The 55490-nt window shown below is 73.7% G+C and carries 48 protein-coding genes and 5 tRNA genes; 39 read left to right on the top strand and 14 right to left on the bottom strand.

Annotated elements, in window-relative coordinates; translation table 11 throughout:
- The first annotated feature begins 64 nt into the window (after positions 1–64).
- The 4 genes from gltB to E9565_RS08015 all read left to right on the top strand — a co-directional run bounded on the left by gltB (position 65) and on the right by E9565_RS08015 (position 8707).
- A complete protein-coding gene (gene gltB / locus E9565_RS08030) occupies positions 65–4741 on the top strand; it encodes a glutamate synthase large subunit (protein ID WP_236826180.1) in 4677 nt (1558 codons plus the stop codon).
- 44 nt (positions 4742–4785) lie between these two features.
- Positions 4786–6276 (top strand): glutamate synthase subunit beta, encoded by a 1491-nt coding sequence (locus tag E9565_RS08025; protein ID WP_236834512.1) that lies wholly within the window; start codon positions 4786–4788, stop codon positions 6274–6276.
- Between the two features lie 125 nt (positions 6277–6401).
- Positions 6402–7817: a pyruvate kinase gene (gene pyk / locus E9565_RS08020; RefSeq protein ID WP_236826182.1), complete on the top strand. Its 1416-nt coding sequence runs from the start codon at positions 6402–6404 to the stop codon at positions 7815–7817.
- Positions 7814–8707 carry an acyl-CoA thioesterase II gene (locus E9565_RS08015; protein ID WP_236834510.1) on the top strand — a complete coding sequence of 298 codons (894 nt, stop codon included), beginning with the start codon at positions 7814–7816 and terminating at the stop codon, positions 8705–8707. The genes pyk and E9565_RS08015 overlap by 4 nt, the downstream gene beginning before the upstream one ends.
- A 16-nt stretch (positions 8708–8723) precedes the next feature.
- On the opposite strand, the gene E9565_RS08010 is transcribed toward E9565_RS08015, so the two are convergent.
- On the bottom strand, positions 8724–10337 hold the full coding sequence (locus E9565_RS08010) for a pyridoxal-dependent decarboxylase (RefSeq protein ID WP_236834508.1): 1614 nt from the start codon (positions 10335–10337) through the stop codon (positions 8724–8726).
- A gap of 68 nt (positions 10338–10405) precedes the next feature.
- Positions 10406–10479 (bottom strand) — tRNA-Leu (locus tag E9565_RS08005).
- A 75-nt stretch (positions 10480–10554) separates the two neighbouring features.
- On the opposite strand from E9565_RS08005, the gene E9565_RS08000 reads away from it, so the two are divergent.
- Both E9565_RS08000 and E9565_RS07995 read left to right on the top strand, forming a co-directional pair.
- Complete coding sequence (locus E9565_RS08000) at positions 10555–11151, top strand: ANTAR domain-containing response regulator (protein WP_236826185.1); 597 nt, start codon at positions 10555–10557, stop codon at positions 11149–11151.
- A gap of 235 nt (positions 11152–11386) precedes the next feature.
- Positions 11387–12733 carry an ABC transporter substrate-binding protein gene (locus E9565_RS07995; RefSeq protein WP_236834507.1) on the top strand — a complete coding sequence of 449 codons (1347 nt, stop codon included), beginning with the start codon at positions 11387–11389 and terminating at the stop codon, positions 12731–12733.
- Between the two features lie 203 nt (positions 12734–12936).
- Here E9565_RS07995 and E9565_RS07990 read toward each other — a convergent pair whose 3' ends face one another.
- The 5 genes from E9565_RS07990 to E9565_RS07970 form a co-directional block, all read right to left on the bottom strand.
- A complete protein-coding gene (locus tag E9565_RS07990; RefSeq protein WP_236834505.1) occupies positions 12937–13851 on the bottom strand; it encodes an ABC transporter ATP-binding protein in 915 nt (304 codons plus the stop codon).
- Positions 13848–14861, bottom strand: a complete 1014-nt coding sequence (locus E9565_RS07985; protein WP_236834503.1) for an ABC transporter ATP-binding protein — start codon at positions 14859–14861, stop codon at positions 13848–13850. Before E9565_RS07985 ends, E9565_RS07990 begins: the two co-directional genes overlap by 4 nt.
- Positions 14851–15849 carry a branched-chain amino acid ABC transporter permease gene (locus E9565_RS07980; RefSeq protein WP_236826189.1) on the bottom strand — a complete coding sequence of 333 codons (999 nt, stop codon included), beginning with the start codon at positions 15847–15849 and terminating at the stop codon, positions 14851–14853. Before E9565_RS07980 ends, E9565_RS07985 begins: the two co-directional genes overlap by 11 nt.
- A gap of 3 nt (positions 15850–15852) precedes the next feature.
- Positions 15853–17217: a branched-chain amino acid ABC transporter permease gene (locus E9565_RS07975; protein WP_236826190.1), complete on the bottom strand. Its 1365-nt coding sequence runs from the start codon at positions 17215–17217 to the stop codon at positions 15853–15855.
- 153 nt (positions 17218–17370) lie between these two features.
- A complete protein-coding gene (locus tag E9565_RS07970) occupies positions 17371–17802 on the bottom strand; it encodes a PaaI family thioesterase (RefSeq protein ID WP_236834502.1) in 432 nt (143 codons plus the stop codon).
- A 66-nt stretch (positions 17803–17868) separates the two neighbouring features.
- On the opposite strand from E9565_RS07970, the gene polA reads away from it, so the two are divergent.
- Positions 17869–20619 carry a DNA polymerase I gene (gene polA, locus E9565_RS07965; RefSeq protein WP_236834500.1) on the top strand — a complete coding sequence of 917 codons (2751 nt, stop codon included), beginning with the start codon at positions 17869–17871 and terminating at the stop codon, positions 20617–20619.
- 130 nt (positions 20620–20749) lie between these two features.
- On the top strand, positions 20750–21790 hold the full coding sequence (locus E9565_RS07960; RefSeq protein ID WP_236834498.1) for an AI-2E family transporter: 1041 nt from the start codon (positions 20750–20752) through the stop codon (positions 21788–21790).
- Between the two features lie 3 nt (positions 21791–21793).
- On the opposite strand, the gene E9565_RS07955 is transcribed toward E9565_RS07960, so the two are convergent.
- Positions 21794–22642, bottom strand: coding sequence for a class I SAM-dependent methyltransferase (locus tag E9565_RS07955; RefSeq protein ID WP_236834496.1), 849 nt, complete (start codon positions 22640–22642; stop codon positions 21794–21796).
- Positions 22643–22861: 219 nt separating this feature from the next.
- On the opposite strand from E9565_RS07955, the gene rpsA reads away from it, so the two are divergent.
- Positions 22862–24325, top strand: coding sequence for a 30S ribosomal protein S1 (rpsA, locus tag E9565_RS07950; protein ID WP_236826195.1), 1464 nt, complete (start codon positions 22862–22864; stop codon positions 24323–24325).
- A gap of 239 nt (positions 24326–24564) precedes the next feature.
- Here rpsA and E9565_RS07945 read toward each other — a convergent pair whose 3' ends face one another.
- Entirely contained in the window at positions 24565–24825 is a 261-nt protein-coding gene (locus tag E9565_RS07945) for a hypothetical protein (protein ID WP_236826196.1), read from the bottom strand.
- Positions 24826–24970: 145 nt separating this feature from the next.
- Here E9565_RS07945 and coaE point away from each other — a divergent pair, with 145 nt between their 5' ends.
- Positions 24971–25567: a dephospho-CoA kinase gene (coaE, locus tag E9565_RS07940; protein WP_236826197.1), complete on the top strand. Its 597-nt coding sequence runs from the start codon at positions 24971–24973 to the stop codon at positions 25565–25567.
- A gap of 142 nt (positions 25568–25709) precedes the next feature.
- Here coaE and E9565_RS07935 read toward each other — a convergent pair.
- From E9565_RS07935 to E9565_RS07920, 4 genes are all read right to left on the bottom strand, one after another.
- A tRNA-Val gene (locus E9565_RS07935) sits at positions 25710–25784 on the bottom strand.
- 57 nt (positions 25785–25841) lie between these two features.
- Positions 25842–25912: transfer RNA gene (locus E9565_RS07930), tRNA-Cys, on the bottom strand.
- A 41-nt stretch (positions 25913–25953) separates the two neighbouring features.
- Positions 25954–26026: transfer RNA gene (locus tag E9565_RS07925), tRNA-Gly, on the bottom strand.
- Positions 26027–26121: 95 nt separating this feature from the next.
- The gene (locus tag E9565_RS07920) at positions 26122–26580 is read right to left on the bottom strand and encodes an SsgA family sporulation/cell division regulator (RefSeq protein WP_236834494.1); all 459 of its coding nucleotides are present in this window, start codon (positions 26578–26580) and stop codon (positions 26122–26124) included.
- Between the two features lie 127 nt (positions 26581–26707).
- Here E9565_RS07920 and E9565_RS07915 point away from each other — a divergent pair, with 127 nt between their 5' ends.
- The 25 genes from E9565_RS07915 (at position 26708) to E9565_RS07795 (ending at position 49430) form a co-directional block, all read left to right on the top strand.
- Complete coding sequence (locus E9565_RS07915) at positions 26708–27358, top strand: sigma-70 family RNA polymerase sigma factor (RefSeq protein ID WP_236826222.1); 651 nt, start codon at positions 26708–26710, stop codon at positions 27356–27358.
- Positions 27355–28137 (top strand): anti-sigma factor domain-containing protein, encoded by a 783-nt coding sequence (locus E9565_RS07910; protein WP_236834493.1) that lies wholly within the window; start codon positions 27355–27357, stop codon positions 28135–28137. The genes E9565_RS07915 and E9565_RS07910 overlap by 4 nt, the downstream gene beginning before the upstream one ends.
- A 26-nt stretch (positions 28138–28163) precedes the next feature.
- Positions 28164–28628, top strand: a complete 465-nt coding sequence (locus E9565_RS07905) for a TIGR02611 family protein (RefSeq protein ID WP_236834491.1) — start codon at positions 28164–28166, stop codon at positions 28626–28628.
- A 26-nt stretch (positions 28629–28654) separates the two neighbouring features.
- Positions 28655–28726, top strand: a tRNA-Val gene (locus E9565_RS07900).
- A 103-nt stretch (positions 28727–28829) separates the two neighbouring features.
- Positions 28830–29213: an HNH endonuclease gene (locus E9565_RS07895; RefSeq protein WP_236834489.1), complete on the top strand. Its 384-nt coding sequence runs from the start codon at positions 28830–28832 to the stop codon at positions 29211–29213.
- Between the two features lie 10 nt (positions 29214–29223).
- Positions 29224–29769 carry an MOSC N-terminal beta barrel domain-containing protein gene (locus E9565_RS07890; protein WP_236834487.1) on the top strand — a complete coding sequence of 182 codons (546 nt, stop codon included), beginning with the start codon at positions 29224–29226 and terminating at the stop codon, positions 29767–29769.
- A gap of 11 nt (positions 29770–29780) precedes the next feature.
- Positions 29781–30893 (top strand): CapA family protein, encoded by a 1113-nt coding sequence (locus E9565_RS07885; protein ID WP_236834484.1) that lies wholly within the window; start codon positions 29781–29783, stop codon positions 30891–30893.
- 77 nt (positions 30894–30970) lie between these two features.
- Positions 30971–33010, top strand: a complete 2040-nt coding sequence (gene thrS, locus E9565_RS07880) for a threonine--tRNA ligase (RefSeq protein ID WP_236826204.1) — start codon at positions 30971–30973, stop codon at positions 33008–33010.
- A complete protein-coding gene (locus tag E9565_RS07875) occupies positions 33007–33585 on the top strand; it encodes an HIT domain-containing protein (protein WP_236826205.1) in 579 nt (192 codons plus the stop codon). The genes thrS and E9565_RS07875 overlap by 4 nt, the downstream gene beginning before the upstream one ends.
- Complete coding sequence (gene pgsA / locus E9565_RS07870; protein WP_236826206.1) at positions 33586–34203, top strand: phosphatidylinositol phosphate synthase; 618 nt, start codon at positions 33586–33588, stop codon at positions 34201–34203.
- Positions 34200–35138, top strand: coding sequence for a phosphatidylinositol mannoside acyltransferase (locus E9565_RS07865; protein WP_236834483.1), 939 nt, complete (start codon positions 34200–34202; stop codon positions 35136–35138). Before pgsA ends, E9565_RS07865 begins: the two co-directional genes overlap by 4 nt.
- Positions 35138–36352: a glycosyltransferase family 4 protein gene (locus E9565_RS07860; RefSeq protein ID WP_236826208.1), complete on the top strand. Its 1215-nt coding sequence runs from the start codon at positions 35138–35140 to the stop codon at positions 36350–36352. The genes E9565_RS07865 and E9565_RS07860 overlap by 1 nt, the downstream gene beginning before the upstream one ends.
- A gap of 11 nt (positions 36353–36363) precedes the next feature.
- Entirely contained in the window at positions 36364–36915 is a 552-nt protein-coding gene (locus E9565_RS07855) for a hypothetical protein (RefSeq protein ID WP_236834481.1), read from the top strand.
- Positions 36916–36986: 71 nt separating this feature from the next.
- The gene (gene pdxS, locus E9565_RS07850) at positions 36987–37880 is read left to right on the top strand and encodes a pyridoxal 5'-phosphate synthase lyase subunit PdxS (RefSeq protein WP_236826223.1); all 894 of its coding nucleotides are present in this window, start codon (positions 36987–36989) and stop codon (positions 37878–37880) included.
- Positions 37877–38974: a heparan-alpha-glucosaminide N-acetyltransferase domain-containing protein gene (locus E9565_RS07845; RefSeq protein WP_236834480.1), complete on the top strand. Its 1098-nt coding sequence runs from the start codon at positions 37877–37879 to the stop codon at positions 38972–38974. Before pdxS ends, E9565_RS07845 begins: the two co-directional genes overlap by 4 nt.
- Before the next feature lie 23 nt (positions 38975–38997).
- Positions 38998–39639: a pyridoxal 5'-phosphate synthase glutaminase subunit PdxT gene (gene pdxT / locus E9565_RS07840; RefSeq protein ID WP_236826211.1), complete on the top strand. Its 642-nt coding sequence runs from the start codon at positions 38998–39000 to the stop codon at positions 39637–39639.
- Positions 39636–40397, top strand: a complete 762-nt coding sequence (locus E9565_RS07835) for a YebC/PmpR family DNA-binding transcriptional regulator (RefSeq protein ID WP_236826212.1) — start codon at positions 39636–39638, stop codon at positions 40395–40397. Before pdxT ends, E9565_RS07835 begins: the two co-directional genes overlap by 4 nt.
- Positions 40398–40549: 152 nt before the next feature.
- A complete protein-coding gene (gene ruvC, locus E9565_RS07830) occupies positions 40550–41119 on the top strand; it encodes a crossover junction endodeoxyribonuclease RuvC (RefSeq protein WP_236826224.1) in 570 nt (189 codons plus the stop codon).
- Positions 41116–41754 carry a Holliday junction branch migration protein RuvA gene (gene ruvA / locus E9565_RS07825; protein WP_236826213.1) on the top strand — a complete coding sequence of 213 codons (639 nt, stop codon included), beginning with the start codon at positions 41116–41118 and terminating at the stop codon, positions 41752–41754. Before ruvC ends, ruvA begins: the two co-directional genes overlap by 4 nt.
- A gap of 44 nt (positions 41755–41798) precedes the next feature.
- Entirely contained in the window at positions 41799–42875 is a 1077-nt protein-coding gene (gene ruvB, locus E9565_RS07820; protein ID WP_236826225.1) for a Holliday junction branch migration DNA helicase RuvB, read from the top strand.
- A 145-nt stretch (positions 42876–43020) separates the two neighbouring features.
- Positions 43021–43332: a preprotein translocase subunit YajC gene (gene yajC, locus E9565_RS07815; RefSeq protein WP_236826214.1), complete on the top strand. Its 312-nt coding sequence runs from the start codon at positions 43021–43023 to the stop codon at positions 43330–43332.
- Positions 43333–43346: 14 nt separating this feature from the next.
- Positions 43347–44978: a protein translocase subunit SecD gene (secD, locus tag E9565_RS07810; RefSeq protein ID WP_236834478.1), complete on the top strand. Its 1632-nt coding sequence runs from the start codon at positions 43347–43349 to the stop codon at positions 44976–44978.
- Entirely contained in the window at positions 44975–46309 is a 1335-nt protein-coding gene (secF, locus tag E9565_RS07805) for a protein translocase subunit SecF (RefSeq protein ID WP_236834476.1), read from the top strand. The genes secD and secF overlap by 4 nt, the downstream gene beginning before the upstream one ends.
- Positions 46306–46893 (top strand): adenine phosphoribosyltransferase, encoded by a 588-nt coding sequence (locus E9565_RS07800; protein ID WP_308196101.1) that lies wholly within the window; start codon positions 46306–46308, stop codon positions 46891–46893. Before secF ends, E9565_RS07800 begins: the two co-directional genes overlap by 4 nt.
- A gap of 92 nt (positions 46894–46985) precedes the next feature.
- Positions 46986–49430, top strand: coding sequence for a bifunctional (p)ppGpp synthetase/guanosine-3',5'-bis(diphosphate) 3'-pyrophosphohydrolase (locus tag E9565_RS07795; protein WP_308113101.1), 2445 nt, complete (start codon positions 46986–46988; stop codon positions 49428–49430).
- A gap of 125 nt (positions 49431–49555) precedes the next feature.
- Here E9565_RS07795 and E9565_RS07790 read toward each other — a convergent pair whose 3' ends face one another.
- Positions 49556–50395: a peptidylprolyl isomerase gene (locus E9565_RS07790; protein WP_236826217.1), complete on the bottom strand. Its 840-nt coding sequence runs from the start codon at positions 50393–50395 to the stop codon at positions 49556–49558.
- Positions 50396–50540: 145 nt separating this feature from the next.
- Here E9565_RS07790 and E9565_RS07785 point away from each other — a divergent pair, with 145 nt between their 5' ends.
- The 4 genes from E9565_RS07785 to aspS are packed head-to-tail and all read left to right on the top strand — an operon-like array spanning position 50541 to position 55280.
- Positions 50541–51224 (top strand): MBL fold metallo-hydrolase, encoded by a 684-nt coding sequence (locus E9565_RS07785; RefSeq protein WP_236826218.1) that lies wholly within the window; start codon positions 50541–50543, stop codon positions 51222–51224.
- Positions 51221–52483, top strand: a complete 1263-nt coding sequence (gene hisS / locus E9565_RS07780) for a histidine--tRNA ligase (protein WP_236834474.1) — start codon at positions 51221–51223, stop codon at positions 52481–52483. The genes E9565_RS07785 and hisS overlap by 4 nt, the downstream gene beginning before the upstream one ends.
- An 8-nt stretch (positions 52484–52491) precedes the next feature.
- Entirely contained in the window at positions 52492–53475 is a 984-nt protein-coding gene (locus E9565_RS07775; RefSeq protein ID WP_236834472.1) for an aldo/keto reductase, read from the top strand.
- Positions 53476–53504: 29 nt separating this feature from the next.
- The gene (gene aspS / locus E9565_RS07770; protein ID WP_236834470.1) at positions 53505–55280 is read left to right on the top strand and encodes an aspartate--tRNA ligase; all 1776 of its coding nucleotides are present in this window, start codon (positions 53505–53507) and stop codon (positions 55278–55280) included.
- Positions 55281–55490 lie beyond the last annotated feature (210 nt).

Below are 55490 nucleotides of genomic sequence, written 5' to 3'. Positions count from 1 at the left end.
GGCCCCCGCCCCCGTCCCACCCCTCGCCCGCGAGGGACGACGGTGCGCCGACGACGGGAGTGACATGACCGACCTTCCCGCCCCCGCCACCGCGGCGACCAGCACCAGCGCCGTGCCGCCGGCCGTGCCGTTCTCGGCCGTGCCCGCACCGTCCGGCCTCTACGACCCGGCCAACGACAAGGACGCCTGCGGTGTCGCCTTCGTGGCCGACGCCCGCGGTCGCAAGAGCCGGCGCATCGTGCAGGCCGGCCTGACCGCGCTGCACAACCTCGACCACCGCGGGGCCGCCGGCTCCGAGCCGAACTCCGGTGACGGCGCCGGGATCCTCACCCAGGTCCCGGACGCGCTGCTGCGCGCCGAGGTCGGCTTCGACCTGCCGCCGCTGGGCGAGTACTCGGTCGGCATCGCGTTCCTGCCCACCGACGAGGCCGAGCGGGCCGCCCGCTACGAGGAGGTCGCCCGTCTCGCCGAGGAGGAGGGGCTCACCGTCCTCGGCTGGCGCGACGTCCCGGTCGACCCCGACGGCGCCGACCTCGGCCCCACGGCCCGGGCGGTCATGCCGCACTTCGCCCAGGTTTTCGTCGCCGAGACGATGGGCGCCCGCGCCGACGAGCGCGCCTTCGGCGGCAACGTCGTCTGCAACGGCGTCACCCGCCTGGAGCGCCGGTCGTTCGTGCTGCGGAAGCGGGCCGAGCGCGCCGCGGTCGACGCGGGCAGCTCCCTGTACATCGCCTCGCTGTCGTCGCGGACGATCACCTACAAGGGGATGCTGACCACCGATCAGCTGCCGCTGTTCTTCCCCGACCTGCGCGACGAGCGCTACGAGTCGGCGATCGCGCTGGTGCACAGCCGGTTCTCCACCAACACCTTCCCGAGCTGGCCGCTGGCGCACCCGTTCCGGTTCATCGCGCACAACGGCGAGATCAACACCATCAAGGGCAACCGCAACCGGATGCGCGCCCGCGAGGCCAAGCTCGCCACCGAGCTGTTCGACGGCCCGGCCGGCACCGCCGCCGAGCTAGGGCTGGACCGCATCTTCCCGGTCACCGCCAGCGACTTCAGCGACTCGGCCACCTTCGACGAGGTGCTCGAGCTGCTGCACCTGTCGGGCCGTTCGCTGCCGCACGCGGTGCTGATGATGATCCCCGAGGCGTGGGAGAACCACGACGAGATGGACCCGGCCCGGCGGGCCTTCTACCGGTTCCACTCCTCGATCATGGAGCCCTGGGACGGGCCGGCCGCCGTCTGCTTCACCGACGGCACGCTGATCGGGGCGGTGCTCGACCGCAACGGCCTGCGCCCGGGCCGCTGGTGGCACACCCGCGACGACCTGGTGGTCATGGCCAGCGAGGTCGGCGTGCTCGACATCCCGGCCGCCGACGTCGTCGCCAAGGGCCGGCTGCAGCCGGGCCGCATGTTCCTCGTCGACACCGCGTCGGGGCGGATCGTCTCCGACGAGGAGGTCAAGGGCGCGCTGGCCGCCGAGCACCCGTACGAGGACTGGCTGCACGCCGGTCTGGTCCACCTGCCGCAGCTGCCCGAGCGCCGCCGCTCGCGCCCCAGCCACGAGTCCGTCGTCCGCCGGCAGATGCTCTTCGGCTACACCGAGGAGGACCTGCGCATGCTGGTCACCCCCATGGCGGCCAGCGGCGCCGAGCCGATCGGCTCGATGGGCACCGACACCCCGATCGCGGCGCTGTCGGACCGCTCCCGGCTGCTCTACGACTACTTCGGGCAGCTGTTCGCCCAGGTGACCAACCCGCCGCTGGACGCCATCCGCGAGGAGCTGGTGACCAGCCTGGGCCGCACCTTCGGGCCCGAGCAGAACCTGCTCACCGCCACCCCGGCGTCCTGCCGGCAGGTGCACCTGCCGTTCCCGGTCATCGACAACGACGAGCTGGCCAAGATCCTGCACATCGACGACGACGGCGACCTGCCCGGCTACGCCGCCGTCCGGATCACCGGTCACTTCGACGTCAACGGCGGCGGCACCGCCCTGGCCGAGGCCGTGGAGCAGCTGCGCACCAAGGTCTCCAAGGCGATCTCGGCCGGCGCCCGGATCATCGTGCTCTCCGACCGGGACTGCGACGAGCAGCGCGCCCCGATCCCGTCGCTGCTGATGACCGCCGCGGTGCACCACCACCTGGTGCGGGAGAAGACCCGCATGGAGGTCGGCCTCGTCGTCGAGTCCGGCGACTGCCGCGAGGTGCACCACGTCGCGCTGCTGCTGGGCTACGGGGCGGCCGCGGTCAACCCCTACCTGGCGTTCGAGTCGATCGAGGACCTCATCCGCGACGGCCACCTCACCGGCGTCGAGCCCGCCCAGGCGGTGCGCAACGTGGTGAAGGCGCTGGGCAAGGGCGTCCTCAAGGTGATGAGCAAGATGGGCATCTCGACCGTCGGCTCGTACACGATGGCGCAGATCTTCGAGGCCGTCGGGCTGTCCCGCGAGGTCGTCGACGAGTACTTCACCGGCACCTCCGCACCCCTGGGCGGCGTCGGCATCGACGTCCTGGCCGAGGAGGTGGCCATGCGCCACCGCCGGGCCTACCCGGTGAACCCCACCGAGCGGGCGCACCGCCGGCTGGAGACCGGCGGGGAGTACCAGTGGCGCCGCGAGGGCGAGGTGCACCTGTTCAACCCCGAGACGGTGTTCCTGCTGCAGCACGCCACCCGGTCGCGGCAGTACGAGGTCTTCGAGAAGTACACGCAGTCGGTCGACAAGCTGTCCGAGGAGGCCGCCACCCTGCGCGGCCTGTTCACGCTGCGGACCGGGGTCCGCCCGCCCGTCCCGCTCGACGAGGTCGAGCCCGCGAGCGAGATCGTGAAGCGCTTCAACACCGGCGCGATGAGCTACGGCTCGATCTCGCAGGAGGCGCACGAGACCCTGGCCATCGCGATGAACCGCCTCGGCGGCCGCTCGAACACCGGCGAGGGCGGTGAGGACCCCGACCGGTTCACGCCCGACCCGAACGGCGACCTGCGCCGCTCGGCGATCAAGCAGGTCGCCTCGGGCCGGTTCGGCGTCACCAGCGAGTACCTGGTCAACGCCGACGACATCCAGATCAAGATGGCGCAGGGGGCCAAGCCCGGCGAGGGCGGCCAGCTGCCCGGCGGCAAGGTCTACCCGTGGGTGGCGCGCACCCGGCACTCGACGCCGGGCGTCGGGCTGATCAGCCCGCCGCCGCACCACGACATCTACTCGATCGAGGACCTCAAGCAGCTCATCCACGACCTGAAGAACGCCAACGACCAGGCGCGGGTGCACGTCAAGCTCGTCGCCGAGGTGGGCGTCGGGACGGTCGCGGCGGGCGTGAGCAAGGCGCACGCCGACGTCGTCCTCATCTCGGGGATGGACGGCGGGACCGGCGCCGCGCCGCTGACCTCGCTCAAGCACGCCGGCTCCCCGTGGGAGCTCGGGCTGGCCGAGACCCAGCAGACGCTGCTGGCCAACGGGCTGCGCGACCGCATCGTGGTGCAGGTCGACGGGCAGATGAAGACCGGCCGGGACGTGATCGTCGCGGCGCTGCTCGGGGCCGAGGAGTTCGGTTTCGCGACCGCGCCCCTGGTGGTCTCCGGCTGCGTGATGATGCGGGTGTGCCACCTGGACACCTGCCCGGTCGGCGTGGCCACGCAGAACCCGGAGCTGCGCAAGCGGTTCACCGGGCGCCCGGAGTTCGTCGTCACCTTCTTCGAGTTCCTCGCCGAGCAGGTGCGCTCCTACCTGGCCGAGCTGGGCTTCCGCTCCATCGACGAGGCCGTCGGCCACGCCGAGCTGCTCGACACCCGCCAGGCCGTGGACCACTGGAAGGCGGCGGGCCTGGACCTGGCGCCGGTCCTCGTCGTGCCCGAGCTGCCCGAGGGCGCCCCGCGGCGCGCGGTCCGCACCCAGGACCACGGGCTCGACGTCGCGCTGGACCAGACCCTGATCCAGCTGTGCGAGGGCGCGCTGCTCGACGCGCGGCCGGTCAGCCTCGAGCTGCCGGTGCGCAACGTCAACCGCACCGTCGGCACGATGCTCGGGTCGATGGTCACCCGCCGCTTCGGCGGGGAGGGGCTGCCCGACGGCACCATCGATCTGACCTTCGGCGGGTCGGCCGGCCAGTCCTTCGGCGCCTTCGTGCCGCGCGGCATCACCATGCGGCTCTTCGGCGACGCCAACGACTACGTCGGCAAGGGCCTCTCCGGCGGGCGGATCGTCGTCCGGCCGTCCCGGGAGGCGCCCTTCCTCGCCGAGGACAACGTCATCGCGGGCAACGTCATCGGCTACGGCGCGACCGGCGGGGAGATCTTCCTGCGCGGCCGGGTCGGCGAGCGGTTCTGCGTGCGCAACTCCGGCGCGCTGGCCGTCGTCGAGGGCGTCGGCGACCACGCGCTCGAGTACATGACCGGCGGGCGCGCGGTGATCCTCGGTGCCACCGGCCGCAACATCGCGGCCGGCATGTCCGGGGGCATCGGCTACGTGCTCGACCTCGCCCGGCACCGGGTGAACCCCGAGATGGTCGACGTCGAGCCGCTGGACGTCGAGTCCGCGCAGTGGCTGCGCGACGTGCTCGTCCGCTACGCCGCGGACACCGAGTCGACGGTGGCCGGCGCGCTGCTGGCCGACTGGGGCCGTTGGTCGGAGCGGTTCAGCGTGATCATGCCGCGCGACTACCGGCGCGCCCTGGAGGCCCGGCGGGCCGCCGAGGCCGCCGGGACCGACGTCGACCGTGCGGTGATGGAGGCGGCACGTGGCTGACGTCGTCGTCCGCAGGTGGAACGAGCAGCAGAGGGAGGCAGCACGTGGCTGACCAGACCGGTTTCCTGAAGTACGAGCGCGCGCTGCCGCCGCGCCGGCCCGTGGAGGTCCGCCTCCTGGACTGGAAGGACGTCTACAGCCGTCGGGAGAACGGGGAGGACCCGCTCTTCCCGACGGCCGCGGTGCGCACCCAGGCCGCTCGCTGCATGGACTGCGGCATCCCGTTCTGCCACCACGCCTGCCCGGTGGCGAACCTGATCCCGGAGTGGAACGACCTCGCCCGGCGGGACGACTGGCAGGACGCGATCGAGCGGCTGCACGCCACGAACAACTTCCCGGAGTTCACCGGGAAGCTGTGCCCCGCGCCGTGCGAGGGCTCCTGCGTGCTGAACCTCCAGGAGTCGCCGGTCACGATCAAGCAGATCGAGTGGGAGATCATCGACCGCGCCTGGGACGAGGGCTGGGTGCAGCCGCAGTCCGCGGCCGAGCGCACGGGCAAGAAGGTCGCCGTCGTCGGGTCCGGCCCCGCCGGGCTGGCGGCCGCCCAGCAGCTCACCCGCGCCGGGCACGAGGTCACCGTCTTCGAGCGGGCCGACCGCGTCGGCGGGCTGCTCCGCTACGGGATCCCCGAGTTCAAGATGGAGAAGTCCGTCCTGGACCGCCGGCTGGACCAGATGCGCGCCGAGGGCACGCGCTTCGTCACCGGTGTCGAGGTCGGCAGCGGGCGGGACGGCGACCCGAGCGTCGAGCAGCTGCGCGCCGAGCACGACGCCGTCGTGCTGGCCATGGGCGCGACCGTGGGCCGCGACCTGCCGGCCCCCGGCCGGGAGCTGGCCGGCATCCACCTGGCCATGGAGTACCTGCCCATGGGCAACCGGCAGGCGCTCGGTGAGCTGGACGACCCGCCGATCGACGCCCACGGCAAGCACGTGGTGATCATCGGCGGCGGTGACACCGGCGCCGACTGCCTGGGCACCGCGCACCGGCAGGGCGCGGCCTCGGTGACCCAGCTGGAGATCATGCCGGCGCCGCCGGACCGCCGGGACGAGGCCAGCAACCCGTGGCCCACCTACCCGATGGTCATGCGGGTCTCGAGCGCCCACGAGGAGGGCGGCGAGCGGCTCTACTCGGTCAACACCGAGAAGTTCGTCGGTGACGACGCCGGCAACGTGCGGGCCCTGCTGCTGCACGAGGTGGAGCGGGTCGACGGCCGCTTCCAGAAGGTCGAGGGCACCGAGCGCGAGCTCCCCGCCGACCTGGTCTTCCTCGCCATGGGCTTCACGGGGGCCCAGCGCGAGGGCCTGGTCGACGGCCTCGGCGTGGAGGTCGACGGGCGCGGCAACGTGGTCCGCGACGCGGAGTTCATGTCCACCGTCCCCGGGGTCTTCGTCGCCGGTGACGTGGGCCGTGGCCAGTCGCTGATCGTGTGGGCCATCGCCGAGGGCCGGGCCGCGGCCGCCGGCGTCGACACCTGGCTGACGGGGGAGTCCATGCTGCCCCGGCCGGTGACCCCCACGGCGGTCGCGCTGCGCTGACGTCGCTGTGACACCGCGGTCCTCCGGACCGCACCGCGACCGACCCCCCACCTGACGGGGCGGGACCTGCCGACACGCCGGTCCCGCCCCGTCACGTAGTTCGTCGTGGCACTAGCGTTATCCCCATGTCCCGCCGCGCGAAGATCGTCTGCACCCTCGGTCCGGCCACCAGTTCCGCCGAGCAGGTCACCGCCCTCGTCGAGTCGGGCATGGACGTCGCCCGGCTGAACTTCAGCCACGGTGCGCACGAGGACCACGCCGCCGCGTACCACCTGGTGCGCAAGGCCTCCGACAGCACCGGGCGCGCCGTCGCCATCCTGGCCGACCTGCAGGGCCCCAAGATCCGCCTCGGCACCTTCGCCGACGGGCCGGTCACCTGGGCCACCGGCAGCCAGGTCTGCGTCACCGTCGAGGACGTCGAGGGCACCGCCGAGCGGGTCTCGACCACCTACAAGGACCTCGCCAACGACGTGCGCGTCGGCGACCGGCTCCTGGTCGACGACGGCAACCTCTCGCTCAGCGTCGTCCGCGTGGAGGGCCCCGACGTCTTCTGCCTGGTCGTCGAGGGCGGCAAGGTGTCGAACAACAAGGGGCTCTCGCTGCCCGGGGTCTCGGTGAGCGTGCCCGCTCTGTCGGACAAGGACGAGCGGGACCTGCGCTTCGCGCTGCACCTGGGCGTGGACTTCATCGCGCTCTCCTTCGTGCGCTCGCCGACCGACGTCGCCCTGGTCCGCGACATCATGCGCCAGGAGGACATCCACGTCCCCGTCATCGCCAAGCTGGAGAAGCCCGAGGCCGTCCGCAACCTCGACGCCATCGTCGAGGCGTTCGACGGCATCATGGTCGCCCGCGGCGACCTCGGCGTGGAGCTGGCCCTGGAGCAGGTGCCGCTGGTGCAGAAGCGCGCCATCCAGGCCGCCCGCGAGCGGAACAAGCCCGTCATCGTGGCCACCCAGATGCTCGAGTCGATGATCACCAACTCGCGGCCGACCCGTGCGGAGGCCTCCGACGTCGCCAACGCAGTCCTCGACGGCGCCGACGCGGTCATGCTGTCGGGGGAGACCTCGGTGGGGCAGTACCCCATCGGTGCGGTCCGGACGATGGACCGGATCATCGAGGCCGTCGAGAGCGACCACCTGTGGGTGCCCGAGCTCGCGCGCCGCTCGCGCTCGCGGTCGGGGGCGATCGTGCGTGCTGCCCGGGACATCGGCGAGTCGCTCGACGTGAAGGCGCTGGCGACCTTCACGCAGACGGGGGAGACGGCCCGCCGGCTGGCCGCCCTGCACCCCCGGCAGCCGCTGCTCGCCTTCACGGTGGACGCCCGCGTCCGCAGCCTGCTCGCGCTCTCCTGGGGCGTGGAGACCTTCCTGGTGCCCGCGGTCGAGCACACCGACGACATGGTGGCGCAGGTGGACTTCTCCCTGCTGTCGATCGGCCGCCTGGAGGTGGGCGACCGCGTGGTCGTCGTCGCCGGCAGCCCGCCGAACACCGTCGGCTCCACCAACCTGATCCGGGTGCACGAGGTGGGTACCGACTCGTGAGCGAGGTCGCGGGCGAGCTGACCGCCGGCAGCCAGGCGGCCGCCCTCATGACGGTGCTGGACCTCGAGCAGGCCGACACCGGCGTCTACGTGGGCCGGACGCCGCGCAGCCCGTTGCAGCGCATCTTCGGCGGTCAGGTGGCCGGTCAGGCGCTGATGGCGGCCACCCGCACGCTGCCGGAGGACCGCTCGGTGCACTCGCTGCACTCCTACTTCCTGCGGCCCGGTGACCCGCACGAGGAGATCCGCTACGCCGTGGACCGGATACGCGACGGGCGCAGCTTCACCACGCGCCGGGTGGTCGCCTGGCAGCGGCGCAACGGTGCCGATGTCGCGATCTTCTCGCTGACCGCGGACGCGTCGGCGCCGCAGCCGGTGGTCGCCGAGCACACCCGGCCGATGCCCGAGGTGCCACCGGCGGAGACGCTGCCCACGCTGGCCGAGCTGGTGGCGCCCTACGGCGAGCACGCCTCGGCGGCGCTGGCCATCAGCCGGTCGGTGGAGCAGCGCCTCATGGAGGACCCCTTCGCCCGCGCGCCGAAGGTCCCGCCGCACACGAAGACCTACGCGTGGATGCGCGTGGCGGGCCGCCTGCCCGAGCAGCCCGCCGTCCACGCCGCGGCCCTGACGTTCGTCAGCGACCTGACACTGCTGTCGGCGGGGCTGGCCCGGCTCGGCGGCGGCTGGGGCGGCCGGTACGTGGGCGCGAGCCTCGACCACGCCGTGTGGTTCCACCAGCCGGTGCAGGCCGACGAGTGGTTCCTCTACGAGACCGACAGCCCGGCGGCGACGGGCGGCCGGGCGCTCTGCTCCGGCGACATCTGGTCGGCCGACGGCCGGCACGTCGCCACGGTGGTGCAGCAGGGCCTCATTCGCTCCCTGGAGCGCTGAGACCCCGCCGCACCGGTCAGGCGGGGCTGTCGGCCTCCTGGGGCTCGCCGGCCGAGGTCTCGTCGGGGGCGACGGGCTCCGGCTCGGCCGCCTGCTCCCGTTCGGCGCGCTCGCGCTCGGCCCGCTCCCGCTCGGCGGCACGGGCCGCCGCCTGCTCGGCGGCCTGGGCGGCGAAGTCGGCGGCCAGCCAGTCGTGCCCCTCGACGAGGAGCGCCCAGACCCGCTCGACGTGGGCGCGCGTGGTCGCCGGCGCGCCGATCGCCACGCGCAGGACGGCCTGACCGCGGACGGTCGTGTGGGTCAGGAAGACCTCGCCGCCGTCGTTCAGCCGGTCGAGCAGGGTCATCGTCGCGACGTCGGCGTCCACCCCGTCCGGCCAGCGCGGCCGCAGGCAGACCAGCGAGAGCGGGTGCGGCGCGACGACGTCGAACCGCTCGTCGGCCGCGGCCCAGCCGGCGAGCTCCTGGGCCAGGGCGACGTGGCCGCGGACGTGGGCACGCAGCCCCTCCGCGCCGTACCACCGGAGCACGAACCACAGCTTGAGGGCGCGGAACCGCCGGCCGAGCTCGATCTGCCAGTCGCGGTAGTCGACGACGGCGCCGGCGTCGGTGGCGGCGTTGCGCAGGTAGTCCGGCAGGATCGCCAGCGCACCGGTGAGCGCCGCGCGGTCGCCGACCCAGAAGAGCGTGGCGTCGAAGCCGGTGAGCAGCCACTTGTGCGCGTCGGTGGTGTAGCTGTCGGCCCACTCGACGCCGTCCTGCAGCGTGCGCAGCTCCGGGGCGACCGCGCTCACCCCGGCGTAGGCGGCGTCGACGTGCAGCCAGACGCCGTGGTCCCGGCAGATCGGGCCGATGGCGGCGAGCGGGTCCACCGCCGTGGTCGAGGTGGTGCCGACCGTGGCGCAGACCAGCACCGGCCGGTAGCCGCGCGCGACGTCCCGCTCCAGCCGGGCGGCGAGCGCGCCGGGGTTCATGGCGAGGTCGCCGTCGACCTCGACGATGCGGACGGCGTCGGTACCCAGCCCGGCGATGCGGACGGCCTTCTCCATGGACGAGTGCGTCTCGCTGGAGACGTACACGGTGGCGCGCTCGGGCTGCACGCCCTGGCGCACGGTGGCGCCGCCGCCGGCCCGGTGCAGCGCGGCGAGCAGCGCGACCAGGTTGGCCCCGGAGCTGGAGTCCTGGACGACGCCACCGCCGGTGCCGGTCGAGCGGAACGACGCGGGGAGCCCGAGGAGCCCGGCGAACCAGTCCATGAGGTGCTGCTCGAGCTCGGTGGCGGCGGGGCTGGTCACCCAGGACATGCCCTGCACGCCGAGGCCCGCGGAGACGAGGTCGCCCAGGACCGAGGGGCCGGAGGTGTTGGCGGGGAAGTAGCCGAAGAAGCCGGGGTGCTGCCAGTGGGTGATGCCGGGCAGGACGACCCGGTCGAGGTCGGCCAGCACCGCGGCGAAGGGCTCGCCCTGCTCGGGTGCCTGCTCCGGAAGCGCCGCCCGGACGTCACCGGGGGAGACCTGCGAGCGCACCGGGAACGTGCCGATGCGCGTCCAGTAGTCGGCGATCCAGTCGACCACCTCGTGGCCGTGCTGCCGGAACTGCTCGGGCGTCATGTGCGGCGCGGGCTCGGTCACCAGCCGAGGGTATTGCCCGCGACGGGCGGGCCCCGGAGGGGTCCTCGAGGAGCAGCGGCAACGGCGGGTGCCCCCGGTGCGACTCGAACGCACACTGCGCGGGTTTTGAATCCGCTCCCTCTGCCGATTGGGGTACGGGGGCGTGCCGGGTGGGACCGGCGCCCGAGAAGAGTAGCGGGGCGGTGCCCGGCGGCCGACGTCGATAGGCTGCCGTCCTGTGAGCAGCGAGCCGATCCGGGTTCTGATCGCCGAGGACGAGGCACTGATCCGCCTCGACCTCAAGGAGATGCTCGAGGAGGAGGGGTACCACGTCGTCGCCGAGGTCGGCGACGGCCAGCAGGCGGTGGAGCGCGCCGAGGAGCTCCGCCCCGACCTGGTCATCCTCGACATCCAGATGCCGGTGCTGGACGGCCTCTCCGCCGCCGAGCGGATCGCGTCGGCGCGGATCGCGCCGGTCATCGTGCTCACCGCCTTCAGCCAGCGGGAGCTGGTCGAGCGCGCCCGCGACGCCGGCGCGATGGCCTACCTGGTCAAGCCGTTCTCCAAGAACGACCTCGTCCCGGCCATCGAGGTCGCGCGGGGCCGGTTCGCCGAGATGACGGCGCTGGACGGGGAGGTCAAGGACCTCCAGGAGCGGCTGGAGACCCGCAAGGTCGTCGAGCGGGCGAAGGGCCGGCTGATGGCCGACCAGGGCATGACCGAGGCCGAGGCCTTCCGGTGGATCCAGCGGACGGCCATGAACCAGCGGACGAGCATGAAGGCGCTGGCGGAGTCGATCCTGGCGGCGACGACGGCCGGCGACGGCACGGCCTGACCCCGCTCAGCGCGCCGGGCCGCGCCTGCCGCGCTGCTCCGTCACAGGACGGTCACCCACCGTCGTCCTTCGTCCCCGGTGTGAACGTCGAGGTCACGACCTCATCACGGTCCCTCCGCAGCGGGGTGCAACGCCCTGGTCGGCAGCTAGGTTCTGCGCACCGATCGGCGCCCGGTCGGTGGTCGTCGCGTACGCGCCGGCGCCCGGGCGCACTGATGACACTGGGAGTTGCTTGATGCGCACTCGCACTACTGCCCGCAGCATCGCCGTCACCGGTGCTGCCCTGCTGGCGCTGACCGCCTGCGGTGGCGGCGACGAGGGTGGCACGTCGGCCGAAGGTGGTGGCGACAGCGGCGGCGGCGGCGAACGGCAGGTCAACGTCTACGGCACCGACGGCAACATGGGGAACGCCCTGGGGGAGTCGTTCACCACCGAGGGCGCCCTCGCCGGGATGCGGGGCACCACGCCGCTCACCGACCTCGGCGACGACTTCACCAACCGGCTGCTCGAGGTCGACCCGAACCTGCAGGACTTCAACTACGCCGGCGAGACCTACGACGCGATCATGATCTCCGCGATCGCCGCGCAGCTGGCCGGCAGCACCGACCCGGCCGTCTTCGCGCCCTACATCAACGGCGTCACCTTCGGCGGCGACACCTGCACCACCTTCGCCGAGTGCAAGGAGATCGTCGACGGGGGCGGCAACCCCGACTACGACGGCATCTCGGGGCCGCTGGCCTTCACCGAGCCGGGTGAGCCGGCGGTGGCGAGCTTCGGCATCCTGGAGTTCGGCGAGGACAACGCCATCGACTCCGAGGCCACCGAGTTCGTGCTCGCCGGCGACGAGGCCAACGCGGCCACCGACGAGGGGCCCGCCCCGGCTGCCCCGGGTGCCACGTCCGACGACCCGCTGGTGATCGGCACGCTGCTGCCGCTCACCGGTAACCTCGCCTTCCTCGGCCCCCCGGAGGTCGCCGGCGCCCGGCTGGCCGTCCAGGAGATCAACGAGACCGGCGGCGTGCTCGGTCAGCCGGTCCAGCTGGTCGAGGGTGACTCGGGCGATGCCTCCACCGACACGGCCTCGCAGACGGTCAACCGGCTGCTGAACGAGAACGTGGACGTCATCGTCGGTGCCGCCTCCTCCGGCGTGAGCCTGACCGTCATCGACGCGATCACCCGCGCCGGCGTCGTGCAGATCTCGCCGGCGAACACGTCCGACCAGTTCACCACCTACAACGACAACGGGCTCTACTTCCGGACGGCTCCGCCGGACACGCTGCAGGCTCGGGCGCTCTCGGACCTGATCATCAACGACGGCAACAACACCGTCGGGATCATGGCCCTGAACGACCCGTACGGCACCGGTCTCATGGAGAACACCGTGGAGAACCTGGTCGCTGCGGGCCTGTCGGAGGACAGCATCGAGACGCTGACCTACGACCCGCAGGCGGCGAACTTCGACTCCGAGATCCAGCAGATGGTGGAGTTCAACCCGGACGCCATCGTGGTCATCGGCTTCGAGGAGTCGGCCCGCATCATCGAGGGTCTGAACGCCGAGGGCATCGGCCCGGCGCGCGACTGACCCGGCCGGCGGATCGCTGATCCGCCGAGGCCACCAGGGGCCCGGCACCGCACGGTGCCGGGCCCCTGTGCGTCCGCACCGGGCCCGCGCGGACGGCGCACCGCCACGGGGGGCCGGGCCGGGCGCGGCCGCGGGACGCCGCAGCACGACGACGGCGCCGACCCCCCGACAGGGGGCCGGCGCCGTCGTCGTGCCGTCGCGGCTCAGTGCGCCTTGGCGAGGGTCCCGAGGTAGAGCTCGATGACCTTGGGGTCGTGCATCAGCGACTCGCCGCTGGCCGTGTAGGCGTTCCGGCCCTGGTCGAGGACGTAGCCGCGGTCGCAGATCTGCAGGCACCGCCGGGCGTTCTGCTCGACCATGATGATCGAGACGCCGGTCGCGTTGATCCGCCGGCAGCGGATGAACACCTCGTCCTGGTAGGCGGGGGAGAGACCGGCCGAGGGCTCGTCGAGGAGCAGCACCGACGGCTCCATCATCAGCGCGCGCCCCATCGCGACCATCTGGCGCTCACCGCCGGACAGCGAGCCCGCCTTGATCCTGCGGCGCTCCCCGAGCATGGGGAACAGCTCCGCGACGTAGTCGAACCGCTCCTTGATCACCTTGGGGCGGAGGTAGGCGCCCATCTCCATGTTCTCCTCGATGGTGAGGGAGGGGAACACGTTGTTGTTCTGCGGCACGTAGCCCACGCCCAGGGACACCAGCCGGTGCGCGGGCGCGGAGGTGATGTCCTCGCCGCGCAGCGTCACCGAGCCGGACCGGACCGGGATGAGGCCGAAGAGTGCCTTGAGCAGGGTGGACTTGCCGGCGCCGTTGGGGCCGATGATCCCCACCAGCTCGCCGTCGTTCAGGTAGAAGTCGCACTCGTTGAGGATGTTGACGCCCGGGAGGTAGCCGGCGACCAGCTGGTCCGCGCGGATCAGCGCGTCTCCGGCCAGCCCGACGTGCTCCTCCCGGGTCGCCGCCCGCTCGGCGGGCGAGAGGTCGCCGGCCGCCTCGGCCCGGGTGGGGCCGCGTCCGGTGGTCGCCGGGTCGTCTCCGTCACCGACCGGGCGGTCGAACTCGTACTCGGGGTCGGTGCTCTCGCGCGGATCCCTGCCCTGGCTCGGGTCGATGGTCATCGGTCCGTCCTCTTCTTCTCCCCGCGACCGGGCCGCCCGACGTCATCGGTGCGCTCGTCGTCGGCGATGCTGGCCTCGGCCTCGGCGAGGACGCGGTCCTCTTCCTCCACGGTCAGCGGCGCGTCGTGGTGCGCGCCGAGGTAGGCGTCCACCACGGCACGGTTCTGGCTGATCGACTCGGGCGGGCCCTCGGCGATCACCTTGCCCGCCGCCATGACGACCACCCAGTCGCTGATGTCCCTGACGACGTCCATGTCGTGCTCGACGAAGACCACCGTCATCCCCTGCTCCCGCAGGTCCTTCACGTGCCCGAGCAGGCTCTGGGTCAGCGCCGGGTTCACGCCGGCCATCGGCTCGTCGAGCATGACGACCTTCGGGTCGCTCATGAGTGCCCGTGCCATCTCGAGCAGCTTGCGCTGGCCGCCGGACAGCGTGCCCGCGAAGTCGTCCTTCTTGGCGTCGAGCTTGAACCGGCGCAGCAGCTCCATGGCCTTGTCGGTGTTGGCCTTCTCCTGCGACCGCCAGATCCCCGGCACGAGGGCGCGGAAGAAGCTCTCGCCCTTCTGCCCCTGGGCGCCGAGCAGCATGTTCTGCAGCACCGTGAGCCGGGACAGCGCCTTCGTCAGCTGGAAGGTGCGGACCACACCGAGCCGGGCGACCTGGTGCGGGGAGAGCTTCCCGAGCGGCCGGCCGTCGAACGACCAGGTGCCGCCGTCGGGCTGGTCGAACCCGGTGAGCAGGTTGAACAGCGTCGTCTTCCCGGCCCCGTTCGGGCCGATCAGGCCGGTGATGCCGCCACGCTGGATCTCCAGGTGGTCGACCGAGACGGCCGTCAGGCCGCCGAAGGTCCGGACCACGCCGTCGACCACGATGGCGGGGTCGGGCTTGGCGACCCCGACCTCCCAGGGCACGCCCCGGAGGGCGGCCTGGGCCAGCCGCTGCGGCGGGGCCCCCGCACCCGTCGCCGTCGACGCGGCGTGCGCCCCGGTGGGCGTCGGCTCAGCGGGCATCGAGCATCACCTCTCGTCGGTCACCGAAGATGCCCTGCGGGCGGAAGATCAGCAGCAGGATGAGCCCGAGCCCGATGAGCACGAACCGGATCTGCGCGACGTCGGTCGCGGACAGCAGGTCCTCCGGGATGACCCCGTTGCCGATCAGGGTACGCAGACCGGTGTCCGCGAACTGGATGATGAAGTACAGCAGCATCGCGCCGATGACCGGCCCGAGCACCCGTGCGGCGCCGCCGAGGATCAGCGCCGCGTAGGCCAGGAACGTGTTGGCGTTCTGGTACTGGTCCGGCGTCGCCGACGCGGTGCCGACCGCGTAGACCATGCCACCCAGGGCGCCCAGGACACCGCCGAGCACCAGGGCCTGCATCTTGTAGACGTAGACGTTCTTGCCGAGGGCGCGCACGGCGTCCTCGTCCTCGCGGATCGACTTCACCACCCGGCCCCACGGGCTGCGGACGAGCAGCCAGACGAGCAGGCAGGCGAGGGCCACGAGCACCCACCCGACGAGGGTGACCCACAGGTCCGCGCCGCTCCAGGTGGTGCCGAGGATCCTGAACCGCGCGGCCGGGTCCCACGGCGCGAGCGACACGAACGGGTCGCTGAACCCGGAGAGCCCCCGGGTGCCCGCGGTGACGGGCGTGGCGGAGACCGACCGGAAGGTGAGCCGGAGCCCTTCCGCGGCGGCGATGGTGGCGATGGCGAGGTAGTCGGCGCGCAGGCGCAGCGTCGGGATGCCCAGCAGCAGGGCGAGCACCACGGCGGCGGCGAGACCGATGAGCACGCCCACCCAGAACGGGAGGCCCCACTGGGACACCGAGATCGCGATCCCGTAGCCGCCGAGCAGGGCGAACGCGATCTGCCCGAAGTTCAGCAGCCCCGTGTAGCCGAACTGGATGTTCAGCCCGATGGCGAGCAGCGCGAAGAAGACGGCCTGGAAGCCGATCCCCGCCTTGAGTGCGACGGCGAGTGCGTCGAGGAGTTCAGCCATGGCTCAACCAATCCGGGCCCGGCTGCCGAGGATGCCCTGCGGCCGCACGATGAGGATGACGATGAGGAGGAGCAGACCCCCGACGTACTTCATGTCGTTGGGGATGACCAGCGTGGACATCTGCACGAAGACGCCGACCACGATGCTGCCGATGAGGGCGCCGTACGCGGTCCCCAGGCCGCCGAGGGTCACGCCGGCGAACATCAGCAGGAGCAGCCGGAAGCCCATGTCCCACTGGACCTCGTCGGAGAGCCCGAGGAGCACGCCACCGAGCGCGGCGAGGGCGCCGCCGACCATCCAGACCACCAGGATGACGCGGTTCACGTTGATGCCGGAGGAGGCGGCGAGGTCGCGGTTGTCGGAGACGGCCCGCATGGCCTTGCCGATCGTGGTCCGCTGCAGCATCACGGCCACGAGCACGAGCACGACCAGCGCGATGATCATGGACGTGAGGTCCTTGTTCGTCATCGAGAAGGGGCCGTAGTCGACCGTGCGCTGTCCGCGGTAGTCGGCGTAGGCGTTCGAGCGCCCGCCGTACACGATCTGGTACAGGTAGCGCAGCAGCAGCGACAGCCCGATGGAGATGACGAGCGCCGCCACCAGCCCGGTGCCGCGGCGGCGCAGCGGCCGCCACAGACCCAGTTCGTTGAGGGCGCCGATGCCGGCACCCACGAGCATCGCCAGCAGCGCGGAGACGATCAGGGGCACGCCCGCACCCACGTTGATGAACCAGGCGACGACGGCGCCGATGGTCACCAGCTCGCCGTGCGCGAAGTTGACCAGGCCGGTGGTGCCGAAGATCAGCGAGAGCCCGATGGCCGCCATGGCGATGAGGAGGCCGAACCGGAGGCCCGACACCAGGAGCTCGACCCAGCGGATCGTGCCGCCACCGGCGCCCCGGGTGCCGTCGTCGAGGCCGATGATGACGCCCTGGGTGCGGCCGGCGTCGACGGTGACCGTGCGGCTGTTGCCGGCGTTGAACTCCACTCCCTCGGGGAGCGCGTCCTCGGGGACGGTCACCGTGTACTCGCCCGGCCCCGGGAGGTCGACGGCGAAGCGGCCGTTCTCGTCGGTCTCGTCGGTGCCCACCTCGTCGCCGCCGGCGTCGGTGACGACGACCTCGACGTCCTCGAGGGGGCCGCTCAGGCTCGTCCGGAGGGTGCCGGTGACCTGCTCGGACGCCGCCTGCTCGGCCTGGGCCAAGCCCGGGGTCAGGGTGGCCAGGCCGGCGGTGAACAGCGCGACCAGCAGCAGGCGCAGGACGGTGACGCCTCTGCGGCGGGCTGCACCGGCCGGCGTCGGAGACCCTCGTCGAACGGGCCTGCTTCGTCGACCGTGCCGGCGGACACGGTCCGTCGGGTGCGTCACTCGACCTCCTCGGCGGATTCGTTGAGGTCGGAACCTAACGTAGTTCCGGGGTCCTGCCGCCAGAGTGAGCCGAGCTGTGACCTTTCCGCGACACGCCGTGCCGCCCGCGTCACGGCCAGTGGCGCAGCACCGGTCGAGGCGCCGTCCGCCGGGTCAGCCCCCGTCGCGGCCGCTGCGGTTCCGCGCGGCCAGGGTCATGCAGGTCAGCCGCGCGGTGGCGGTCCGCCGCCCCTCGGCGTCGCTGACGTCGATGAGGAAGGTGGACAGCGAGCGGCCCCGGCGGACCGGCGTGCAGACGGCGGTGACCGTGCCGGCGGTCGCGGCGCGCAGGTAGCTCACGTTGAGCTCGACGCCGACCACCTGGTTGTCGGGCCCCGCGCCGAGCGCCGCGGCGACCGAGCCGATGGTCTCCACGAGCGTGCAGGTCGCGCCGCCGTGCAGCAGGCCGAAGGGCTGCTCGTTGCCGGCGACCGGCATCGTGGCGACGAGCCGGTCGGGGTCGTAGTCGGTGATCCGGACGCCGAGCTTGTCGTCGAGGGGGCTGCTCATGCCCTCGGGCAGCCAGGCCGGGGGAGGGGTGCTCACCGGGGCACCGTAGCGGCGTCCCGGGGGCGGCCCGGGTGTCGGTGGGTGCCCCTACGATCGGCGGCGATGTCCGCTCCGGTCTCCACCCCCGCGCCCGCCGTCCCCACGACGACGGCTCACCCGCCCGCCCAGCGCCCGAGGCTGCTGCTCCTGGACGGGCACTCGCTGGCCTACCGCGCGTTCTTCGCGCTGCCGGTGGAGAACTTCTCGACCACGACGGGCCAGCCGACGAACGCCGTCTACGGCTTCACGTCGATGCTGATCAACATCCTGCGGGACGAGCAGCCCACCCACCTCGCCGTCGCCTTCGACGTCGGCCGCAAGACCTTCCGCAGCGAGATCTACGCGGAGTACAAGGCCAACCGCGCCGAGAGCCCGACGGACTTCCGCGGGCAGGTGAGCCTGGTCCAGGAGGTCCTCGGCGCGCTGCGCGTCCCGGTGATCACCGCCGAGGGCTACGAGGCCGACGACGTGATCGCCACGCTCACCGTGCAGGCCGTCGAGCAGGGCATGGACGTGCTGATCGCCACCGGCGACCGCGACGCCCTGCAGCTGGTCAACGAGCACGTCACCGTCCTCTACCCGCGCAAGGGCGTCTCGGACATGACGCGCTTCACGCCGGAGGAGGTCGAGGCCAAGTACGGCCTGTCCCCGGCGCAGTACCCCGATTTCGCTGCGCTCCGGGGGGACCCGAGCGACAACCTGCCCAGCATCCCCAGCGTGGGGGAGAAGACCGCCGCGAAGTGGGTGCGCGAGTACGGCTCGCTGGACGCGCTGGTCGACCAGGTCGACACGGTGAAGGGCAAGGTCGGGGAGAAGCTGCGCGAGCACCTCTCCTCGGTGCTGCAGAACCGGCGGCTCACCGAGCTCGACCGGCAGGTGCCGCTGGAGGTGGCGCCGGTGGACCTCGCGGTCCAGCCGTGGGACCGCAACGAGGTGCACACCCTCTTCGACAACCTGCAGTTCCGCGTCCTGCGCGACCGGCTGTTCGCGACGTTGTCCAGCGCGGAGCCGGAGGTGGACGGCGGCTTCGAGGTCACCGTCGACGAGGTGGCCGCCGGCGGGCTGGGAGCCTGGCTGGACGCGCACGCCCGCACCGGCCGCACCGGCGTGATCTTCCGCGGGAGCTGGGGCCGCGGCACCGGCGAGCTCACCGGCCTGGCGCTCGCCGCGGCCGACGACCACACCACCTTCGTCGACCTCGGCCCGGCGCTCGACGTCGCGGACGAGCAGGCGCTGGCCGCCTGGCTGGCCGACGCCGACCGCCCGAAGGTGGTGCACGAGGTCAAGGGCCCGCTGCTGGCCATCTGGGCGCGCGGCTGGGAGCTCGCCGGGGTCGTCAGCGACACCGCGCTGGCCGCCTACCTCGCCCTGCCGGGTCAGCGCTCCTTCGACCTCGGCGACCTGGCGGTCCGCTACCTGCGCCGCGAGCTGAAGGACGCCGCCGAGGAGGAGGCCCAGCTCACCCTGGACGGCCTCGGCCCGTCGGAGGCCGACGTCGCCGCCGAGGCGGCCAAGGCCGACGTGCTCAAGGCGGTGGCGGTCAACGACCTGTCCGACGCCCTCGAGCAGGTGCTCGGGCAGCGCGGTGGCGGGCACCTGCTCGGCGAGATCGAGCTGCCGCTGACCTTCGTGCTCGGCCGGATGGAGCACCGGGGCATCGCCGCCGACCTCGAGTTCCTGCACGAGCTGCAGCGCGAGTTCGCCGAGGGCGTCGCCGCGGCGGCGGCCGAGTGCTACGCCGTCATCGGCCGCGAGGTGAACCTGGGCTCGCCCAAGCAGCTGCAGATCGTGCTGTTCGACGAACTCGGGCTGCCGAAGACCAAGAAGAACAAGACCGGCTACACCACCGACGCCGAGGCGCTGACCAACCTGCTCGCGCAGACCGGCCACCCGTTCCTCGAGCACCTGATGCGCCACCGCGACGTCACCCGGCTGCGCACGGTCATCGACGGGCTGATCCCCATGGTCGACGACGCCGGCCGCATCCACACCACCTTCCAGCAGACGATCGCGGCGACCGGCCGGCTCTCCTCGACCGACCCGAACCTGCAGAACATCCCGATCCGCACCGCCGAGGGGCGGCGGATCCGCCAGGCGTTCGTCGTCGGCCAGGGCTACGAGTCGTTGATGACGGCCGACTACAGCCAGATCGAGATGCGGATCATGGCGCACCTGTCCGGCGACGCGGGCCTCATCGAGGCGTTCACGTCGGGGGAGGACCTGCACTCCTTCGTCGCGTCCCGGGCCTTCGACATCCCGATCGAGGAGGTCGACCCGGAGATGCGCCGCCGGATCAAGGCGATGAGCTACGGGCTGGCCTACGGGCTCTCCGCCTACGGGTTGTCCCAGCAGCTGCGCATCTCCACCGAGGAGGCGCGGGCGCAGATGCACGCCTACTTCGAGCGCTTCGGCGGGATCCGCGACTACCTCGACGGGGTCGTCGACGAGGCGCGGCAGACCGGTTTCACCGAGACCACCCTGGGCCGCCGCCGCTACCTGCCCGACCTGACCAGCGACAACGGGCAGCGGCGGCAGATGGCCGAGCGCATGGCGCTCAACGCCCCGATCCAGGGCTCCGCCGCCGACGTCATCAAGGTGGCGATGCTCAACGTCGAGAAGGCGATCGCGGCCGAGGGGCTGTCGTCCCGGATGCTCCTGCAGGTCCACGACGAGCTCGTGCTCGAGGTGGCGCCGGGGGAGAAGGAGGCCCTGGAGGCCCTGGTCCGCCGGGAGATGGCCGGCGCCGCGCAGCTCTCGGTGCCGCTGGAGGTCTCCGTCGGCGTCGGCTCGAGCTGGGACGCCGCGGCGCACTGACGGCGGGCGCCCGCGTTACGGGCTCTTGTCGATCCCCGGTGGCGGAGGCGCCCGATGTGTCGGGAGCGGCCTCCCGGTCCACACCCGGAGCATGGGCTCTCCACCCCCGTCCGCTCCGACCCCGCCCGCGGTGCCCGCCTGGCTGGCCCGGTCGTCCGCCGTGGGCGGCCGGCTGCTCGTCCTCGCGGTGCTGCTCTGGCTGCTCGCCGGCTTCGCGGTCAAGGTGACGCTGCCGCTGGTGGCCGTGCTGATCGCGCTGCTCGTCGCCGGCATCCTGGCGCCGCTGGTGGAGTGGGCGCACGGCCGCGGGGCGCCGCGCGGGCTGGCCGCCGGCGCCGCGGTGCTGCTGCTGGTCGCCGTCCTGGGTGGCACCCTGCTGGCGCTCGGCACGCGCATCGCCGGCCAGCTGCCCCGCCTCCGCGACCAGTTCCAGCAGGTGTCCACCGACCTGTCCCAGCGTTTCGGCGTCGAGTTGCCGGGCTTCGGGTCGGTCGGGGGTGACGGGGGCGGCTCCGGTGGCGGGACCAGCGCCGGGGACCTGCTGGGACCGGCGCAGGCGCTGGCCGAGGTGGTGGTCGCCGCCTTCCTCGTCGTGGCGCTGACCTACCTCTTCCTGCACGGGGGGCCGGGGATCTGGCGCTGGCTGCTCGGGAAGTTCGGCGGCCGGGTGCGCGAGGACGTCGACGCCGCGGGCCGGGCGGCCTGGACGACCGTCGGTGGCTACGTCCGCGGGCTGACCATCGTGGCCGTCTTCGACGCCGTGGGCATCGGGGTGGGCCTGCTGCTGCTCGGGATCCCGCTGGCGCTGACGCTCGCGGTCCTGCAGTTCCTGGCGTCCTACATCCCCACGATCGGCGCCTTCGTCGCCGGGCTCGTCGCCGTCGTGGTCGCCTACGCCTCCGACGGGCTCGTCACGGCCGCCCTCGTGCTCGGCCTGGTGGTGGTCGTGCAGCAGCTCGGCAACTCGTTCGTCGAGCCGTACGTCATGCGCAACCGGCTACCGCTGAACGCCGCGACGGTGCTGGTCGCGGTCACCGTGGGCGGCGTGCTGTGGGGCATCCCGGGGGCGCTGCTGTTCGTCCCGCTCGCCGCGGCGGTCTCCGCCGCCGCCCACGAGCTGTGGGTGCGGCACGGGTCCCGGCCCGTCGCCGGAGGGTCGACCTCGACCTGAGCTTCAGGGTCTGGTGGCGACCAGGACCAGCGTGCCGGGGACCAGGGCGCCGCGTTCGGGTGACCACTGCCCCCAGTTCTCCGTGCGCCCGGGGGTCCACTCCGGCTCGACCAGGTCCTCGAGCACCAGCCCGGCACCGACCACGGCCCGCACCCAGTCGCCGACCGTGCGGTGGTGCTCGACGTAGACGGCGCGCCCGGCGTCGTCGGTCTCCACGTACGGCGTGCGGTCGAAGTAGGAGGAGGTGATCCGCAGGTCCGCCGGGTCGGGGGAGTCGGGGAACGGCCAGCGCATCGGGTGGTTGACCGAGGCCGCGAACCGGCCGCCGGGACGCAGCACCCGCGCCACCTCCCGCAGCGCCGTGGCCACGTCGGCGACGAAGGGCAGCCCGCCGAACGCCGAGCAGACGGCGTCGACGGAGGCGTCGGCCAGCGGGAGCGCCCCGGCGTCGGCCTGGAGCAGCGGTACGGCGATCCCGGTGGTGCGGTTGAGCTCGGCGGCCCGGGCGAGCATCCCGCCGGAGAGGTCCATGGCCACGACCTCGGCCCCGGCCCGCCGCAGCCAGCGCGCGCAGGGCGCCGAGCCGCAGCCGATCTCCAGCACCCGCCGGCCGGCGACCTCGCCGAGCAGGTGCGCGTCGGCCTCCCGGAGGCCCTCCGGGCACCACAGGAAGTCGACGTCCCCGAGGTCCGCGCCGTGCTCGGCCAGGTAGGCCGGGGCTGCGGCGTCCCACCAGCGGCGGTTCGCCCGCGCCGACTCCTCGGTGCCGGCGGCGCGCCGGGCCACCCCGGCCGGAGCGGGGTAGCCGTCGCTGCCGAGGGGCAGGTCGGGGTCGGGAGGCGGGATGCTCATGACACGCCGATCGTGACACGCCGCCGGCCGGGGACGAGCGGCCGCACCCAGGTGGACCGGACGGTCCGGGCGTCCGTACGATGGAGGGGCGCCAGAGGTCTGTCGTGACCTTCCCCACCGGGAATGCCCGCGCCGGTTCTCCCCGCTGTTCCTCCCCGCGACCCGACGGTCGCGGGTCGTCCTGTCCCTACGCATAAACCGTCCGGAGCAACCAACCACATGACCTCCACTCAGGTCCGTCCTTCCAGCACCCCCCAGGTCGCCATCAACGACATCGGCACCGCCGAGGACTTCCTCGCGGCGATCGACCAGACGATCAAGTACTTCAACGATGGCGACATCGTCGAGGGCGTCATCGTCAAGGTGGACCGGGACGAGGTGCTGCTGGACATCGGCTACAAGACCGAGGGCGTCATCCCCTCGCGCGAGCTGTCCATCAAGCACGACGTCGACCCCAACGAGGTCGTCAGCGTCGGCGACGAGGTGGAAGCCCTCGTCCTCCAGAAGGAGGACAAGGAAGGGCGGCTGATCCTCTCCAAGAAGCGTGCGCAGTACGAGCGCGCCTGGGGCACGATCGAGGCCAAGAAGGAAGCCGACGAGGTCGTCACCGGCACCGTCATCGAGGTCGTCAAGGGCGGCCTCATCCTCGACATCGGCCTCCGCGGGTTCCTCCCGGCGTCGCTGGTCGAGATGCGCCGCGTCCGCGACCTGCAGCCCTACGTCGGCCGCGAGCTCGAGGCGAAGATCATCGAGCTCGACAAGAACCGCAACAACGTCGTGCTCTCCCGCCGGCAGTGGCTGGAGCAGACCCAGTCCGAGGTCCGCAGCGAGTTCCTCAACAAGCTCGCCAAGGGCCAGGTCCGCAGCGGCGTCGTCTCCTCGATCGTCAACTTCGGTGCGTTCGTGGACCTGGGCGGCGTCGACGGCCTGGTGCACGTCTCCGAGCTGTCCTGGAAGCACATCGACCACCCGTCCGAGGTCGTCGAGGTGGGCCAGGAGGTCACCGTCGAGGTCCTCGACGTCGACCTGGACCGCGAGCGGGTCTCCCTGTCGCTGAAGGCGACGCAGGAGGACCCGTGGCGCCAGTTCGCCCGCACGCACCAGATCGGTCAGGTCGTGCCGGGCAAGGTCACCAAGCTGGTCCCCTTCGGTGCGTTCGTGCGCGTCGACGAGGGCATCGAGGGTCTGGTGCACATCTCCGAGCTGGCCGAGCGTCACGTGGAGATCCCGGAGCAGGTCGTGCAGGTCGGCGACGAGATCCTGGTCAAGGTCATCGACATCGACCTGGACCGCCGCCGGATCTCGCTGTCGCTCAAGCAGGCCAACGAGGGTGTCGTCGGCGACGAGGAGACCTTCGACCCGGCCGCCTACGGCATGGCCGCGTCCTACGACGAGCAGGGCAACTACATCTACCCCGAGGGCTTCGACGCCGAGACCGGCGAGTGGCTCGAGGGCTACGACGAGGCCCGCGAGACGTGGGAGCGGCAGTACGCCGAGGCCCAGGCGCGTTACGAGGCGCACCGCAAGCAGATCGCGGCGGCCAAGGAGGCCGACGCCGAGGCGGCGGCCGGCGGCAGCTACTCCAGCGCCGAGGCGACGCCGGACGCCCCGAGCACGGGTGGCACGCTCGCCAGCGACGAGGCGCTCGCCGCGCTCCGCGCCAAGCTGGCCGGCGGCGAGTGACCTGAGGGTCTGACCCGCGCAGCACCGCACGTCGGAGGCCCAGGACCGATCACCGGTCCTGGGCCTCCGTCCGTCCCACGGGTCGACCTGACCCGCCGGGTACGACGAAGGCCCGTGGACGGCGTCCACGGGCCTTCGTGCGTGCCGGGACCGGCACCGCGCGCTGGGTCCGTACGGAGCGCAGGGCGGCGCGGGAGAGCCCGGCGGCCTGGTCGTCCTCGCCCTTCCCGGGCGAGGGCTCAGAGGCTCAGGATGATGGCGAACGCCGTGCGCGGGCGGCCACCGGAGCCCGCGAGGAAACTCCAGGTGTGCCGGCCGGTGGTCGGCGTCGAGAACATCCAGCGCAGCAGCGAGCTGCGGTGGGCGACGGCCGGGCGCTGGAGAGCCATGCGCTCGCGGACGGCCGGGATGTCGGCGCAGCGCACGCCCGAGGCGGAGCCGAGCCGGTGCCGGCCGGCGGCGCGGGACGACGGGGACGCGGCGGGCGTGGAACGGGACATGTCTCGGTCTGCCTCTCTGGGCGGGGAAGATCGCCGGGTCAGACGTTAACGGTGGTGCGTGTGTGACTGGAGGGAACGACCCCTGCGTGTCGGCCGCGTGTTACCTCTCCGTGATCTCCAGCCGGTCGGTCGCTACTGTCCGTGCGTGCTGAGGATCGGACTGACCGGCGGGATCGGCTCGGGCAAGAGCACCGTGTCCGGCTTGCTGGTGGAACGCGGAGCGGTGCTCGTGGACGCCGACCGGATCGCCCGTGAGGTGCTCGCGCCCGGCACCCCGGGGCTCGCCGCCGTCGTCGAGGAGTTCGGCGAGGGGGTGCGGTCCGCCGACGGTTCCCTGGACCGCGCCGCTCTCGCCGCGGTCGTCTTCTCCGACGACGGTGCGCGGCGTCGGCTCGACGCGCTGGTCCACCCGCTGGTGCGGCAGCGCTCGGCCGAGCTCGTCGCCGCGGCCCCGGACGACGCCGTGCTCGTCAACGACGTCCCGCTGCTCGTGGAGACCGGGCAGGCGGGGAGCTACGACCTCGTCGTCGTCGTGGAGGCGGAGCGGGAGACGCGCGTAGCCCGGCTGGTCGCGCGGGGGCTCACCGAGGCCGACGCCCGTGCCCGGATCGCCGCCCAGGCCACCGACGAGCAGCGTCGGGCGGTCGCGGACGTCGTCCTGGACAACAGCGGAACGCTCGAGCAGCTGGCCGAGCAGGTCGACCGGCTCTGGGTGGAGCTCGTCGAGCCGGCCCGTGGCTGACGCGGCGTCGGCGCGGGGGAGCGGTGGCGCGGCAGGCGACGTGGGCCGTCGTCGAGGTGACCGGTGACGGCGGTGCTGCACGACCGGGCGCCACCCGGGAACGACGGAACCCCAGGCGCCAGCCGGCGTCCTGGGGTTCGTGTGGTGGGCGATACTGGGTTCGAACCAGTGACCTCTTCCGTGTCAAGGAAGCGCGCTACCACTGCGCCAATCGCCCGATCCGGTCAGCCGACCGGTTCCCTCCTCCGCGCTCGTGCCCCGCGAGGAAGCGACGAGGTGGAGACGGGATTTGAACCCGTGTAGACGGCTTTGCAGGCCGTTGCCTCGCCTCTCGGCCACTCCACCGCACGCGGGCACCAGTCTCTCGACCGGTGCCCGAGGTTCCGAGCGGACGACGGGATTCGAACCCGCGACCCTCACCTTGGCAAGGTGATGCTCTACCAGCTGAGCCACGTCCGCGTTACGGGGAGAACTCTAGCGGACGTCCTGAGGGGGTGTGCAGGGGGGGTCCCCCCGCCCCCTCCCGGGGGGCGCCGCCGGAGCGTTTCCGCAGGTCAGCGCCCAGGCGAGTCCGGTCCGCCGTTGGACAGGAGGGCGTCGAGCTCCTGGTCGAGCTGCAGCAGCGTCCCCTCCGACCCGGAGGGGACGAGCGCCTCGGTGTGCCGGAGGAAGGCGGTGACCGTCGCGCGGGACAGCTCGAAGAGCGCCTCGCCCGACGGGGCGCGCAGGTGCAGGTACAGCAGGTCGGCCGTCGCACGTGCCGGCCAGACCCGGACGTCGCCGTCGCCCGCCGGGTGCTCGAGCCCGGCCTGGAGCAGCTCGCGGCTGACCAGCCAGGCGATGCCCTCCCCGCCCTCGCCCTCGCTCTCGTCGGTCTCGCCGAAGGCGATGCGCACGGCGTAGGGGTCGGTCGGGTCGTAGCACAGCAGGGCCGGGACCTCGGTCCACGACCGCGGGCCGACCAGCTGAAGAGTGATGGGGGAGATGTGGCCCGGGGTCCATCGGCTCGTCATGACAGTTCCAACGACCGCGGTTGGCAGAAGTGACGTGCTTCGTGTCGTCCAGTCACACCAGCATCATGCGCCACAGGAGGGGGTTCTGAACCTCGGGAGCGCGTCCTTCCGAATGCCTCGTGTGACCATGGGAGCCGTGAGCCGACCGGTCCTCCGGCCGGAGGACGGCGTCGGCGACGCCGAGCTCCTCCGGCGCATCCGCGCCGGGGACCGCGACGCGGTCGACGAGCTGTACCAGCGGTTCCGCGTGCCGGCGTTCGCGCTGGCCCGGCGGATCCTCGCCGACGACGGCCTGGCCGAGGACGTCCTGCAGGAGGTGTTCCTCGGCGTCTGGCGCGACCCGGACGCCTACGACCGCGCGCGGGGCAGCTTCTCCTCCTGGCTGCTGGCCGTCGTCCACCACAAGGCGGTCGACGCCGTCCGCCGCGAGGAGTCCCAGCGCCGGCGGCAGCACCGGGCGGAGGACCAGGCCGTGCTCGAGGGGCCGGTGGCCGCCCGCGACGTCGAGGACGACGCCTGGTCGCGCGTCGTCTCCCAGCAGGTGCGCTCCGCGCTCGGTGAGCTGCCCGACGCCCAGAGGGAGGCGCTCACCTTGGCGTACTACGGCGGTTACACGCAGCGGGAGGTGGCCACGCTGACGGGGACGCCCCTCGGCACGGTGAAGACGAGGATGCTGGCGGGCATGCGACGGCTCAGGTCGGAGCTCGGCGGGCTCGGTGGCCCGCCCGGGGGCAGGGCGCCGGAGGGCGGCTCGCCGGTGGACGGGACGGCGCGATGAGCGGCGAGCACCCCTACGACGAGCTCGCGGTCGGCTGGGCCCTGCACGCCCTCGAGCCCGAGGACGACGCGCGCTTCGCCCGGCACCTGCCCGGCTGCGACCGCTGCGCCCGCACCGTGGCCGAGACGTCCGAGGTCATGGCTGCCATGGCGCGCGACCTGCCGGCCGCCGAGCCCTCGCCCGCGCTCCGCGACCGGCTCCGCGCCGCGGTCGAGGAGACCGAGCAGCTGCCGCCCCGGGGGGCCGCAGCCCCGGCGCCCCTCCTCCCGCGCGGGGAGGAGCCGGCGTCGCCCCCGGCGCGGCGGAGGCTGCTGCCGATGGTGCTCGTCGCGGCCGCGGTCGCCTCCGTCGTGGGGCTGGGGGTGTGGGTCGCCGCGCTCGACCGCGCCCGCGACGACCTGCGTGCCACGGTCGCCGCTCAGGAGCAGGTGGTGGCGGAGCTCCTGCGTCCCGGACGGGCCGCGATCGCGCCGCTCGCCGACGACGAGCGGCAGGTGGCGACGGTCGTGGCGCGGGACGGCGCGGTCCAGGTGGTCACCGACGGGCTGGCACCCAACGACGCGTCGTCCTCGACCTACGTGCTGTGGGGGCTCGGCGCCGGTGATCCCGTGGCGCTGGGCACGTTCGACGTCGAGCGTTCGCAGATGGAGGTCGAGAACGTAGGCTCCGAGGGGACCGGTCTCGACGGCTTCCCGGAGTACGGCATCAGCATCGAGCCCGGTCGGCAGGCTCCGTCGACCCCGACGGAGGTAGTCGCAACCGGGCAGGTGGCCAGCTGAGCGCGCGAGAGACGACGACGGCACCCGTGGGGGGACCACGGCGCCGGCCGGAGACCCCGGCGGAGCGGCGCGCCCGGTTCGACGCCGACGAGGTGCACAGCCTGCGCGAGCGCGTCGCCGAGGCCCGCTGGCGCCGGCGGCTGGCGCTGCGCCGCAGCATCGACCACTCCTACCGGGTGGGCGTGGGCATCGTCGGCGGCCTCGTCGTCGCGCTGGGCCTGATCACCATCCCGCTGCCCGGTCCGGGGTGGCTCACCGTGATCGCCGGTCTCTTCATCCTGGCCACCGAGTTCACCTGGGCCGAGCGGTTGCTCGCCTTCACCAAGCGCCACGTCGCCCGCTGGACCGCGTGGGTGGGTGCCCAGCGGGTGTGGGTGCGCCTGCTGATCGGGCTGGCCACGGCGGCCTCCGTGTACGGGATCCTCGTCGTCGGGCTGCACCTGATGGGCGTGCCGGAGTGGGTGCCGGGGTGGGTGCCGCTCTGGCGATGAGCGTCTGGCACAATCGGATGCGCAACGGGCGATTGGCTCAGTGGTAGAGCGCTTCGTTCACACCGAAGAGGTCACTGGTTCGAACCCAGTATCGCCCACCGGCACGAGGGCCAGGGAAACCCGGAGACGGGGAACCTGGCCCTCGGTCGTTCCCGGCTGCCGCGGCGGCGCGGGGCGGTCGACCGCGGGACCATGGTGCCGATGACCGCCCAGCCCGACCGCGCCGCCCGGCTCCAGCTGGTCCTGGACCGCGACGGGCCGACCTGCGTGTGGTGCGGGCGCCCCTTCTCCCCGCTGGTCCGCCCCACGACCGAGCACGTCGTGCCCCGGGTCAAGGGCGGGCCGTCGTGGCTGGAGAACGAGGTGGCGGCGTGCGGCCGGTGCAACGGGGAGCGGGGGCACCGCGGCCCGGTGGAGTGGCTCGAGGAGTGCCGACGCCGGGGGTGGCCGGCCGACGGCGACCGGCTGGGACGCGCCCTGGGCGACCTGGCCGCGGCGATCGTGCGCACCGGCGGGCAGCGGCGGGCCCGGCCCTACCTCGACGCGCAACTGCGCCGCCTGCGCCGGTCGCACCCGGCGGCCTAGGGTCGGGGCCGTGACGACGACCGGGCGCGTGGCGCGGATCTGGGTCTACCCCGTCAAGTCCCTCGGCGGCACGGCGCGGGAGCGGGTGCACCTGCACGCGACGGGGCCCGAGGGCGACCGCGCCTGGACGGTCGTCGACGCGGAGAGCGGCCAGGTCGTGCGCGGCAGGCACGCGCCGGGGCTCGCGGCCGTGGCGCCGTCCGGCGACCCGGTGACCGACGCCGGCGCCGTCGCCGCGGCGCTCGGCCGGCCGGTGCGGATCGAGCCGGCGCGGGGTGGGTCGGCGGCCGACGCCGCGCCGGTGCACCTGGTCTCCCGGCAGGCCATCGACCGCGCCGCGGCGGGCGACGTCCCCGAGGGCTGCTCGGCCGAGGACCCCCGCGCCAACCTGCTGCTGGACCTGCCCGACGACGACGAGCGCGCCTGGGTGGGCCGCGAGCTGCGCATCGGAACCGCCCGGCTGGCCGTCGTCCGCACGCCGAAGCACTGCCTGGGCGTGTACGCGGAGGTGCGGCAGCCCGGGGAGATCGCCGTCGGCGACCCGGTCCTGCTCTAGCGTCGTCGGCCATGCGTCGCTGGTGGGCCGCGGGGGCGGCCGTGCTGCTGCTGACCGCCTGCGGGGGCGCTCCGGAGCCCCCGGGACCGGCCGGTGCGCCCACCCGGGCCACCGCGTCGCCGGATCCCACCCCGGCACCCGACCGCTTCACCGTGGTGGCGACCGGCGACGTCCTGGTGCACCAGGGGCGGGCGCTCACCTCCGGCGCGCTGCGACCCGACGGCTCCTACGACTTCAGCGGGGTGTTCGCCCCGGTCTCCGGGATCATCGGCGGGGCGGACCTGGCGATCTGCCACCTCGAGACGCCGGTGGCACCCGAGGGCGGGCCGTACCGCGGCTACCCGAGCTTCAGCGTCCAGCCCGAGATCGTCGACGCGCTCGCGGGCGCCGGGTACGGCCTCTGCTCGACGGCGTCGAACCACTCGCTGGACGCCGGCTTCGACGGGCTGACCCGCACCGTCGACGCCCTGGAGGGCGCCGGCATCGCGGTCACCGGCACCTACCGCAGCGAGGCGGAGGGCGCGCAGCCGACGGTCGTCGAGGTGGGCGGCGTCCGGGTGGGCCACGTCGCCGCGACGTTCAGCCTCAACGGCGTGCCGGTGCCCGCCGGGCGGGAGTGGTCGGTCGACGTCACCGCGGTGCCCGACGTCGCCGGGATGCTGGCCGGGGCGGCGCGGGCGCGGGCGGCGGGGGCCGAGGTCGTGATCGCGAGCCTGCACTGCTGCCGGGAGTACGAGCACGAGTCCACGCAGGCCCAGGAGGAGGCGGCGCGCGCCCTGCTGGCCTCGCCCGACGTCGACCTGGTGCTCGGCCACAACGCGCACGTGGTGCAGCCCGTCGAGCGGATCGACGGCGAGTGGGTCGCCTACGGCCTCGGCAACCACGTCGCCGAGCACGCCACCCGCGGCCACCCGACCGAGGACTCGGTGGCCGCGCGGTTCACCTTCACCCGCGGGGACGACGGCCGGTTCACCGTCTCGGCGGCCGAGGCCGTGCCCCTGCGCATCGAGTTCGGCGCCGGCGTGCGGGTGGTGCCGGCCGACCCGGTGAGCCACGTGCGGATCTCCGAGGTCCTCGACCGGCGCGGCGCGGTCGCGGACGGGCTGGAGGTCGTCCGGGACTGAGCGCCGGGCGCACTAGGCTCGGGGCCGCAGAACGGGCGTCGCACGACACCCGCCGCCTCGATCCCTGGAGCATGCTCGTGTCCACCCAGCCCTCGCCCACCGCCGTCGGACCGATCCGGGTGCCGGCCGGGACGACGGCGCAGGACGCGCTGAAGGCGGCCGGGGTCCCGATGAAGGGCCCCGACGGCGCGGTCGTCGTCCGGGAGGTCGCCACCGGTGACCTGAAGGACCTCGCCTGGGCACCGGCGGCCGACGCCGAGGTGGAGGCGGTCGCGGCGTCCAGCGCCGATGGTCGCGCGGTCATCCGGCACTCGGCCGCGCACGTGCTCGCCCAGGCCGTCCAGGACCTGTTCCCGGGGACGCGGCTGGGCATCGGCCCGCCGGTCGAGAACGGCTTCTACTACGACTTCGACCCCGAGCGGCCGTTCACCCCCGAGGACCTGCAGGCGCTGGAGAAGCGGATGCAGGAGATCGTCAAGGCCGGCCAGTACTTCTCGCGCCGCGAGATCGACGACGCCGACGCGCAGGCCGAGCTCGCGCACGAGCCCTACAAGCTCGAGCTGATCGGGCTCAAGGGCGGCGCCTCCGACGCGGCCGAGGGCGCCGACGTCGAGGTCGGCGGCGCGCAGCTGACCATGTACGACAACCTCGACCCGCGCACCCGCGAGCGGGTCTGGACCGACCTGTGCCGCGGCCCGCACCTGCCGCGCACCTCGAGCATCCCGGCGTTCAGCCTCACCCGCAGCGCCGCGGCCTACTGGCGGGGCAGCGAGAAGAACCCGCAGCTGCAGCGCGTCTACGGAACCGCCTGGGAGAGCAGGGACGCGCACAAGGCCTACCTCGAGCACCTGGCCGAGGCCGAGCGCCGCGACCACCGCCGGCTCGGCGTCGAGCTGGACCTGTTCAGCTTCCCCGACGAGATCGGCTCCGGGCTGGCGGTCTTCCACCCCAAGGGGGGCGTGGTCAAGCGGGAGATGGAGGACTACGTCCGCCGCCGGCACATCGAGGAGGGTTTCGACTACGTCGGCACCCCGCACATCACCAAGAGCGGGGTCTTCGAGACCTCCGGCCACCTGCCGTACTACGCCGACACGATGTTCCCCGGCATGGAGCTGGAGAACAGCGAGTACCGGCTCAAGGCCATGAACTGCCCCATGCACAACCTGATCTTCCGGTCCCGCGGGCGGTCCTACCGCGAGCTGCCGCTGCGCTTCTTCGAGTTCGGCACCGTCTACCGCTACGAGAAGTCCGGCGTGGTGCACGGCCTGACCCGGGTGCGCGGGCTGACCCAGGACGACTCGCACAGCTACGTCACCCCCGAGCAGGCACCCGGCGAGATCCGGCACCTGCTGGCCTTCGTCCTGGGCCTGCTGCGCGACTTCGGCCTGGACGAGTACCACCTCGAGCTCTCCACCCGCGGCGACGACCCCGAGAAGCAGGGCAAGTTCATCGGGTCGGACGAGGAGTGGGCGGTCGCCACGCAGGTCCTGGCGGAGGCGGCGGAGGAGACCGGGCTCGAGCTCGTCCCCGACCCCGGCGGCGCAGCCTTCTACGGCCCGAAGATCTCCGTGCAGGCGCGCGACGCCATCGGCCGCACGTGGCAGATGTCGACCATCCAGTACGACTTCAACCAGCCCGCCCGCTTCGGCCTGGAGTACACGACGCCCGAGGGTGGCCGCGCCCGGCCGGTGATGATCCACTCGGCGAAGTTCGGCTCGATCGAGCGGTTCTTCGGCGTCCTCACCGAGCACTACGCCGGCGCCTTCCCCGCCTGGCTGGCCCCGGTCCAGGTCGTGGGGATCCCGGTCACCGACGAGCAGGTGCCCTACCTGGCCGACGTCGCGCTGAGGCTCAGGGCGCGCGGCATCCGGGTGGAGGTCGACGACTCCGACGACCGGATGCAGAAGAAGATCCGCACGGCGTCGAAGCAAAAGGTGCCCTTCGTGCTCATCGCCGGGGCCACCGACGCCGAGGCCGGCGCGGTCTCCTTCCGCTTCCGCGACGGCAGCCAGGACAACGGGGTGCCGGTCGACGCCGCCGTCGAGCGGATCGCCGCCTGGATCGCGACCCGCAGCAACGCCGACCCGACGGCGGAGAACGCGGCGGTCCCCGGATGAGCGAGGACAACGCCCCGTACCGGGTGCCGGTCAGCTCGGACGAGGGCGGCCCCGCGACGGTGTTCGAGCACCTGTGGACCCCCTACCGGATGGCCTACATCCGCGGGGAGGGCAAGCCCACCGGGGCGCACGACTGCCCGTTCTGCGTCATCCCCACCCTCGGCGACGAGGAGGGGCTGGTGGTGGCGCGGGGCACGTCGGTCTTCGCCGTCCTCAACCTCTACCCGTACAACGCCGGCCACCTGATGCTGGTGCCGTACCGGCACGTGCCGGACTACACCGACCTCACGCCCGGGGAGGTGGCCGAGCTGGGCGCGTTCACGCAGACGGCGATGCGCGTGGTCCGCGCGGTGAGCGGGGCCCACGGGTTCAACATCGGCATGAACCAGGGGGCCGTGGCGGGGGCCGGCATCGCCGACCACCTGCACCAGCACGCCGTGCCGCGCTGGGGCGGGGACACCAACTTCATGCCGGTGGTCGGGCTCACCCGGGTGCTGCCGCAGGTGCTGGGGGAGACCCGGGCGCTGCTCGCCGACGCCTGGGCCGACCACGCCGCACCCGTGGCGGAGGCCTGAGTGCTCGGCGTCAACGCCCGCCCCGTGGTGGCCAAGGTGGTCAACCCGCTGGCGGCGCGGCTGGCCCGCGTGGGGGTCACGCCGGACGCGGTGACGGTCACGGGGACGGTCGGCGCGATCGCGGGGGCCGCGGGGCTGATCGCGACCGGGCACCTGTTCTGGGGCGCCTTCACCGTCACCGTCTTCGTCCTGCTGGACATGCTCGACGGCGCGCTCGCCCGGCTGCGCGGCGGCGGCTCGGTGTTCGGCGCGGTGCTGGACTCCACCGGCGACCGCGCCGCCGACGCCGCGATCTTCGGCGCCCTGGTCTGGTGGTTCTCCGGCGCCGGCGACAACCGGCTGCTGGTGCTGCTCGCGCTGCTCTGCCTGGTGCTGGGGGTGCTCACCTCCTACATCAAGGCGCGCGCCGAGGGGATGGGCCTGGCCTGCGACGTGGGGGTGGTCGAGCGGACCGAGCGGCTGATCCTCGTGCTGACCGGCACGGGCTTCACCGGGCTGGGCATCCCGTACGCCGTGCACGTGGCGCTGTGGGTGCTCCTGGCCGGCAGCGCCGTCACGGTCGCCCAGCGGGTGCTGGCGGTCAGGCGGGCCGCCGACGGCCGGCGGATCGACCCGTGAGCGGCGCCCGGCAGCGGCTCGCGGGCCGGCTCTCCGACGCCGGCTACGCGGCGGGCTGGCGGGCGGTGCGCATGCTGCCGGAGCCGGCCGCGCGGGCGTTGTTCGACCAGGCGGGGGGATGGGCCGCCGGTCGCGACGGCAGGGGCGTGCGGCAGCTGCGGGCCAACCTGCGGGTGGTCACCGGCGGCCGGCTGACCGAGCCGGAGCTCGCCGAGCTCACCCGCCGCGCGATGCGCTCCTACGCCCGCTACTGGCAGGAGGCGTTCCGGCTGCCGACGCTGACCGCGCAGCGCATCCGGGCGGACAGCGACGTCCCCGGGATCGAGCACATCGCCCGCGCCCGCGCCGAGGGGCGGGGCGTGGTCGTCGCCCTGCCGCACAGCGGCAACTGGGATGCCGCCGGCGCCTGGTTCACCGACTGGCTGGACGGGCCGTTCATGACCGTCGCCGAGCGGCTGCGCCCGGAATCGCTGTACCGGCGCTTCCTCGCGTACCGCGAGGCGCTGGGCTTCCGCGTGGTGCCGCTCACCGGTGGCGAGCGGCCCAGCTCGGAGGTGCTGCGGGAGTGGCTCGCCGACGGCGGCGTGGCCTGCCTGCTCGTCGACCGCAACCTGGGCGCCGGTGGGGTCCCGGTCACCTTCTTCGGCCGGCCGGCCACCATGCCCGGCGGTGCGGCGCTGCTCGCCGAGCGCACCGGCGCCGCGCTCCTCCCCGTCGTCTGCCAGTTCACCCCCGGTGGGTGGCGGATGTGCGTGCACCCCGAGGTGCCGGTGCGGGGCCCCGGCCGGCTGAAGGACCGGGTGTCGACGGCGATGCAGCAGGTCGCCGACGTGTTCACCGCCGGGATCGCCGAGCGGCCCGAGGACTGGCACATGCTGGGCCGGGTGTGGCCCGACGTCCCCCCGGACCCGCCCCGCGGGGAGGCGGCGTCCTGATGCGCATCGGCCTGGTCTGCCCCTACCGGTGGGACGTCCCCGGCGGAGTCCAGTACCACGTGCGCGACCTCGCCGGGACGCTGCGCGGCATGGGGCACCACGTGGAGGTGCTGACCCCGGCCCAGCACGAGGAGTCCGTCACCGACCCCTGGCTCACCTTCGCGGGCCGCACCGTCCCGGTGCCCTACAACGGCTCGATGGCGAGCCTGCAGTTCGGGCCTGTCTCGGCCGCGCGGGTGCGCCGCTGGCTGCGCGAGGGCCGCTTCGACGTCGTCCACGTGCACGAGCCGGCCACGCCGTCGGTGTCCCTGCTGGTGTGCATGATCGCCACCGGGCCGATCGTGGCGACCTTCCACGCGGCGACCACGCGGTCCAAGTGGCTGGCCGCCGTGGGCCCCATGGCCCGGCCGTGGCTGGAGAAGATCAGCGGCCGGATCGCCGTCTCCGACTTCGCCCGGCGGGTGCAGGTCGAGCACCTCGGCGGGGACGCGGTCATCCTGCCCAACGGGGTGCACGTGCCCTTCTTCGCCGAGGGCCCCGCGCTGCCGGGCTTCGGGCGGGGCAGCGGCGGACCACCGACCATCGGGTTCGTCGGCCGCTTCGACGAGCCGCGGAAGGGCCTGCCGGTGCTGCTGCAGGCCATGCGGACCGTCGTCCGGGCGCACCCGGGCACCCGGCTGCTCATCGCCGGGCGCGGCGACGCCGACCAGCTGTGGTCCATGGTGGGCCCCGACCTCCGGCCGCACGTCACGCTGCTGGGGGAGGTGTCGGAGGCGGACAAGGCGGCGCTGCTGCGCAGCGTGGACGTGTACTGCGCCCCCAACCTGCTCGGCGAGTCCTTCGGCGTGATCCTCATCGAGGCGATGGCCGCCGGGGCGCCGGTCGTCGCGAGCGACCTCGACGCCTTCGTCCGGGTGCTGGACGACGGCGCCGCGGGCGTGGTGGTGCGGCGCGACGATCCGGCCGCCCTCGGGCAGGCGCTGTCGGACCTGCTCGCCGACCCGGGCAGGCGGGCCGAACTGGCCGCGCGCGGCTCCCGGGCAGCCGCCCGCTACGACTGGCAGGTGCTCGCCCGGCGCATCCTGGCGGTCTACGAGACCGTGCTCCCGCCGGGGGGCGGCGTGGTCACCGCCGCACCGGACCACGACTTCCCCGGGGTGCCGCCGACGGGCACCGCGGCCGGACCTCCCCGCATCCGGCGGCCGCGCCGCTAGCCTCGGGGACCGTGACGCCCGAGGCCTGGTTGCTGCTCGCCGCCGGAGTGCTGCTGCTCCTGGCGGTCTGGACCGGGTGGACGCTGGTCCGGCTGCGCCGGCTGGCGGCGCGGGTGGACCGGGCCTGGGCCACGCTGGACGCCCAGCTGCAGCGTCGTGCCGGCCTGGCCGAGGAGCTGGCCCGGCAGCACCCCGCCGCGCTCGGCGAGGGTGTCCGCGCCCGGCTGGCCGCCGGCGCCGCCGGGGCGCGTGCCGCCCGCGACACCGGGGACCGCGAACTGGCCGAGAACGCGCTGGGCCACGAGCTGCGGGAGCTGCCCGCGGACCTGCCCGGCGTCCCGGCCGCGCTGCGCACGGACCTGGCCGGCACCCAGACCCGGGTCGCGCTGGCCCGCCGCTTCTACAACGACGCCGTCCGCGACACGCGGGAGCTGCGCGGCCGCCGCTCGTCCCGCTGGGCGGGCCTGCACCGCCGGCGCCCGCTGCCGCGCTACTTCGACATCGACGACCGGCTGGGCGGCATCGGGGTCGGCGCCGACGTCGCCGGACGGCGCGCATCCTGACCGCCGTAAGGTTGCTCGCAACTCGACCGGGACAGCGAAGGCGGACCGCAGTGGCAGAGCACCTCGACCGGATGGACGGCGGGACCGGTACCGGTACCGACCGCGTCAAGCGCGGCATGGCCGAGCAGCTCAAGGGCGGCGTCATCATGGACGTCGTCACCCCGGAGCAGGCCCGCATCGCCGAGGACGCCGGCGCCGTCGCCGTCATGGCGCTGGAGCGGGTGCCGGCCGACATCCGGGCCCAGGGCGGGATCGCGCGGATGAGCGACCCCGACATGGTCCAGGGCATCATCGACGCGGTCTCCATCCCCGTGATGGCCAAGGCCCGCATCGGCCACTTCGTCGAGGCGCAGGTGCTCCAGTCGCTCGGCGTCGACTACATCGACGAGTCCGAGGTGCTCACCCCCGCGGACGAGGCGCACCACATCGACAAGCACGCGTTCACCGTGCCGTTCGTCTGCGGCGCCACCGACCTCGGCGAGGCGCTGCGGCGGATCTCCGAGGGCGCGGCGATGATCCGCTCCAAGGGCGAGGCCGGCACCGGCAACGTCGTCGAGGCGACCCGCCACATGCGGGCGCTGCGCGCCGGCATCCGCCGGCTGGCGACCCTGGACGAGACCGAGCTGTTCGTCGCGGCCAAGGAGCTGCGGGCCCCGCACGACCTGGTCACCGAGGTGGCGCGGCTCGGCAAGCTGCCCGTCGTCCTCTTCACCGCCGGTGGCATCGCCACGCCCGCCGACGCGGCGATGATGATGCAGCTCGGGGCCGAGGGCGTGTTCGTCGGTTCGGGCATCTTCAAGTCCGGGGACCCGGCGCAGCGCGCGGCCGCCATCGTGCAGGCCACCACCTTCCACGACGACCCGGACGTGATCGCCAAGGTCTCGCGCGGGCTCGGGGAGCCGATGGTGGGGATCGACGTCGCGACGCTCCCGGAGAGCGAGCGGTACGCCACCCGCGGCTGGTGAGCGTGGACGTCCGGCGGCGCATCGGCGGGCTGGACGTCGCGCGCGGGCTCGCCGTCCTCGGCATGTTCGCCGCCCACATGCAGGTGGGCGGCGACCTGCACCCGGACCCGCAGACCTGGACGGCGGTGGTCGACGGGCGCTCGTCGATCCTCTTCGCCACCCTGGCCGGGATCTCGGTGGCGCTGCTCTCCGGGCGCGACCGGCCGCCGGAGGGTCCGGAGCTGAACCGCGTGCGGTTGCGGATCTTCGTCCGGGCGCTGTGGGTCCTCGCCATCGGGTGGGCGCTGGAGGAGCTGGGCACCTTCGTCGCGGTGATCCTGGGCGTGTACGGGGTGCTCTTCGTGCTCGTGCTGCCGTTCCTGCGCTGGCCGGTCCGCCGGTTGCTGGTCACCGCGGCGGTCGTCGCCGTCGCCGTCCCGCCGCTGCTCGTCGTCGCCGGCCAGGTGCTCACCACGCTGGAGGTGGCCGACTCGCTCGCCGCCTCCCTGCTGGTCACCGGCTACTACCCGGCGCTGCTCTGGATCGCCTTCGTGCTGGTCGGCCTGGCGGTGGGCCGGCTGGACCTGGCCTCTCCCGCGGTGCGCGCGCGGCTCGCCGCGGCCGGTGCGGCGGCCGCCGTGGTCGGCTACGGCCTGGGCTGGGCGAGCACCCGGCTGCTGGCCGGTGGGGTGCCCTCGCCGGGGCCCGAGGCCGGCTTCACCGCCCCGGGGGTCTTCGACACCGGCTGGCTGACCGGCGCGGAACCGCACAGCGGGACCACCTTCGAGGTCGTCGGCTCGACCGGCGTCGCCCTCCTCGTGGTGGCCGGGTGCCTGGTGGCCGCCGAGCGGCTGCCGCGGCTGACCTCCCCGGTGGCGGCCGTGGGGGCGCTGGCGCTCACCGTCTACGCCGCCCACCTCGTGGCGATCCGCGTCCTCATGGCCGTCGTGCCCGGCCAGGTGCAGGGCGCGGTCCTGTGGCTGTGGTTCGCCGCCGCCGCGCTGGCCGGGGCCTGGGCGTGGCGGCGCACGATCGGCCGCGGCCCGCTGGAGTCGCTGGTCACCTGGACGTCGAGCCGGGCGGCCGGGCTCGCCCCGTCGGCGCCGGCTGTCTAGGCGACGCCGTAGCGTGGGCGGCCGTGTCCACCGGCCCCACCCGCCCCGTCGTCGGGGTGCTGGCCCTCCAGGGCGACGTCCGCGAGCACGTCGCCGCGCTGCAGGCGGGGGGCGCCGAGGCCCGGCAGGTGCGCCGCCCCGAGGAGCTGGCCGCCGTCGACGGGATCGTCCTCCCCGGCGGCGAGTCGACCACCATGGCGAAGCTGGCCGCCCGGTGGGGGCTGCTCGAGCCGCTCCGGGACGCCGTCCGCGCCGGGCTGCCCGCCTACGGCAGCTGCGCCGGGATGATCCTGCTCGCCGACCGGCTGCTGGACGCGCCGCCGGGCCAGGAGACCGTCGGCGGGCTGGACGTCACGGTGCGCCGGAACGCCTTCGGCCGCCAGGTCGACTCCTTCGAGACCCGGGTCGAGCTCGACGGCCTGGCCGGCGGGCCGCTGCACGCCGTCTTCATCCGCGCCCCGTGGGTCGAGGAGGCCGGGCCGGGGGTGCAGGTCCTCGGCCGGGTCGTCGGCGGACCGGCCGACGGTAGGATCGTCGCGGTCCGCCAGGGGGACGTGGTGGCCACCAGCTTCCACCCCGAGCTGACCGGGGACCGCCGGGTGCACGCGCTGTTCGTCGACATCGTGCGCCGTCACCTGGCCGACGCAGAGAGGGGAGAGCCGTGAGCGGCCACTCCAAGTGGGCGACGACCAAGCACAAGAAGGCCGGGATCGACGCCAAGCGCGGCAAGCTCTTCGCCAAGCTGATCAAGAACATCGAGGTGGCGGCCCGCACCGGCGGCGGTGACCCCGCCGGCAACCCGACGCTCTACGACGCCATCCAGAAGGCCAAGAAGAGCTCGGTGCCCAACGACAACATCGACCGCGCGGTCAAGCGCGGCGCGGGCCTCGAGGCCGGCGGCGTCGACTACCAGGGCATCACCTACGAGGGCTACGCCAGCGGCGGCGTCGCGGTGCTCATCGAGTGCCTCACCGACAACAAGAACCGCTCGGCGATGGAGGTCCGCACCGCCATGACCCGCAACGGCGGGTCGATGGCCGACCCCGGCTCGGTCTCCTACCTCTTCTCCCGCAAGGGCGTCGTCGTGGTGCCCAAGTCCGGTGACGTCGACGAGGACAGCGTGCTCATGGCGGTGCTGGACGCCGGCGCCGAGGAGGTGCGCGACCTCGGCGACACCCTCGAGGTGCTCTGCGAGCCCACCGACCTCGTCGCCGTGCGCACCGCGTTGCAGGACGCCGGCATCGACTACGACTCCGCCGAGGCCGGCTTCCAGCCCAGCGTCCAGGTGCCGCTCGACGCCGAGGGCGCGGCCAAGGTCTTCCGCCTGATCGACGCGCTCGAGGACTGCGACGACGTGCAGAACGTCTACGCCAACTACGACGTGTCCGACGAGGTCATGGAGCAGGTGGCGGCCGACGCCTAGAAGGACCCCCGTCCTCCTCACCCCTCGCTGCGCTCGGGGCGAGCCTCTGGACGGGGGCCGTTCCAGTACGTCACCGGGCGTGTTGGCGGGGTCCGGTCGGGGAGCGGGGTTAGCCTCGGTCGAACACCAGTTCGGCTGACGGGAGCGTGACCATGCGGGTGCTCGGCATCGACCCGGGCCTCACCCGGTGCGGGTGGGGGGTGGTCGACGGGCGCCCCGGCGCGCGGCCGACGGCGGTCGGCGTCGGCGTGGTGCGCACGCTGGCGGAGCTGGACCTGGAGCTGCGGCTGCTGGAGCTGCACACCGCGGTCGCCGCGCTGCTGCGCGAGCACCGCCCCGACGTGGTCGCGATCGAGCGGGTGTTCACCCAGAACAACAAGGGCACCGCCACGGGCACCGCGCAGGCGGCCGGGGTGGCCGCGCTGGCCGCGGCCCAGGCCGACCGGCCGGTCGCCTGGCACACGCCCAGCGAGGTCAAGGCGGCCATCTCCGGCAACGGCCGCGCGGACAAGGAGCAGGTCACCCTCATGGTCACCCGGGTCCTCGGGCTCGCCGCCGCCCCCAAGCCGGCCGACGCCGCCGACGCCCTCGCCCTCGCGGTCTGCCACGCCTGGCGCGGGCCGGCGCAGCAGCGGCTGCGCACGGCGGCGATCGCCGGCGGGATCGGCGCGCCGGTGCGCAGCACCACGCTGCCGCGGTGGACGGGGGTGGCGGCCCGATGATCGCCAGCGTCAGCGGGCGGGTCGCCGCGGTCTCCCCGGACGGCGCCGTCGTCGAGGTGGGCGGCATCGGCCTCGCGGTGCAGTGCACCCCGGGCACGATCGCCCGCCTGCAGGTGGGGGAGTCCGCCCGGCTGGCGACCACCCTCGTGGTGCGCGAGGACTCGCTCACCCTCTACGGCTTCGCCGACGACGACGAGCGCCAGCTGTTCGAGCTGCTGCAGACCGCCAACGGCGTCGGCCCGCGCCTGGCCCAGGCGGTGCTGGCCATCCACCCGCCGCGGGAGGTCCGCCGGGCCGTCTCGACGGCCGACGTCAAGGCGCTGATGCAGGTGCCCGGCATCGGCAAGAAGGGCGCCGAGCGGCTGATCCTCGAGCTGCGCGACCGGCTGGGCTCCACCACCACCGACACCTCCCTCGACGTGCCCGCGCCCGCGGGGCTGCCGTCGGTGACGCCGGTGGCGCCCTGGCGCGACCAGCTCACCAGCGCGCTGGTCGGCCTCGGCTGGAGCGGCAAGGAGGCCGAGACCGCGGTCGGCCAGCTCGCCCCCGTGGCCGACGAGCAGATCGCCGCGACCGGCAGCGTGGAGGTCGCGGTGCTGCTCCGGCGCGCTCTCCAGCTGCTGGGCAGGTCGTGAGCGCCCCGTTCGACCGGTCCCTGACCGGTGACCTGGCCGCCGACGTGACGCCGGAGTGGCCGGTGTCGCCGCAGGCCGGCGACGAGGAGCGGGTCGTCGAGTCGGCGCTGCGGCCGCACTCGCTGGACGACTTCATCGGCCAGCCCAAGGTGGCCCGCCAGCTCGCCCTGGTCCTCGAGGGCGCCAAGCGGCGCGGCCGCACCCCCGACCACGTGCTCCTGTCGGGGCCGCCCGGGCTCGGCAAGACCAGCCTCGCGCTGATCATCGGCTCCGAGCTCGGCACCTCGGTGAAGATCACCAGCGGCCCGGCGATCGAGCGCTCCGGCGACCTCGCGGCGATGCTCTCGAACCTCGCGCCCGGTGACGTCCTGTTCATCGACGAGATCCACCGCATCGCCCGGCCCGCCGAGGAGCTGCTCTACATGGCGATGGAGGACTTCCGCGTCGACGTCGTGGTGGGCAAGGGGCCCGGGGCGACGGCGATCCCCCTGGAGATCAACCCGTTCACCCTCGTCGGGGCCACCACCCGTGCCGGGCTGCTGACCGGCCCGCTCCGCGACCGGTTCGGCTTCGTCGGGCAGATGGAGTTCTACGAGCCGGCCGAGCTGCAGCGGGTGCTCGCCCGCAGCGCCGCCCTGCTCGGCGTGGAGCTCACCGACGAGGGGTCGGCCGAGATCGCCGGACGCTCCCGCGGCACCCCGCGCATCGCCAACCGGCTGCTGCGCCGGGTCCGCGACTACGCCGAGGTGGAGGCCGACGGCCGCGTCACGCGCCAGGTCGCCGAGGCCGCGCTGGCGCTCTACGACGTCGACCACCTGGGGCTGGACCGCCTCGACCGCGCCGTCCTCGAGGCGCTCGTGGGCAAGTTCGGCGGCGGGCCGGTCGGCGTCGCCACCCTCGCCGTGGCCGTGGGCGAGGAGCCGCACACCGTCGAGGAGGTGTGCGAGCCGTTCCTCGTGCGCGCCGGGCTGCTGGCGCGCACCCCGCGCGGGCGGGTCGCGACCGAGGCCGCCTGGGAGCACCTGGGGCGGCCGGTGCCGCGCGGCGGGGTCCCCCTCGGCCGGGTCACAGCAGACCCACAGGTACCGGGGTCGTCGTCAGACACCCTCTTCGACGCCTAGACTCCGGAGCGCTGGCGCGCAACTCGCAGGCCGGGCCGTGCGCGTCCCGCCTGGTCGCCGCGCGCACGGCACCCGATGCACCCGAGCGGTCCCGTCCCGGACCGCACCACCGCGAGGCCTGTCGCGGAAGAGAGGCACACCTGTCGTGGAGTACTTCCCGCTGATCATGCTGGCCCTGCTGGCCGTCGTGCTGTTCGTGCTGCCGGCCCGGCAGCGCAAGCGCATGCAGGAGCAGCACGCCGCGCTGCAGGCCTCCCTCGAGATCGGCACCCCGGTGATGACCACCAGCGGCATGCACGGCACCGTGGCCGCGCTGGGTGACACGACGCTGGACCTGGAGATCGCCCCCGGCGTGGTGGTCACCTTCGCCCGGCAGGCGATCCTCGAGGTGCGCCGCCCGGCCGGTGCCGCGCCGTCCGACGGGGGCAGCGCGCGCCCCGCCGACGGCACCGTCTGACCCGGAGGAGCTCCGTGGCCAACCGCACGCTCCCGGCGGGGCGATACTTCGCCGCGTTCGTGCTCATCGTCGCCGTGCTGTACGGGCTGGTGTTCTTCACCGGCGACACCCGCACCCCTCAGCTCGGTCTCGACCTGCGCGGCGGCACCACGGTCACCCTGACCGCCCAGACCCCCGGCGGCCAGGCGCCGGCCCCGGAGGACCTGGAGCTGGCCCGCCAGATCATCGAGCAGCGCGTCAACGGCCTCGGCGTCGCCGAGGCCGAGGTGGTCACCGAGGGCGACAGCAACATCGTCATCTCCGTCCCCGGGGACGACGGCGAGCAGGCCCGCCAGCTCGGCGCGACCGCGCAGCTGCGGTTCCGGCCGGTGGTCCAGGGCCCGGCGCCGGCGGTCCCGGCGGAGGAGGACCCGGCCGCCGAGGACCCCGCCGCAGAGGACCCGGCCGCAGAGGACCCGGCCGCAGAGGACCCGGCCGCAGAGGACCCGGCCGCCGAGGGGGCCGACGGCGCCGTGGCCGAGCCGGCCCTGCCCGACCCCGACGCACCCCCGGTCACGCAGGAGGAGGCGGCGGCCGAGTTCGCCACCCTCACCTGCGAGGCGGACAACGTCACCGGCGACACCGCGCGGCCCGAGGACTTCGTGGCCGCCTGCAGCGAGGACGGCACCGCCAAGTACCTGCTCGGCCCCACGATCATCGAGGGCACCGAGATCGACGACGCCAACGCCGGCACCGAGCCCTCGGACGGCAGCTGGGTCGTGCTGCTGGACTTCCAGTCCGACGGCCTGTCCACGTGGGCCGCCTACACCACCGCCAACGTCGGCTCGCCCGTCGCCTTCACGCTGGACGGGCGGGTCATCTCGGCGCCCACCATCAACAGCGCGATCACGACGAACCCGACGACGATCACCGGTCAGTTCGACCAGGAGTCGGCCACGGAGCTGGCCAACCAGCTGCGCTACGGCGCCCTGCCGCTGACCTTCACCCAGGCCACGGCGCAGTCGATCTCCACCGAGCTCGGCGAGGAGCAGCTCCAGGCCGGGCTGATCGCCGGCGCCATCGGCATCGCCCTGGTGTTCGTGTACGCCCTGCTCTACTACCGGCTGCTCGGCCTGGTGATGATCGCCAGCCTCGTGCTCTCGGCGGTGGTGGTCTACGCCTGCCTGATCCTGCTGGGCCGGGAGATCGGGTTCACCCTGAGCCTCGCCGGCATCGCCGGGTTCATCGTCTCGATCGGCATCACCGCCGACTCCTTCGTCGTCTACTTCGAGCGGCTCAAGGACGAGATCCGGGAGGGCCGGTCGCTGCGCTCCGCCGTCCCGCGGGCCTGGGTGCGCGCACGGCGCACGATCCTGTCGGCGGACGCGGTCAGCTTCCTGGCCGCGGCGATCCTGTACGTCCTGGCGATCGGCGACGTGAAGGGCTTCGCCTTCACCCTCGGCATGTCCACCGTCCTGGACCTGGTCGTCGTCTTCCTCTTCACCCACCCGCTGATGGCCGTGCTGTCGCGGTTCAAGGGCTTCGGCCGGAACCGCTTCTCCGGGCTGGGCCGGGTGGAGCACACCCGCCGGCCCGGGGCGCAGGCGCCGTCCGGGGAACTCGTCGGGGCCGCCGCGGGCGGCCGCCAGGACAGGAGCACCTCATGACCCGCCCCACGGACCCGGCGGAGCCGACGCCCGCGGATCAGCCGGTGGGCACCGGCGAGGAGGCGCTCGCCGACGCGGGCCTGCCGCAGGACCCGGCCGGTGACGAGACCGCCCCGCCCTCGGCGCCCCGGGCCGGTCGCGGGGGCCTGGCGCACCGGCTCTACAACGGGGAGGCGGGGCTCGACGTCGTCGGCCGGAGCCGGCTGATCTACAAGATCACCGCGATCGTGGTGCTGCTCTGCGTCGTCACGATCGTCTTCCGGGGCTTCAACTTCGGCATCGACTTCGAGGGCGGGAACAGCTTCCGGCTGCCCGGGTCCCAGGAGCAGCTGGCCGACGCGCGGGCCGCGGCCGAGGACGCCGGCGCCCAGGTGGCGACGGCGCAGATCGTCGGCGGGGACACCCTGCTCATCCGCACCGAGCAGCTCGACAACGAGGCCGAGCGGGCCGTGGTGGAGAGCCTGGCCGACGCGGTCGGCATCGAGCCCGCGCAGGTGAGCCCGGAGTCGGTCAGCGCCGACTGGGGACAGGACATCACCGACCAGGCGCTCGTCGCGCTCGCGGTGTTCCTCGTGGCGGTCGTGCTCTTCCTGGCCGTGCGGTTCCAGCCGAAGATGGCGGTGGGCGCCATGGCCGCGCTCGCGCACGACATCGTGATCACCGCCGGCGTGTACTCGCTGATCGGCTTCGAGGTGACCCCGTCGACGGTGATCGGCTTCCTCACCATCCTCGGGTTCTCCCTCTACGACACCGTGGTGGTGTTCGACAAGGTCGACGAGAACACCCGCGACCTGGGGACCAGCGCGCGGATGACCTGGGGCGAGGCGGCCAACCTCGCCGTCAACCAGACGTTGATGCGGTCGATCAACACGTCGGTCATCGCGCTGCTCCCGGTCGCCGGCCTGCTCTTCGTGGGCGCCGGGCTGCTGGGCGTCGGCACCCTCAAGGACCTGGCGCTCGTGCTCTTCGTGGGCCTCGCGGCCGGCACGTACTCCTCGATCGTCCTCGCGACGCCGATCGTCGCCGACCTCAAGGAGCGGGAGCCCGAGGTGCAGGCGCTGCGCCGGCGGGTGCTGGCCCGGCGCTCCTCGGCGGCCCGCACCGGCGGTGCCGCCGCGCCGAGCGGGCCGGTGGCGAGCGCCCGGCGGCGCCGGCCCTCCGGCGGGGTGGCCGTGGCCGACCTGCCCCGGAGCGTGCCCGCGAACGTCGTGGTGGAGTCGCCGGCGTCGGTGCGCCCGGACGGGCCGCGGGGCGCCTCGGCCGCGCCGCGGCCGGGTGCCCGGCCGCAGCGCCCGGGCACCGGCCGCCCGTCGGGCAAGCGCCGCCGGTGAGCGCGGCGGCCGCGGGGCTCCCGCTCGACCAGCTCATCGCCTCGCTCACCGTCGACGTCCCCGACCACCCCGAACCGGGGATCGTCTTCCGGGACCTCACCCCGGTCTTCGCCGACGGCGCCGCCTTCCGGCGGATGGTCGCCGGGCTGGCCACCCCGGGGGCGTCGGACCCGCGGACGGCGGCGCTGGCCGCCCGCGGCGCCGGCGACCGGCCGTTCGACGTCGTCGCCGGGGTGGAGGCGCGCGGGTTCCTGCTCGCCGCGGCCGTCGCGCTGGACGCCGGCGTCGGCGTGGTGCCGGTGCGCAAGGCGGGCAAGCTGCCGCGTGAGCGGGTCTCGGCCGACTACACGCTGGAGTACGGCACCGCGACGCTGGAGCTGCACGCGGACTCCGTCCGGCCCGGCCAGCGGGTGCTGCTCGTCGACGACGTGCTCGCCACCGGCGGCACGCTCGGGGCGGCCGTCGCGCTGGTGGAGCAGCTCGGCGGCGTGGTCGCCGGCATCTCGGTGGTCGTCGAGCTCGCCGCGCTCGGTGGCCGCCAGCTGCTGGCACCCCACACCGTGCACGCCCTCTGGGCCACCTGACGGGGGGAGATCACGCCCGCGGGCACGGCGGGGCCTGGCGCGCTCCCGCTAGCATGGTGAGGGTCCCCCCTCTGCCAGCCGCAGGAGTCGCCGTGGCCTCCGACGTAGCCGCCGACGCGGCTGCCGCGCGGGCCGAAGCAGCCGCCGGCGGGGCCGTCGCCGATGCCGTGACCGAACCGCCCGTGCGCAGCCCGCTGCCCGAGCGGCCGGCGGTCCGCCGTCCCGACGACGTCGGCCCCGAGCCCGACGCCGAGCCGGGCATCCCGCGCCGGCGCGTCCGCGACCGGCTCGCCCGCCGGATCGTCGCCGGCCAGCGCAGCGGTCTGGTCCGCCCGGTCCTGGAGCCGCTGGCCGCCCTGCACCGGCAGAGCCACCCGAAGGCCGACCTGGCGCTGCTGCAGCGGGCCTACGACGTCGCCGAGACGGCGCACAGCAGCCAGAAGCGCAAGAGCGGCGACCCGTACATCACCCACCCGCTCGCCGTCGCCACCATCCTCGCCGGCCTGGGCATGGACACGACGACGCTGATCGCGGCCCTGCTGCACGACACGGTCGAGGACACCGGCGTCACCCTGGAGACCATCACCACCGACTTCGGGTCGGAGGTCGCCCACCTCGTCGACGGCGTCACGAAGATCGACAAGGTCAAGCTGGGCGACGCCGCCCAGGCCGAGACGATCCGCAAGATGATCGTCGCGATGTCCCGCGACCCGCGGGTGCTGGTCATCAAGCTCGCCGACCGGCTGCACAACATGCGCACGCTGCGTTTCCTCCCGCCGGAAAAGCAGGAGAAGAAGGCGCGCGAGACGCTGGAGATCCTCGCCCCGCTGGCCCACCGGCTGGGCATGAACACGATCAAGTGGGAGCTGGAGGACCTCGCGTTCGCCACGCTGTACCCCAAGCGCTACGACGAGATCGTGCGGCTGGTGGCCGAGCGGGCGCCGTCGCGGGACACCTACCTCGCCGAGGTCACGGCGTCGGTGACCGAGCAGCTGCGGGCGGCCAAGATCGAGGCCGTCGTCACGGGGCGGCCCAAGCACTACTACTCGATCTACCAGAAGATGATCGTCCGCGGCCGGGACTTCACCGACATCTGGGACCTCGTCGGCATCCGCATCCTGGTCGACTCGGTGCGCGACTGCTACGCGGCGCTGGGCATCATGCACGCCCACTGGCAGCCGGTGCCCGGCCGCTTCAAGGACTTCGTGGCGATGCCGAAGTTCAACATGTACCAGTCGCTGCACACGACGGTCATCGGGCCGCAGGGCAAGCCGGTCGAGCTGCAGATCCGCACCCACGACATGCACCGGACCGCCGAGTACGGCATCGCGGCGCACTGGAAGTACAAGGAGAAGGCCCGCGCCGGCGGCAAGCCCGCGGCGGGGGAGAGCGGCGCGCCGCCCAAGGCGGGCTCGGCCGACGACATGCTGTGGCTCCGCCAGCTGCTGGACTGGCAGCGCGAGGCCCAGGAGCCCGGCGAGTTCCTCGAGACCCTGCGCTACGACCTCGGGCCGCAGGAGGTGTTCGTCTTCACGCCCAAGGGCGACGTGATGAGCCTCCCCGGGGGTGCCACGCCGGTGGACTTCGCGTTCGCGGTGCACACCGAGGTCGGCTACCGGACCATCGGCGCGCGGGTGAACGGCTCGCTGGTCTCGCTGGACAGCAAGCTCAACAACGGCGACGTCGTGGAGATCTTCACCTCCAAGTCGCCCACCGCCGGCCCCTCGAAGGACTGGCTGACCTTCGTCGGCTCCTCCCGCGCGCGGACGAAGATCCGCCAGTGGTTCACCAAGGAGCGCCGCGAGGACGCGGTCGACGCCGGCAAGGAGGCGCTGACCCGCGCGATGCGCAAGGCGGGCCTGCCGCTGCAGCGGCTGCTCGGGGGCGAGGCCCTCTCGACGCTGGCCAAGGACCTGCGGTTCGCCGACGTCACCGCCCTGTACGCCGCGGTGGGGGAGAACCAGCTGTCGGCCGCCTCGGTGGTCGAGAAGCTCATCGCCGCCCTGGGTGGCAGCGAGGGCGCGGCGGAGGACATCGCCGAGACCGCGATCCCGACCCGCCGCCCGGTGGCGCGGCGCCCGGCGCGGGGCGACCCGGGGATCATCGTCCACGGCATGACCGACGTCTGGGCCAAGCTCGCCAAGTGCTGCACCCCGGTGCCCGGCGACGACGTGCTCGGCTTCGTGACCCGCGGCGGGGGCGTCAGCGTGCACCGGACCGATTGCACCAACGCGGGCGACCTGCGCAGCAAGCCTGAACGTCTGGTCGAGGTCGAGTGGGCCTCGTCGCCGGGGTCGGTCTTCCTGGTGGCCATCCAGGTGGAGGCCCTCGACCGGCACCGCCTGCTCTCCGACGTCACCAAGGCGCTGGCCGACGAGCGGGTGAACATCCTGTCGGCGTCGGTGCAGACCAGCCGCGACCGCGTGGCGATCAGCCGGTTCACCTTCGAGCTCGCCGACCCGGCCCACCTGGGCGCGGTGCTGCAGACGGTGCGCAACGTCGACGGCGTCTTCGACGTCGAGCGCGTGACGGCCTGAGCCGCGCGACGCCGCGTCGCCGGACCGCGTGGCCCCTCCGTGATCAGGTCACCTGATCGCGAGGGGTCCTGGCTCACCTCTGACGGTGAGCCAGGACCCCTGCAGGTGAGCCAGGAGGTCCGCCGTCAACCGACGACGGATGCGTCCTCGATGGTGACCGGGATGTTCGGGGCGCCGTCGCCGGGCCCCTCCGCGCCCTGGACCCCGCCGGCGGCGACCGCGTCCAGCACGCCCAGGCCGGCCTCGTCGACCGTGCCGACCACCGTGTACTCCGGGGGCAGCTCGGTGTCGACGAAGGTCAGGAAGAACTGGCCGCCGGTGCTGTTCGGCGCCGCGGTCTTGGCCATGGCCACGGTCCCGCGGGGGTAGGTCGTGTCCGGCGTGACCTCCTCGGCGTACTTGTAGCTGGGCCCGCCGGAGCCGGTGCCGGTCGGGTCGCCGCACTGCAGCACGCCGAAGGTCTCGGCATCGACCAGCCGGTGGCAGGGCGTGCCGTCGTAGAAGCCCTGCTCGGTGAGGTAGACGAAGCTGGCCGCGGCGCAGGGGGCCTGCGCCCGGTCCAGCGTGAGGGTGACGTCGCCCTGGTTCGTGCTCATGAGGACGGTGGCGGTGCCCTGGGTGGGGGTGGCCTCCGGGTTCGGCGGGGTGCCCACGTCGGTCAGGTTGGTGTTCCCGGACTCGTCGGGCAGGTACTCGCAGGTCACCGTGCCGTCCGCGTTGGTGGTGCGCGCCGCGGACGAGGTGGCCGCGGGCGTCGTCGGCTCGGCCGCCAGGTCGTCGGTCGGGTCGTCCCCGCCGAACACGCCCGTGACGAGCAGGGCGACCCCGGCGACCACGACGACGGCGAGCGCGGCGAGCAGCAGCCCGAGGTTGCGGCGGCGCTTCTTCGCCTGCTCGGCACGGCGCTCCAGCTGGCGCTGCAGGTGACGCTGCGCGGCTTCCCGGCGCTGCTTGTTCGTGGGCACGGGGGCGGACTCCTCGGGCGGACGGGGCTCGGTCGGCGGCCGCGGCGGCGGGCGGCGGCGCTGGTCGGGGAGGGAGTCTAGGTGGCGGGACTGGGCGTTCCCTGGCAGCGCCGGAAGCCCGTGCGCCCCCGCGTAACCTGCACGGGTGCTCATCCGCTCGTTCCCCGCCGGCGCGTTCGGCACCAACTGCTACGCCGTGGCGTCCGGACCGGGCCAGGAGTGCGTCGTCGTCGACCCGGGCATGGACGCCGTCGAGCCCCTCGCCCGGATGCTCGCCGAGGACGGCCTCAAGCCCGTCGCCGTCGTGCTCACCCACGGCCACCTGGACCACACCTTCTCGGTGCTGCCGGTGTGCGACGGCTACGACATCCCCGCCTACCTGCACCCCCGGGACTCCGGGATGCTCTCGGACCCGGCCCGGTGGCACGGACCCCAGCTGGCCCCGCTGATCACCGGCGTCCGGCTGCCCGACCCCGCCGACGTGCTGCCGCTGGACGACGGCGCGGTGCTCTCGCTCGCCGGCGTCGACCTCACCGTGCGGCACGCGCCCGGGCACACCCAGGGCTCGGTGGTCTTCGAGCTCGACCTCGGCGAGGCGCCCGGCCTGCTCGCCGGTGACGTCCTCTTCGCCGGCTCCGTGGGCCGGGTGGACCTGCCCGGCGGCTCGTGGGACGCGATGCTCTCGTCGCTGCGCGACGTCGTCCTGCCGCTGGACGACCAGACGGTCGTGCTGCCGGGGCACGGTCCGGCGACGACGATCGGCCGCGAGCGGGCGACCAACCCCTACCTGGCCGAGGCGGCCGCCGCGCCGAAGGGCCGGGGGCTGTGACCGGCCTGACCGCCCCGAAGGGCACCTTCGACACCCTCCCGCCGGACTCCGCCCGATTCCTGGCCGTCCGCGACACGCTGACCGCACCCCTGCGGCGGGCCGGCTACGGCTACGTCGAGACCCCGGTGTTCGAGGAGACCGCCGTCTTCTCCCGCGGTGTCGGTGAGTCCACCGACGTCGTGACGAAGGAGATGTACACGTTCACCGACCGCGGCGGGCGCTCGCTGACCCTGCGCCCCGAGCTCACCGCCGGCTTGATGCGGGCCTTCATCGAGCACCGCCTGCACGGCGGGGCGCTGCCGGTGAAGCTCTGGACCGTCGGCACGGCGTTCCGCTACGAGCGGCCGCAGGCGGGCCGGTACCGCCACTTCACCCAGGTGGACATGGAGGCGCTCGGCGTCGACGACCCGGCGCTGGACGCCGAGGTGGTGGCGCTGGGGGTGCAGGGGTTCCGCGACCTCGGGCTGACCGACTTCGAGCTGCTGCTCACCTCGCTGGGCGACGCCAGCTGCCGGCCGCAGTACCGGGAGCTGCTGGTCGCCTACCTCGAGAAGCTCGACCTGGACGAGGAGACCCGCCGCCGGGCCGCCATCAACCCGCTGCGGGTGCTCGACGACAAGCGGCCCGAGGTGCAGGCCCAGCTCGACGACGCCCCGCTGATGGTCGACCACCTGTCGGACTCGACCAAGGCGCACTACGACGCCGTCCGCCAGCACCTGACCGACCTCGGCGTGACGTGGACCGAGGCGCCGAAGCTGGTGCGCGGCCTGGACTACTACACGAAGACGACGTTCGAGTTCGTGCACTCCGGGCTGGGCGCGCAGTCGGCGATCGGCGGCGGGGGGCGCTACGACGGGCTGTCCGCGGCGCTGGGCGGGCCCGACGTCTCCGGCATCGGCTACGCCGTCGGGGTGGACCGCACGCTGCTCGCCGTCCAGGCCGAGGGGCTGGACCTCGGCGCGGTCGCCGGGGTGCAGGCCTTCGTGGTCCCGCTGGGCGCCGAGGCCAAGCGGGTGGCGGTCCGCCTGGTGGGGCAGCTGCGGCAGGCCGGCGTCGCCGCCGACACCGTGTACGGCGACCGCGGGCTCAAGGGCGCGATGAAGGCCGCCGACCGCTCCGGCGCCACGCACGTCGTCGTCGTGGGGGAGCGGGACCTGGCCGACGGGGTCGGCCAGCTCAAGGACATGCGCACCGGCGAGCAGGTGGCCGTCCCCGTGGGCGAGCTGTTCGACCGGGTGCGTGCGAGTGTGGAGGAGTGAGCACTTCGATGGAGCAGCGACCGCTCGGGAAGACCGGGGCCGACGTCAGCGTGATCGGGCTGGGCACGTGGCAGCTCGGCGGTGACTGGGGCGACGTCGACGAGGACACCGCCGCCGAGGTGCTCGACGCCGCGCTGGACGCCGGCGTGACCCTGCTGGACACCGCCGACGTCTACGGCGACGGCCGCTCCGAGGAGCGGATCCGCAAGGCGCTCGCGCCGCGCGCCGACCGGCCGTTCGTGGCGACGAAGGCCGGCCGGCGCGCCGACCCCTTCGAGGCCGCGCAGTACACCCCGGAGAACCTGCGTGTCTGGGTCGACCGGTCGCGCCGCAACCTCGGCGTGGACACCCTGGACCTGGTGCAGCTGCACTGCCCGCCGACCGCCGTCTACTCCGACCAGCGGGTCTACGACACCCTCGACGGGTTCGTCGCGGACGGCTCGATCGCCGCCTACGGCGTCTCGGTGGAGACCGTGGCCGAGGGGCTGACCGCCCTGCAGCACGAGGGCGTGGCCACCATCCAGGTCATCCTCAACATCTTCCGGCGCAAGCCGCTGGAGGAGCTGCTGCCCGCCGCGGCCGCCGCCGGGGTGGGTGTGCTGGCCCGCGTGCCGCTGGCCAGCGGGCTGCTGACCGGCAAGTACGACGAGTCGACGACCTTCCCGGCCGACGACCACCGGAACTTCAACCGCAACGGCGAGGCCTTCGACGTCGGCGAGACCTTCGCCGGCGTGCCGTTCGACGTGGGCGTCGCCGCGGCCCGCGAGGTCGCCGAGATCGCCGGCGACGCGGTGCCCACCGCGGCGTTCGCGCTGCGCTGGGTCATCGACCAGCCCGGCGTCACCACCGTCATCCCGGGGGCGCGGAACGTCACCCAGGTCCGCGGCAACGTCGCGGCCGCCACGATGGCGCCGCTCTCGGACGCCCAGCTCGCCGACCTCGAGCGGGTGTACGACGAGCGCATCCGCGCCCACGTGCACGACCGCTGGTAACGCCCCCTCCTCTCTCGAAAGGCACCACCGTGCTCCGCACCCACGACGCCGGAACGCTGCGCGCGTCCGACGCCGGCACCACCGTCACCCTCGCCGGCTGGGTGGCCCGCCGCCGCGACCACGGCGGGGTGGTCTTCCTCGACCTGCGCGACGCCTCCGGGTACGTGCAGGTCGTCGTCCGCGAGGAGGAGGCCCACCACCTGCGCAACGAGTACTGCGTGCTCGTCACCGGTGAGGTGCGGCGCCGCCCCGAGGGCAACGAGAACCCCGAGCTGCCCACCGGCGACGTCGAGGTCGCCACCTCCGAGCTGCGGGTCCTCTCGTCGTCGGCGCCGCTGCCGTTCCCCATCGAGACCGACCAGGCGGCGTCCGACGACGTCCGCTACAGGTACCGCTACCTCGACCTCCGCCGGCAGGGTCCGGCGAAGGCGATCCGGCTGCGGTCGGAGGTCAGCCGGATCGCGCGCGGGGTGATGGCCGGGCACGGGTTCACCGAGGTGGAGACGCCGAACCTCACCCGCTCCACCCCCGAGGGTGCGCGGGACTTCCTCGTGCCCGTGCGCCTGCAGCAGGGGAAGTGGTACGCGCTGCCGCAGTCCCCGCAGCTGTTCAAGCAGCTGCTGATGATCGGCGGCCTGGAGCGGTACTACCAGATCGCCCGCTGCTTCCGGGACGAGGACTTCCGCGCGGACCGGCAGCCGGAGTTCACCCAGCTGGACTTCGAGATGAGCTTCGTCGAGCGCGACGACGTGCTCGCGGTCGCCGAGGACGTCGTGCGGGCGCTGTGGCGGGAGCTGGCCTCCTACGAGATCCCCGAGATCCCGCGGATGACCTACCGCGAGGCGATGGACCGGTTCGGCTCGGACAAGCCCGACCTCCGGTTCGGCATCGAGCTCACCGAGCTGACCTCCTACTTCGCCGGGACGCCGTTCCGGGTGTTCCAGGCGCCCTACGTCGGCGCGGTCGTCATGCCCGGCGGCGGATCGCAGCCGCGGCGGGCGTTCGACGCCTGGCAGGACTGGGCCAAGTCGCGCGGCGCCCGCGGGCTGGCCTACGTGACGATCGCCGAGGACGGCACCCTGGGCGGACCGGTCGCCAAGAACATCTCCGAGGAGGAACGGGCCGGGCTGGTCGAGGCCGTGGGGGCCGAGCCGGGGGACTGCGTGTTCTTCGCCGCCGGTGCCCGCCGCTCCTCGCAGGAGCTGCTCGGCGCGGCGCGCAACGAGATCGCCAGGCGGCTGGAGCTGATCGAGCCGGGCAGCTGGTCGTTCCTCTTCGTCGTCGACTTCCCGATGTTCGAGGAGACCGAGGACGGCGACTGGACCTTCATGCACCACCCGTTCACCTCGCCCACCCCCGAGTGGCGCGACCGGTTCGCCGAGGACAAGGGCGCGGCGCTGTCCGACGCCTATGACATGGTGATCAACGGCAACGAGGTGATGAGCGGCTCGGTCCGCATCCACGACGCCGAGCTGCAGGAGCGGGTGTTCGAGACCCTCGGCATGTCCCGCGAGGAGGCCCGGGAGCGGTTCGGCTTCTTCCTCGAGGCGTTCGCCTACGGCCCGCCGCCGCACGCGGGTGCGGCGCTGGGCTGGGACCGGCTCTCGGCGCTGCTGTCGGGGGTGGAGTCGATCCGCGAGGTGATCGCGTTCCCCAAGACCGGCGCCGGCTTCGACCCGCTCACCGGCGCGCCGACGCCGATCACCGAGGCGCAGCGCAAGGAGGCCGGCATCGACGCGAAGCCGGAGGAGCCGGCGCTCCCCGGCGAGCCGGGTGCGCCCGGCCCGTCCGACCCGACGAGGTAACCGTTCGCCCGGCCGGCCCGGCCGACGGGCCGGACGGGTAGGTGACGCCGGGGTGGTCGCGCTCTGCCCACGGGGAGTGGGCAGACCGCGACTGCCCGGGTGGGTACCTGCCGGGGTGGTGGGTCTGTGCCCACGGGGGGTGGGCACAGACCCACCACCCCGGCAGGTACCCACCCGGGCAGTCGCGGTCTGCCCACTCCCCGTGGGCAG

The sequence above is a fragment of the Blastococcus sp. KM273129 genome, from assembly GCF_021698995.1.
Taxonomy (GTDB): Bacteria; Actinomycetota; Actinomycetes; order Mycobacteriales; family Geodermatophilaceae; genus Blastococcus.
Note: the sequence above shows the minus strand (reverse complement) of the source record. Positions and strands in the feature narration are given on the sequence as shown.

Coding starts and splice junctions, on each gene's coding strand:
- gltB (WP_236826180.1), top strand. CDS start 65: ATGACCGACCTTCCCGCCCCCGCCACCGCGGCGACCAGCACCAGCGCC.
- pyk (WP_236826182.1), top strand. CDS start 6,402: ATGTCCCGCCGCGCGAAGATCGTCTGCACCCTCGGTCCGGCCACCAGT.
- E9565_RS07995 (WP_236834507.1), top strand. CDS start 11,387: ATGCGCACTCGCACTACTGCCCGCAGCATCGCCGTCACCGGTGCTGCC.
- E9565_RS07990 (WP_236834505.1), bottom strand. CDS start 13,851: ATGACCATCGACCCGAGCCAGGGCAGGGATCCGCGCGAGAGCACCGAC.
- E9565_RS07985 (WP_236834503.1), bottom strand. CDS start 14,861: ATGCCCGCTGAGCCGACGCCCACCGGGGCGCACGCCGCGTCGACGGCG.
- E9565_RS07980 (WP_236826189.1), bottom strand. CDS start 15,849: ATGGCTGAACTCCTCGACGCACTCGCCGTCGCACTCAAGGCGGGGATC.
- polA (WP_236834500.1), top strand. CDS start 17,869: ATGTCCGCTCCGGTCTCCACCCCCGCGCCCGCCGTCCCCACGACGACG.
- E9565_RS07955 (WP_236834496.1), bottom strand. CDS start 22,642: ATGAGCATCCCGCCTCCCGACCCCGACCTGCCCCTCGGCAGCGACGGC.
- rpsA (WP_236826195.1), top strand. CDS start 22,862: ATGACCTCCACTCAGGTCCGTCCTTCCAGCACCCCCCAGGTCGCCATC.
- E9565_RS07945 (WP_236826196.1), bottom strand. CDS start 24,825: ATGTCCCGTTCCACGCCCGCCGCGTCCCCGTCGTCCCGCGCCGCCGGC.
- E9565_RS07920 (WP_236834494.1), bottom strand. CDS start 26,580: ATGACGAGCCGATGGACCCCGGGCCACATCTCCCCCATCACTCTTCAG.
- E9565_RS07915 (WP_236826222.1), top strand. CDS start 26,708: ATGGGAGCCGTGAGCCGACCGGTCCTCCGGCCGGAGGACGGCGTCGGC.
- E9565_RS07910 (WP_236834493.1), top strand. CDS start 27,355: ATGAGCGGCGAGCACCCCTACGACGAGCTCGCGGTCGGCTGGGCCCTG.
- E9565_RS07895 (WP_236834489.1), top strand. CDS start 28,830: ATGACCGCCCAGCCCGACCGCGCCGCCCGGCTCCAGCTGGTCCTGGAC.
- E9565_RS07885 (WP_236834484.1), top strand. CDS start 29,781: ATGCGTCGCTGGTGGGCCGCGGGGGCGGCCGTGCTGCTGCTGACCGCC.
- E9565_RS07875 (WP_236826205.1), top strand. CDS start 33,007: ATGAGCGAGGACAACGCCCCGTACCGGGTGCCGGTCAGCTCGGACGAG.
- E9565_RS07860 (WP_236826208.1), top strand. CDS start 35,138: ATGCGCATCGGCCTGGTCTGCCCCTACCGGTGGGACGTCCCCGGCGGA.
- pdxS (WP_236826223.1), top strand. CDS start 36,987: ATGGACGGCGGGACCGGTACCGGTACCGACCGCGTCAAGCGCGGCATG.
- ruvC (WP_236826224.1), top strand. CDS start 40,550: ATGCGGGTGCTCGGCATCGACCCGGGCCTCACCCGGTGCGGGTGGGGG.
- ruvA (WP_236826213.1), top strand. CDS start 41,116: ATGATCGCCAGCGTCAGCGGGCGGGTCGCCGCGGTCTCCCCGGACGGC.
- secF (WP_236834476.1), top strand. CDS start 44,975: ATGACCCGCCCCACGGACCCGGCGGAGCCGACGCCCGCGGATCAGCCG.
- E9565_RS07775 (WP_236834472.1), top strand. CDS start 52,492: ATGGAGCAGCGACCGCTCGGGAAGACCGGGGCCGACGTCAGCGTGATC.